At 69.8% G+C, this 54145-nt stretch carries 42 protein-coding genes and 1 pseudogene; 23 read left to right on the plus strand and 20 right to left on the minus strand.

Annotated features, from left to right (window positions below; translation table 11 throughout):
- Positions 1-93: 93 nt before the first annotated feature.
- A complete protein-coding gene (locus ACWC09_RS39015) occupies positions 94-360 on the minus strand; it encodes a DUF6343 family protein (RefSeq protein WP_450855791.1) in 267 nt (88 codons plus the stop codon).
- 76 nt (positions 361-436) lie between these two features.
- Between ACWC09_RS39015 and ACWC09_RS39020 the strand changes: the two genes are divergently transcribed.
- A complete protein-coding gene (locus ACWC09_RS39020; RefSeq protein ID WP_450855792.1) occupies positions 437-1336 on the plus strand; it encodes an acyltransferase domain-containing protein in 900 nt (299 codons plus the stop codon).
- A 115-nt stretch (positions 1337-1451) separates the two neighbouring features.
- Positions 1452-1886, plus strand: coding sequence for a DoxX family protein (locus ACWC09_RS39025; RefSeq protein WP_450855793.1), 435 nt, complete (start codon positions 1452-1454; stop codon positions 1884-1886).
- 52 nt (positions 1887-1938) lie between these two features.
- Here the strand turns inward: ACWC09_RS39025 and ACWC09_RS39030 are convergent, their stop codons facing one another.
- The gene (locus ACWC09_RS39030; RefSeq protein WP_450855794.1) at positions 1939-2475 is read right to left on the minus strand and encodes an RNA-binding S4 domain-containing protein; all 537 of its coding nucleotides are present in this window, start codon (positions 2473-2475) and stop codon (positions 1939-1941) included.
- A gap of 262 nt (positions 2476-2737) precedes the next feature.
- Here ACWC09_RS39030 and ACWC09_RS39035 point away from each other — a divergent pair, with 262 nt between their 5' ends.
- Positions 2738-4102, plus strand: a complete 1365-nt coding sequence (locus tag ACWC09_RS39035) for an MFS transporter (RefSeq protein WP_450855795.1) — start codon at positions 2738-2740, stop codon at positions 4100-4102.
- 3 nt (positions 4103-4105) lie between these two features.
- Here the strand turns inward: ACWC09_RS39035 and ACWC09_RS39040 are convergent, their stop codons facing one another.
- Positions 4106-4324 carry a hypothetical protein gene (locus tag ACWC09_RS39040; RefSeq protein ID WP_450855796.1) on the minus strand — a complete coding sequence of 73 codons (219 nt, stop codon included), beginning with the start codon at positions 4322-4324 and terminating at the stop codon, positions 4106-4108.
- A 75-nt stretch (positions 4325-4399) separates the two neighbouring features.
- Here ACWC09_RS39040 and ACWC09_RS39045 point away from each other — a divergent pair, with 75 nt between their 5' ends.
- Together ACWC09_RS39045 and pip are read left to right on the plus strand one after the other, a co-directional pair.
- Positions 4400-5092: a uracil-DNA glycosylase gene (locus ACWC09_RS39045; protein ID WP_450855797.1), complete on the plus strand. Its 693-nt coding sequence runs from the start codon at positions 4400-4402 to the stop codon at positions 5090-5092.
- A 37-nt stretch (positions 5093-5129) separates the two neighbouring features.
- Positions 5130-6098, plus strand: coding sequence for a prolyl aminopeptidase (gene pip, locus ACWC09_RS39050; protein ID WP_450855798.1), 969 nt, complete (start codon positions 5130-5132; stop codon positions 6096-6098).
- A 270-nt stretch (positions 6099-6368) separates the two neighbouring features.
- On the opposite strand, the gene ACWC09_RS39055 is transcribed toward pip, so the two are convergent.
- Positions 6369-7031 (minus strand): GntR family transcriptional regulator, encoded by a 663-nt coding sequence (locus ACWC09_RS39055; RefSeq protein WP_450855799.1) that lies wholly within the window; start codon positions 7029-7031, stop codon positions 6369-6371.
- 157 nt (positions 7032-7188) lie between these two features.
- On the opposite strand from ACWC09_RS39055, the gene ACWC09_RS39060 reads away from it, so the two are divergent.
- From ACWC09_RS39060 to ACWC09_RS39070, 3 genes are all read left to right on the plus strand, one after another.
- Positions 7189-8658: an NCS1 family nucleobase:cation symporter-1 gene (locus tag ACWC09_RS39060; RefSeq protein WP_450855800.1), complete on the plus strand. Its 1470-nt coding sequence runs from the start codon at positions 7189-7191 to the stop codon at positions 8656-8658.
- A 5-nt stretch (positions 8659-8663) separates the two neighbouring features.
- Positions 8664-9404: an aspartate/glutamate racemase family protein gene (locus ACWC09_RS39065; RefSeq protein WP_450855801.1), complete on the plus strand. Its 741-nt coding sequence runs from the start codon at positions 8664-8666 to the stop codon at positions 9402-9404.
- Between the two features lie 213 nt (positions 9405-9617).
- Positions 9618-10580, plus strand: a complete 963-nt coding sequence (locus ACWC09_RS39070; RefSeq protein ID WP_450855802.1) for an MBL fold metallo-hydrolase — start codon at positions 9618-9620, stop codon at positions 10578-10580.
- A gap of 54 nt (positions 10581-10634) precedes the next feature.
- On the opposite strand, the gene ACWC09_RS39075 is transcribed toward ACWC09_RS39070, so the two are convergent.
- From ACWC09_RS39075 to ACWC09_RS39090, 4 genes are all read right to left on the minus strand, one after another.
- The gene (locus tag ACWC09_RS39075; RefSeq protein ID WP_450855803.1) at positions 10635-11102 is read right to left on the minus strand and encodes a GNAT family N-acetyltransferase; all 468 of its coding nucleotides are present in this window, start codon (positions 11100-11102) and stop codon (positions 10635-10637) included.
- Positions 11099-11512, minus strand: a complete 414-nt coding sequence (locus ACWC09_RS39080) for a RidA family protein (RefSeq protein ID WP_450855804.1) — start codon at positions 11510-11512, stop codon at positions 11099-11101. Before ACWC09_RS39080 ends, ACWC09_RS39075 begins: the two co-directional genes overlap by 4 nt.
- Positions 11513-11704: 192 nt before the next feature.
- Positions 11705-13942 carry a UvrD-helicase domain-containing protein gene (locus tag ACWC09_RS39085; protein WP_450855805.1) on the minus strand — a complete coding sequence of 746 codons (2238 nt, stop codon included), beginning with the start codon at positions 13940-13942 and terminating at the stop codon, positions 11705-11707.
- On the minus strand, positions 13939-20814 hold the full coding sequence (locus ACWC09_RS39090) for a DEAD/DEAH box helicase (protein WP_450855806.1): 6876 nt from the start codon (positions 20812-20814) through the stop codon (positions 13939-13941). The genes ACWC09_RS39085 and ACWC09_RS39090 overlap by 4 nt, the downstream gene beginning before the upstream one ends.
- A 187-nt stretch (positions 20815-21001) precedes the next feature.
- Between ACWC09_RS39090 and ACWC09_RS39095 the strand changes: the two genes are divergently transcribed.
- On the plus strand, positions 21002-22102 hold the full coding sequence (locus ACWC09_RS39095) for a beta family protein (RefSeq protein ID WP_450855807.1): 1101 nt from the start codon (positions 21002-21004) through the stop codon (positions 22100-22102).
- 20 nt (positions 22103-22122) lie between these two features.
- Here ACWC09_RS39095 and ACWC09_RS39100 read toward each other — a convergent pair whose 3' ends face one another.
- The 5 genes from ACWC09_RS39100 to ACWC09_RS39120 all read right to left on the minus strand — a co-directional run bounded on the left by ACWC09_RS39100 (position 22123) and on the right by ACWC09_RS39120 (position 27841).
- On the minus strand, positions 22123-22518 hold the full coding sequence (locus ACWC09_RS39100) for a hypothetical protein (RefSeq protein ID WP_450855808.1): 396 nt from the start codon (positions 22516-22518) through the stop codon (positions 22123-22125).
- Positions 22519-22528: 10 nt separating this feature from the next.
- Entirely contained in the window at positions 22529-24175 is a 1647-nt protein-coding gene (locus ACWC09_RS39105; protein WP_450855809.1) for a hypothetical protein, read from the minus strand.
- A gap of 221 nt (positions 24176-24396) precedes the next feature.
- A complete protein-coding gene (locus tag ACWC09_RS39110) occupies positions 24397-25338 on the minus strand; it encodes a hypothetical protein (protein ID WP_450855810.1) in 942 nt (313 codons plus the stop codon).
- 47 nt (positions 25339-25385) lie between these two features.
- Entirely contained in the window at positions 25386-26519 is a 1134-nt protein-coding gene (locus ACWC09_RS39115; protein WP_450855811.1) for an AAA family ATPase, read from the minus strand.
- Between the two features lie 8 nt (positions 26520-26527).
- Complete coding sequence (locus ACWC09_RS39120) at positions 26528-27841, minus strand: DUF262 domain-containing protein (RefSeq protein ID WP_450855812.1); 1314 nt, start codon at positions 27839-27841, stop codon at positions 26528-26530.
- Positions 27842-28308: 467 nt separating this feature from the next.
- On the opposite strand from ACWC09_RS39120, the gene ACWC09_RS39125 reads away from it, so the two are divergent.
- The 4 genes from ACWC09_RS39125 (at position 28309) to ACWC09_RS39140 (ending at position 31722) form a co-directional block, all read left to right on the plus strand.
- Positions 28309-28740, plus strand: coding sequence for a hypothetical protein (locus ACWC09_RS39125; protein WP_450855813.1), 432 nt, complete (start codon positions 28309-28311; stop codon positions 28738-28740).
- The gene (locus ACWC09_RS39130) at positions 28737-29918 is read left to right on the plus strand and encodes a hypothetical protein (protein WP_450855814.1); all 1182 of its coding nucleotides are present in this window, start codon (positions 28737-28739) and stop codon (positions 29916-29918) included. The genes ACWC09_RS39125 and ACWC09_RS39130 overlap by 4 nt, the downstream gene beginning before the upstream one ends.
- A 134-nt stretch (positions 29919-30052) precedes the next feature.
- Positions 30053-30373, plus strand: a complete 321-nt coding sequence (locus tag ACWC09_RS39135; RefSeq protein WP_450855828.1) for a hypothetical protein — start codon at positions 30053-30055, stop codon at positions 30371-30373.
- A gap of 161 nt (positions 30374-30534) precedes the next feature.
- On the plus strand, positions 30535-31722 hold the full coding sequence (locus ACWC09_RS39140; protein ID WP_450855815.1) for a hypothetical protein: 1188 nt from the start codon (positions 30535-30537) through the stop codon (positions 31720-31722).
- Here the strand turns inward: ACWC09_RS39140 and ACWC09_RS39145 are convergent.
- On the minus strand, positions 31719-32126 hold the full coding sequence (locus ACWC09_RS39145) for an ATP-binding protein (protein WP_450855829.1): 408 nt from the start codon (positions 32124-32126) through the stop codon (positions 31719-31721). The genes ACWC09_RS39140 and ACWC09_RS39145 overlap by 4 nt on opposite strands.
- 239 nt (positions 32127-32365) lie before the next feature.
- On the opposite strand from ACWC09_RS39145, the gene ACWC09_RS39150 reads away from it, so the two are divergent.
- Positions 32366-33217 carry a helix-turn-helix domain-containing protein gene (locus tag ACWC09_RS39150; RefSeq protein WP_450855830.1) on the plus strand — a complete coding sequence of 284 codons (852 nt, stop codon included), beginning with the start codon at positions 32366-32368 and terminating at the stop codon, positions 33215-33217.
- Complete coding sequence (locus ACWC09_RS39155) at positions 33214-33426, plus strand: DUF397 domain-containing protein (protein WP_450855816.1); 213 nt, start codon at positions 33214-33216, stop codon at positions 33424-33426. Before ACWC09_RS39150 ends, ACWC09_RS39155 begins: the two co-directional genes overlap by 4 nt.
- Before the next feature lie 64 nt (positions 33427-33490).
- Here ACWC09_RS39155 and ACWC09_RS39160 read toward each other — a convergent pair whose 3' ends face one another.
- From ACWC09_RS39160 to ACWC09_RS39170, 3 genes are read right to left on the minus strand one after another with little or no spacing between them, the layout of a single operon-like run.
- Positions 33491-38494, minus strand: coding sequence for a class I SAM-dependent DNA methyltransferase (locus ACWC09_RS39160; protein ID WP_450855817.1), 5004 nt, complete (start codon positions 38492-38494; stop codon positions 33491-33493).
- 19 nt (positions 38495-38513) lie between these two features.
- The gene (locus tag ACWC09_RS39165) at positions 38514-41333 is read right to left on the minus strand and encodes an SNF2-related protein (protein WP_450855818.1); all 2820 of its coding nucleotides are present in this window, start codon (positions 41331-41333) and stop codon (positions 38514-38516) included.
- Between the two features lie 29 nt (positions 41334-41362).
- The gene (locus ACWC09_RS39170) at positions 41363-42607 is read right to left on the minus strand and encodes a protein kinase domain-containing protein (RefSeq protein WP_450855819.1); all 1245 of its coding nucleotides are present in this window, start codon (positions 42605-42607) and stop codon (positions 41363-41365) included.
- A 399-nt stretch (positions 42608-43006) separates the two neighbouring features.
- Here ACWC09_RS39170 and ACWC09_RS39175 point away from each other — a divergent pair, with 399 nt between their 5' ends.
- A complete protein-coding gene (locus tag ACWC09_RS39175) occupies positions 43007-45193 on the plus strand; it encodes an FUSC family protein (protein WP_450855820.1) in 2187 nt (728 codons plus the stop codon).
- A gap of 7 nt (positions 45194-45200) precedes the next feature.
- Here ACWC09_RS39175 and ACWC09_RS39180 read toward each other — a convergent pair whose 3' ends face one another.
- Both ACWC09_RS39180 and ACWC09_RS39185 read right to left on the minus strand, forming a co-directional pair.
- Complete coding sequence (locus ACWC09_RS39180; protein WP_450855821.1) at positions 45201-45833, minus strand: response regulator; 633 nt, start codon at positions 45831-45833, stop codon at positions 45201-45203.
- A 31-nt stretch (positions 45834-45864) separates the two neighbouring features.
- Positions 45865-47112, minus strand: coding sequence for a sensor histidine kinase (locus ACWC09_RS39185; RefSeq protein WP_450855822.1), 1248 nt, complete (start codon positions 47110-47112; stop codon positions 45865-45867).
- Between the two features lie 165 nt (positions 47113-47277).
- Between ACWC09_RS39185 and ACWC09_RS39190 the strand changes: the two genes are divergently transcribed.
- From ACWC09_RS39190 to ACWC09_RS39220, 7 genes and pseudogenes are all read left to right on the plus strand, one after another.
- Positions 47278-48051, plus strand: a complete 774-nt coding sequence (locus ACWC09_RS39190; RefSeq protein ID WP_450855823.1) for a class I SAM-dependent methyltransferase — start codon at positions 47278-47280, stop codon at positions 48049-48051.
- A gap of 139 nt (positions 48052-48190) precedes the next feature.
- Positions 48191-49162 carry a hypothetical protein gene (locus tag ACWC09_RS39195; RefSeq protein ID WP_450855824.1) on the plus strand — a complete coding sequence of 324 codons (972 nt, stop codon included), beginning with the start codon at positions 48191-48193 and terminating at the stop codon, positions 49160-49162.
- Between the two features lie 178 nt (positions 49163-49340).
- Positions 49341-49568 (plus strand): annotated as a pseudogene (locus tag ACWC09_RS39200) (amidohydrolase); the annotation flags it as partial.
- Between the two features lie 83 nt (positions 49569-49651).
- Positions 49652-49867 carry a hypothetical protein gene (locus ACWC09_RS39205; protein ID WP_450855825.1) on the plus strand — a complete coding sequence of 72 codons (216 nt, stop codon included), beginning with the start codon at positions 49652-49654 and terminating at the stop codon, positions 49865-49867.
- A gap of 18 nt (positions 49868-49885) precedes the next feature.
- Positions 49886-51061, plus strand: coding sequence for a cytochrome P450 family protein (locus ACWC09_RS39210; RefSeq protein ID WP_450855826.1), 1176 nt, complete (start codon positions 49886-49888; stop codon positions 51059-51061).
- 91 nt (positions 51062-51152) lie between these two features.
- A complete protein-coding gene (locus tag ACWC09_RS39215; protein ID WP_450855827.1) occupies positions 51153-51377 on the plus strand; it encodes a hypothetical protein in 225 nt (74 codons plus the stop codon).
- 157 nt (positions 51378-51534) lie between these two features.
- Complete coding sequence (locus ACWC09_RS39220; RefSeq protein WP_450855831.1) at positions 51535-51717, plus strand: hypothetical protein; 183 nt, start codon at positions 51535-51537, stop codon at positions 51715-51717.
- 7 nt (positions 51718-51724) lie between these two features.
- Here the strand turns inward: ACWC09_RS39220 and ACWC09_RS39225 are convergent, their stop codons facing one another.
- Positions 51725-53587, minus strand: coding sequence for an ABC transporter ATP-binding protein (locus tag ACWC09_RS39225; RefSeq protein WP_450855832.1), 1863 nt, complete (start codon positions 53585-53587; stop codon positions 51725-51727).
- Between the last annotated feature and the right edge of the window lie 558 nt (positions 53588-54145).

Here is a 54145-nt window from a genome sequence, read left to right on the forward strand (position 1 = left end):
CGACAACGCGGCTGGGGGTCCCCCCACGCCATCAAGGCAGTGGGGGAGCGCGTGCCAGGCCCCGCGACGCCGAGCTGATCCGCCGGACACCCCCTAGCGGGGGCGGCTCTCCGGCGGGCGGTACGGGGGGATGTCCGGGCCCGGCTGGAAGTGCGGGCCCTCGCGGATGTGCTTGAGGATGACCGCCATGTCGATGGTGATCACCAGCCACAGCACTCCGCAGGCGGCCGCCCACCCGGGCCGTCCGGCCAGCGCGAACGCCGCCGTACCGAAGATCGCCCAGACCAGCCCCCACACGCTCAGCCAGAACCGCGCGCGCAGTGCGCTGCGCGCGGTCGTGGGTTCACTGCCCGTCCGCATCGCCCGATCACTACTCCTCCTTGCAACGTACTCTTCGAGGCGGACGTTCACCAAAGGGCTGGGCCAGGGGGTACACGTGCTGCCGGACGCCGACGAGCTGGCCGAGGTGCTGATCGACCTCGCCGTACCGCACGAGGACATCAACGAGGTCGTCCGTATGGGCCGCCGGGTGACCGACGACCCTGAGCTGCGGCATGTCCTGGAGGCGTCGGTCGAGGAGCTCGTCCGGGACCTCGGGGAGATCCGCGGCGGGGTCGAACCGCCCGAGCTGGACTGGCCGTCGGGGGCGTTGCAGCGCTGCTTCCCGGTGTACGTGTTCGTGGCCGCGCTGCCGTACACGCGGGCGTATCACCGCGAGCGGGGTGTGCCGGAGGACGTGTCCCGGCGCACCCTCGCCGACCTGGGCAGGAGCATGGCCGTGCATCGCAGGCGGTACGGTCTGGCGGGGGTGCAGGCCCCGCGCTGGCTGGTGCATCACTTCCGGGGGGAGCTGTACCAGCTGGGCCGGTTGCAGTTCGAGCGGGCGCGGCTCGGGCAGCGCACAGGGGACGCGCTGGCCGCGGCGGGGCTCGACGGGGGACCGGGCACTCCCTGTCTGAACGTGCACATCCCCGACTTCCTCGGCCCGCTCTCGCCCCGGGCGTGCGACCGCTCGCTCGCGCTGGCCGCCGACTTCTTCGCGCGGCACTACCCCGAGGAGAAGTACCGGGCCGGAGTCTGCCACTCCTGGCTGCTGGACGCGCAGTTGAAGGAACACCTGCCGGCGGAGTCCAACATCGTGCGGTTCCAGGAACGCTTCCACGTCGCCCGCGTGGACGAGGAGCCGTCCGACAAGGAGCCGGTGCAATTCGTCTTCGGCGACCCGGAGTTGTCGATCGAGGCGCTGTCCCGGCGCACGACCGTCGAGCGGGCCGTCGGGGACCATCTGCGGGCGGGCGGCCACTGGTACATCGGGCACGGGTGGTTTCCGCTGTAGGCGTGTCATCCGCCGAAGGCGTGCGCGAAATTCCTCCCGGCACCGATGAGTTCCGCGGCCACGCCCGGTCTGCCCCTGTGACAGCGACACGAACCGCTCACCACAGGAGAACCCCATGTCCGAGACCACCGTCCCCACCGCCTCCGTCGCCGCCGGCTCCACCCGTGGCCGCCGCGCCCGGATCGCACTGCGCACCGTGCAGGTCCTGCTCGCCCTCTTCTACGGCATCGCGAGCGCCCTGCCCAAGCTGGTCGGGAACTCCTACGCCGTCGACGCCTTCCACAGGATCGGCTGGGGCAGTGCCGGTATGTACACCATCGGCGCGCTCGAACTCGCCGGTGCCGTGGCCCTGTTGATCCCGGTGCTGCAGTCGGTGGCCGCGGTCGCGCTGAGCGCCCTGATGGTCGGCGCGTTCTTCGTGCAGATGATCGTCTTCGGCGGCGAGAACGCGGCGACCCCGCTGATCCTGATCGTGCCGCTGGCGCTCATCGCCTGGGCCCGGCGGGGTTCCAACGCGGATCTGCTGAGCCTCGTACGACGACGGGCCTGAGCGCCGAACACGGCGGTGGCGTCCGGTGCGAGCCGGACGCCACCGCCGTACGTCATCGTCCGCTCGGCCTCGGCTTGCTGCCCTCCGCGAGCCCCCGCAGCCGCTCCAGCTCGCGTCGGTCGCGCTTGGTCGGGCGGCCGGTGCCGCGGTCGCGGATGCCGATCGGGGCGACGGCCTCGCGTGGGGGCGGGGGCGGCGAGTTGTCGACGTAGCACTGGACCGCCACCGGGGCGCCGACCCGCTTGCGGATCAGACGCCTGACGATCACGATCCGCTCCCGGCCCTCGTGCCTGAGGCGCACCTCGTCGCCGACGCGGAGGGTGTGGGAGGGCTTCACGTTCTGGCCGTTCACGCGCACATGGCCGCCCTTGCAGGCGGTGGCGCCGAGCGAGCGGGTCTTGATCAGGCGCACGGCCCAGATCCAGCTGTCGACGCGCACAGGCTCGCCGCTCGCCGGACCGGCCGCCTCGGCGGCGGCGACGGCGGCGGCGACCTTGGGGTCGACGGTCTGCTCGGCGGGCGCTGTGCCCTCGGCCTGCGGCGCGCCGGAGCCCCGCCCGTTCTCGTCCTCGTCAGCCTCGGAAGCCATGTCCCCGACCTTAGTCCTCTCGGGGCGGGCGGTCCGCACGGATTTCGCGTACCTGCCCAGGCGGGGCGAGTGGTCCGGCGCAGGAACACCGCGCAGGTGAGGGCGCCGAGCGGCACAAGGGCGGCATTCACCGCGATCGCGTCCGCAGACCGCCCAGGACGGCAGCGCGACCCCTCTTGACATGTCCGCGATCGGGTAGCACGCTCACCGAGCCTCGTCCATTGGTTCAGTGGTTCAACCATGCGCATGCGTCGGAGCCGCCATGACCGCGCACGAGTCCACGCCCGAGCCCACCCCCGCAGCCGTCGACCGACATCGCCGCCGCGCCGTGGTCGCCAGCACGGTCGGCACCGCGATCGAGTGGTACGACTTCTTTCTCTACGGCACCGCCGCCGCGCTGGTCTTCCCCCATGTGTTCTTCCCCGGCGAGGCGGCGTACACCGGAGTGCTCGCCTCGTTCGGCACGCAGTTCGTCGGCTTCGCGGCCCGTCCGCTGGGAGCCGCGGTCTTCGGGCACATCGGCGACCGGATCGGCCGTAAGTCCACCCTCGTGACCACCCTCGTCCTGATGGGCGTCAGCACCTTCCTCATCGGCCTCCTCCCCGGCTACGGCACCCTCGGCCTCGCCGCGCCCGTCCTGCTGGTCGTGCTGCGGATCGCCCAGGGCATCGGCGTCGGCGGAGAGTGGGGTGGCTCGGTGCTGCTGTCCATGGAATGGGGCTCCGAACGCCGCCGCGGACTGATGGCCAGCTGGCCCCAGCTCGGCGTGCCGCTCGGCCTGCTCGCCTCCACCGGCATGGTCAAGCTGATGAACGCCACCGCCGGCGCCGGCTTCGACAGCTGGGGCTGGCGCATCCCCTTCCTGGCCAGCGTGGTGCTGATCGGCATCGGGCTGTACGTACGGCTGCGGGTGCTGGAGAGCCCGGCCTTCACCCAGGTGAAGGAGGAGCGGGTGGTGGTGCGCCGGCCGGTCCGGAGCGTGCTGCGCCACCAGTGGCGTACCGTCCTGACCTCCGCCTTCGTCCGGATGTCGGAGCAGGCGCCGTTCTATCTCTTCATCACCTTCGTGCTCACCTACGGCACCGAGGAACTCGCCCTTCCCCGAGGGGACCTGCTCGACTACACGCTCGTCGCGGCAGCCGTCGGGCTCGTCAGCGTCCCGCTCTTCGGCCACCTCTCCGACCGGTTCGGACGCCGGCTCGTCTACGGCGTCGGCATCTGCTGCACGGGCCTGTACGCCTTCCCGTACTTCGGCCTGCTCGACACGGGCCACTCCGGGCTCGTCCTGCTCGCCATCGTGCTCTCCCTGGTCTTCCACGACATCCAGTACGGCCCCCAGGCCGCGCTGATCGCCGAGGGCTTCGGCGCGAACGTCCGCTACAGCGGGGCCGGGCTCGGCTACCAGCTCGCGTCGGTCGTGGCGGGCGGACCGGCGCCGCTGATCGCGACGGCGATCCTGAAGAACACCGGTTCCAGTACCTGGATCAGCTGGTACATCGTCGGGTGCTGTGCCGTCGCCATGGTCGCGCTGCTGCTGATGCCCCGCAGGGCGCCCGAGGCCGCCGTCCCGCAGCGGGCGGTCGCGGCGAGCGGGACCGAGGCCGGACCCTCCCCGGGACAGCTCTGACCGCTACGGTGTGCCACCCCACTCGTACGGTCCGCCGCCCCGCCACTCGATCAGCTCGGGGTCGTCGACGGCCCGGTCCTCGGCGGGCAGGCCCGCCTGATGCACGAAGTCCAGCACGTCGAAGAGGCTGTACGCGGTGCCCGTGCGCTCACCATTGACCGTCACCGCCCGTCCGCCGTCCGCGTCCGGCGGGAGCACGACCACCGTGGCCTGCGTGTCCATACCTCCAGCATGCGCCGGAACGGGGCCGTCGGCAGTTCGCTGCCGCAAGGAGTCCCGCGGCCATACGGTGGACGCATGGACAGCCTCGCCGAGCTCGACGCCCGTGTCACCGGATGCCGTGCGTGCCCTCGGCTCGTGGCGTGGCGTGAGGAGGTCGGGCGGGAGAAGCGGGCGGCCTTCCGGGACTGGACGTACTGGGCGCGGCCGGTACCGGGCTTCGGGCCCGCCGACGCCCCCCTGCTGATCGTCGGCCTCGCACCGGCCGCGCACGGCGGCAACCGCACCGGCCGTATGTTCACCGGGGACCGCTCCGGGGACGTGCTGTACCAGGCGCTGTACGACGTCGGGCTGGCCTCCCGGCCCACCTCCGTCAGCGCGGACGACGGCCTCGAACTGCACGGCGTGCGCATCACGTCTCCCGTGCACTGCGCCCCGCCCGAGAACAAGCCCACACCGGGGGAGCGGGACACCTGCCGCCCCTGGCTGGTCCAGGAGCTGAAGCTGCTGCGGCCCACCCTGCGCGCGGTGGTCGTGCTCGGCGCCTTCGGCTGGCAGGCCGCGCTGCCCGCCTTCGCCGAGGCGGGCTGGGCGGTGCCCCGGCCCCGCCCCGTCTTCGGGCACGGCACGCGCGTGCCGCTCGACGGTCTCGGCCTCTTCGGCTGCTTCCATGTCAGCCAGCGCAACACCTTCACCGGCAAGCTCACCCCCGAGATGCTGCGGGACGTGCTGCGCACGGCGGGGGAGGCGGCAGGCCTGCCCGTGAAATGAGAGGCGGTACGGGCGGCGGCGGGGTTACGGTGCCCGGATGCCCCTCCACCCCGAGATCGAGCCCTACGACCACGGCCTCCTCGACGTCGGCGACGGCAATCGCATCTACTGGGAGACCTGCGGCAATCCGCGGGGCAAGCCCGCGGTGGTCCTGCACGGCGGGCCGGGCTCCGGCTGCACACCGTGGGCGCGCCGCCTCTTCGATCCCGCCGCCTACCGGATCGTCCTCCTCGACCAGCGTGGCGCAGGACGCTCGACGCCCCGTGCGAGCGCGTACGACACCGACATGAGCGTGAATACGACCGCTCATCTCCTCGCCGATCTGGAGCTGCTGCGAGGGCACTTGGGGATCGGGCGGTGGCTGGTGTGGGGTGTGTCGTTCGGGTCGGTGCTGGCTCTGCGGTACGCGCAGACGCATCCGGGGGCGGTGTCCGAGCTGGTGCTGACCGGCGTCGCGACCGGTTCCGATGCCGAAGTGACCTTGCTGACCAGGGGACTTGGGAAGATCTTCCCGGAGGCCTTCGAGCGGTTCGTGGGTGAGCTGGCGGTGGGCGAGCGCGACGGCAGTCTCGCCGCCGCCTACAACCGGCTGCTGGAGTCGCCCGACCCCGAGGTGCGGGAGCGGGCCGCGCGGGCCTGGACCGACTGGGAGACGGCCACCATTCCCGCACCGCCACGGTCGGTCGAGCGGTTCGAGGACCCGGAGTTCCGGATGGGCTTCGCCCGCACTGTCACGCACTACTGGGGCAACGGCCACTTCCTCGGCGAGGGCAACGACGAGGGTGTCGTCCTGCGGGACGCGCACCTGCTCAAGGACGTCCCCGGCACGCTCGTCCAGGGCAGCCTCGACTTCGGCAACCTCGCCGGCATCGTCTGGCGGCTCCACCACGCCTGGCCCGCAAGCGAGTTGGTGGTCGTGGACAACGCCGGCCACACCCCCGGGGCGCCCGGCATGACGGAGGCGCTGGTGGCGGCGACCGACAAGTACGCCCGCCGCCGACCGTGACGCACCGCCGACCGTGCTCCGTGGCCGGTCGTGATCCGTCGCCGGCCGTGACCAGTCGGCAGATACCCGGCCGCCAGCAGCCGCTGGTAGCCCACCATCCGCTCGGCCTCCGCGAGATGCGGTGTGCCGACCGGCGTGAACGGTGTGTCCAGCGGTACGTCCGCCACGACGACCCCCGCCCCGCCGCCGACCATGCCCAGGCTCACGCCCATCAGCACGGCCCCGCTCAACAGCCCACGTCTGCTGACCACTTCTCCCCCTGTGCCTCGGTCACATCCCGGCATCACCGAACAGATGCCGCACGGTGGAACGGTAGTTGGCCTGGACGTGGTTCAGGGCATGGGCGCGGGCGCGGTCCGGGTCGCCGGAGGCGATGGCCTCGTACAACTCCCGGTGCTCGGTGAGGAGTTGGGGCCACTCCTCGTTCTGTCGGGTGAGCCAGCGCAGACGGCCGTCGACCGGCTCCATCACGGAGATCAGCAGGCTGTTGCCGGCCAGGGCGAGGATGCGGTCGTGGAAGCGGGTGTTGACGTCGGTGATCGTCTCGGCGTCCCCGGCCCGGGTGGCGGCCGCCGCGCCGTCGAGCAGCTCGCGCAGCTCGGCCAGGGCCTCGGGGGTCGCCCGGGACGCGGCCAGCCCCGCCGCGTAGACCTCCAGCGCCTCCCGCAGCTCGAAGAGCTCCTTGACGTCGGTCGGCGTCAGCCGTCGTACGACCGTACGGCGCGCGGACTCGAAGAGTACGAAGCCCTCGGCGACCAGCGCCCGGATCGCCTCCCGGACCGGCACCCGGGAGACCCCGAACCGCTCGGCCAGCTCGCGCTCCACCAGCCGGTCGCCCGGCAGCAGCCGACCGGCGATGATGTCCTGCCGGAGGGTCGCCAGGACGCGCTCGCGGACCGCGCCGAGGGGTTCGATCTTCGTCGGGGAGCTCATGAGCCCATCTTCGCCGACCCCGGGAGTGTTTTACGGAGCGTTAACGGCAACGACATCGGTCGGAACGGTTGACGGGAGGACCATGACCGCAGTTTGGTATACCAAACGCGTTCCGGTCCGTAGTCCTCCTCCTCCGTCCCGTCGCCCTGGAGGCCCCGTGTCCCTCGCCGATCGCGCCGAAGCCACCGGCGCACCAGCGTTCGTCCCCGACCCACGCCTCACCAACGAAGACCTCGCACCCGCCGAGAAGCGGAACTGGAAGGTCTTCGATCTCTTCGCCATGTGGATGTCCGACGTCCACAACCTCGGCAACTACACCTTCGCCGCCGGCCTGCTGGTCCTCGGTATGAACGTGTGGCAGGTCTTCACCTCCCTCCTGGTCGGCTTCGTGCTGATCTACGTCGGCATGAACTGGATGGGGAGGATCGGCCAGCGCCACGGCGTCCCCTTCCCCGTCGTCAGCCGCATCAGCTTCGGCGTCTGGGGCGCCAACATCCCGGCCCTGATCCGCGCCGTGATCGCCATCATGTGGTACGGCATCCAGACCTATCTGGCCTCGGTCGCGGTGAACGTGATGCTGCTGGCCGCCTGGCCGGGCCTGAAGTCCTGGACCACCCACTCCTTCCTGGGACTTGACGCCCTCGGCTGGCTCTCCTTCGTGTCGCTGTGGCTGATCCAGGCGCTGATCATCAGTCAGGGCATGGAATCCGTGCGGAAGTTCCAGGACTTCTGCGGCCCCGCGATCTGGCTGGTGATGATCGCGCTGGCGATGTGGGTCCTCTGGAAGGCCGACTGGAGCATCTCGCTCACCTCCACCCCGCACCCGGTCTCGGTCGGAGAGCAGTGGCGGCAGTGGTTCGGCGCGATCGGCCTGATCCTGGCCACGTACGGCACGCTGATGCTCAACTTCTGCGACTTCTCGCGCTTCGCCCCGGACTACAAGACCGTCCGCCGCGGCAACTTCTGGGGCCTGCCCATCAACTCCACGGCGTTCGTGGTGGTTTCGGTGATCGTGACGGCCGGCTCGCTGAAGGTGTTCGGTACGGCGATCACCGACCCGGCGGAACTCGTCGCGAAGATCGGCAACACCTGGGTCCTGGTCATCGCGGCGTTCACCTTCGCCGTCGCCACCATGGGCGTCAACATCGTCGCCAACTTCGTCTCACCGGCGTACGACCTGGCGAACGTCTGGCCGCAGAAGATCACCTTCAAGGTCGGCGGCATGATCAGCACGGTCGCCGCGCTGGTCGTGACTCCGTGGAATCTGTTCTCCAACCCCACGGTCGTCAACTACTTCCTGGGCGGCCTCGGCGCCTTCCTGGGCCCGCTGTTCGGCGTGATCATGGTCGACTACCACCTCATCAAGCGTGGACGGGTCGACGTCGACGAGCTCTTCGACGCCCGCCCCGGCTCCCGCTACTACTACCGCAAGGGCGTCAACCCCAAGGCCCTGGCCGCGTTCCTGCCCTCGGCTGCGGTCGCGGCGGTGCTGGCGCTGGTGAAGACCTTCAGCGACGTGGCCCCGTACTCCTGGTTCATCGGCACGGCGCTGGCGGCCGGGCTGTACCTGGTGATCTGCCGCTCCGAGCGTGCCCCTGTCCCCGAGCCGACTGCCGTGGAGGTCTGACGGACGTGCGGATCGTCGTCACCAACTGCAACACCACGCAGGAGATGACCGAGGAGATCGTACGAGGTGCCCGGGCCGCGGCAGGCCCGGGCACCACCGTGCTCGGCCTCACCCCCACGTGGGGACCCGAGTCGGCGGAGGGCTGGCTCGACAGCTATCTCTCGGCCGCGGCCGTCATCGATCTCCTGCGGACGTACGAGGGCCCGTCCTACGACGCCGTGGTCATGGCCGGCTTCGGGGAGCACGGAAGGGAAGGCGTACGGGAGTTGGTGGACGTGCCGGTGGTCGACATCACGGAGGCCGCGGCCCATCTGGCCTGTCTGCTGGGGCGGCGGTACGGGGTCGTCACCACGCTGGAACGGTCGTGCGGGCAGATCGAGGACAGCCTGGAGCTGGCGGGTGTGGGCCGCAACTGTGCCGCGGTCGTCGGGACGGGGCTGGGGGTCCTGGACCTGGGCGACCCGGACCGCACGGAGGCGGCCTTTCTGTCGGCGGCCGAGCGGGCACGGGAGGCGGGAGCCGAGGTGCTGGTGCTCGGGTGCGCGGGGATGACGGGGTTGCAGCGACTGCTGGGGGAGAAGCTGGGGATGCCGGTGGTGGACGGGGTCGGGGCGGCGGTGAAGCTGGCGGAGGGGCTGGTGGGGTTGGGGCTGGGGACCAGTCGGGTTGGGGGGTATGCGAAGCCGGTGGAGAAGCGGAGGGTTTGGGGGCCGGGGCCGGGGCCGGGGCCGGAGGTGGAGGGGTGAGGGCTGAGGGGGTGGCCGGGTGCGGTCATTGGAGGGCTGAGGTGGCGGGTTCCTCGGGAGAGCACTGACGGGCAGAGTGCCGTGCGAGGGGGTGCCGCGCGTGAGGGTGCCGTGCCGGGAGGGCTGCGGGGGCTGGGCCAACCTGTGGTGGAACCGGGGACGTTGTGGGGGCGGCCACAGAGCGGACGGTGATCTTCACCCACAATGAGCCGCATGAACCTTCCCGACGGACTCACCCCGGTGGCCGACGGCCTCCACCTGTGGGCCCCGCAGCACACCGGCACCTGGGGCTTCGCCAACTGTCTGCTGATCACCTCCGGCGAGCAGGCGGCCCTGGTCGACACGCCCTACGACCGACCGATGACCGAGGCCCTGATCGCCGCCGCCGGCCCGGTCCTGCCGGCCGGCGCCGCGGGGGTGGGGACGATCGTCAACACCCACGTCAACGGCGACCACACCTTCGGCAACGGCTGCTTCCCCGGCGCCGAGATCATCGCCACCAAGGCCAGCGCCGAGCACCTGTGCCACGAACCGTCGCCGCAGCAGATGCACTTCCTCACCACCCAGACGCCGGCCGACCAGCCGCTGGGCTGGTACGCGCGCGAACACTTCGGCCGTTACTCCTACGAGGGCGTCGAGTCCGTGGCTCCCACGGTCACCTTCTCCGGCCGCTATGACCTCCATGTCGGCGACATCGAGGCCGAACTGATCGAGGTCGGCCCGGCACACTCGGCCGGCGACCTGATCGTCCACCTCCCCGCCCAGCGGGTCGTCTGCGCCGGAGACGTCCTGTTCGCCGAGGACCACCCCGTCCACTGGAACGGCCCACTGGCCCGTATCGCCGCGGCCTGCGAGACGATCCTCGCCCTGGACCCGGAGGTCGTCGTCCCCGGTCACGGGCCGGTGATGGACCCGCAGGACGTCCGGGACCACATCGCCTATCTACGGCAGCTCGAAGCGCTGGTCCATGCCAGGCACGCGGCCGGCGTCCCCGCGGGCGAGGCGGCCGCGGACATCCTCGACACCGGTTTCTACAGCCACCTGGGCCTGCGGGAACGGATCGTGATCCTCACCGCGGTGGAGTACCGACACCTGGAGGGCGACACGGAGGAGCCCGACCTGGTGGGGCTCGCTGCGCAGGCGGCGGGGTGGGCGTTTCGGCGGCGGGAGGGATAGGGGGGAAGGGGTAGGGGGTGCCGGCGCGCGGTGGTACCTGAAGCGCCCGCCGGTTCACGGTCGCCAGACGTACCGCACATCCGGCTCCCGCTCCTCGTTCCCGCTGCCGTCCGTGTACTCGACGGCGACGAAGCCGTGGCGCTCGTAGAACCGGTGGGCGGGCTTGTTGACCTGGAAGGTCCACAGGTCCAGCCCCTCCGGACTCCGCTCCTTGGCCAGCCCGACGAACCGGTCGCCGATCCCGCGTCCACGCCAGTCGGGGGCGAGGTAGAGCTGGGAGAGCTCGTCGTCGTGGAGCACCATCACCCCCACGATCCCGCCCCCCTCCCCGGCATCCGCCACCCATGTCTCCCGCGACGGCACCACCACGTTCCGGAAGTGGTCCCGCACGTCGTCGCCGGACCGTGGGCTGACGACCGTCGGCAGGGCGGCGGCGAAGGAGCGGAGCCAGACGTCGGCGGCGGCGAGGGCGTCCGGGGCGACCGCCCGGCGCAGGACCACATCTGCCGGGGCAGTACTCACGCCGACCCCTCCTCCGGAACGACCGCGGTCGCCGTGATCTCCACCAACTGCCCGCCGTACCCGAGACACGCCACACCGATCAGCGTCGACGAGTGCGGCCCGACACTGAGCCCGGACGCCTCGACGACGTCCCAGACGGCGGACAAGGCCGCGGTATCGCTGCTCACGACGTACACATCGGTGGCCACGACATGCGCCAAGTCGCTGCCGACGGAGCGCAGTTGCTCCTCGAGATTCAGGAGCACCTGCTCGGCCTGCCGTACATGGTCCCCGGGACCCACCAGCTTCCCCTCGGCGTCGAGCGGCACGGAACCGGCGAGGAAGGCGAGCTTCGTACCGGCCTCGACGACGGAGGCATGGGAGTAGCGGGGTGGCGGGAAGAGGGTGGGAGTGGTGACGCGCTGGATCACGGGGGCGGCTCCCTGGAAGGTCGAAGGCCGAACGTGGAAGGTCGAACGTGGAAGGTCGACAACTCACCGATGGTCCGCCCCGCCGCCCGTGCCCGCACCCCAATTTCCCGTCGCTATGGGGCGGCAGCCCGGTGCGCTGGCTGTCGCCCTCTCCGGTGCCGAGGCGCTCTTCGAACGTGTCACCGCCACCGGCTAGGTCGCCAGCAGCGGCTCCAGGAAGCGGCTGGGCGCACCGTGCCAGAAGATCGCAAGTGAATCGCGCGAACGGGTGGCCGCGACGAAGAGGAGTGAGCGAGCCCGCTGGAGTTCGCGTCGGTAGCGCAGTGCGTCGGTGCGCTGCATGCGGATCACCTCCGTGCGCGGTACCAGGCCTTCGGTCACCCCGGCGATGATCATGCGCTGGTATTCGAGTCCCTTGAACCGGAACATCGTGCCGATGTGCACTCCCTCGTCGCCGCGTGGGCCGTCCGGGCCGATCTCCACAGCGCGGATGCCGGAGTGGGCCAACGACACAGCGACTTGTTGAGCCATGGCGTTCGTGGGCACGCAAATGGCGATCTGCTCAAGGGGGATGTCGTCCCACTGTGTGATCTGCTCGGTGATCGCCTCGCGTTCGGCTTCCCAGTCGGTGTTCGGGTGGAGTTCGGGCAATGCTCCGCTCAGAACGGACCTGTATCCGGCCAGGTTCTCCTCGTTGCCGTCAAGGTCGTCGAACGACTCACCGCTCAACACTCCTAGTGCCGAGCCGAGGATCTGCCTGGTCGTCCGGTAGCTGAGCGTGAGCTTGGCGGACCGGCCGCGGATGTTGATGCCGAGGCTGCCCAGCGTCACCTGGTTGTTGTAGATGCGCTGGTGTGTGTCGCCCACGAGAAAGATGTCATTGCGGTCTCTCGCGACCATGGCGCGCAGCATCTTCCAGTGCCCAGGCCGAAGGTCCTGGGCCTCGTCCACGACGATGTGCCGATAGCGGTACCGGAGCCATCCCGCGGAACCGTCCTGGAGGTGGATGTTGTCCAGGCCGCCATGTTCCGCACGCTGCCGCTCGACGGTCTGCATGCGTCGTTCGCGCTCCATCTCCAGCCGCGCGGCCCGTTCGGCGACCTGCGCCCACGTCTGTCGGCCGAGACGGTCCAGTCGCTGGGTGAACTTCTCGGCCAGTTGCCAGATTTCGGCTCGCTCCGGCCGGGTGATGTTCCTGCCCCGCCCGGCGCGGCGGGCACGGAAATAGTCGGTACGGGATGCGACTGCCTGGCCGAGGATCACCTGGGTCCACTCGTCGTGGAGGAATTCCGCGTCCCAGGCCGTGTCACCGAGCTCGTCGAGCATGGCACGCCACTCGCGAAGCACCTGGTTGTCGTCGATCGTCTGCTTGGTGCTGCCGGGCTCGGCCTCCCGGACCACGCGCAAGGCCAGTTGGTCGACATGGCTGATGTCCACGCGTGACAGCAGCTGTTCGCCACCGAGTTCCAGCAGCCGTGCGCGGAGGTCCGCCGCGAGATTCTTGTTGTACGTGGTCAGCAGCACCTGCTTGTTGCGGCCTTGGGGGAGTTGCTCGACCAGATGCTTCACGCGGTGCAGGGCGACGATGGTCTTGCCCGTCCCCGGGCCGCCGCCGACGCGGGCCGGGCCCGAGTAGTCCCGCTCGACCAGCTTGGACTGCGTGGGGTGCAGGAAAACCTTCCAGCGCCCGAAGTCCTCGCCTTCCAGGGCCTCGCGCAGCGCCTCGTCCGTGGTCGTGACCATCGTCGCCGGGCGCTCGGCGGCGGTCTGGAAGTCCTCGGTGTCGACCGGCTCGGGCGCTGCGACCGGGGCCGTCACCTGTTCCAGTACGTAGTCGTACGACTTGCCGTCGAAGAGGTAGAGCAGGATCTCGCCGGTCAGCTGGGGTGCGTACTCGATGAGCCCGAGCAGCTGCTCCTCGGTGGTGAGCGTGCGGATCACCGGTACGAGCGGCTCGGCCACGCCGAGGTCGGAGAGCTGCTGGTCCGAGAACCGCGCGAACAGCGGTGCCGGCTGCGGGAGTTCGGGCTGGACACGGGGCGTTGGCTCCGGCCGCGTGGGGGCCGTCCGCCTGAGGACGCTCTCCTCGACGACCTGCAGGTCGACGTACTCGATGGCGCCGGTGACCTGGTTGATGCCGTAGGAGAAGCGGTCGAGGTTCTCGTAGACCTCTTTGCGGTGCTTGACGGAGACGATCAGCCAGTCGGTGTCGGCGAGGTGCAGCAGCAGGGCGCGGTACTCGTCGTTCACGCGCGCGGACCACAGTCTGCTGTCGCCCTTCAGCTGCTTCAGCTGGAGACCCGTGGCCTGCGGATTCGCCTTGAACTTGTGCTGGAAGTCGTAGAGGGCGCCCTTGACCGAGCGGGGGAGCTTCAGGATCTCCTTGTCGGCCTTGTCGAGCAGACGCAGGGTCACACTCGTGGTGTTCATCGGTGGGGCTCCCCGTGGGTCGTTCCGGTGGTTCCGTCTTCTTGCCGATCACGATTCCTGACGGGCGCGGATGGTTGCACCGCCAGCCGTTCCGCCAACTCCCTGGCCGTCCAGTCGCTCGCGGGGCGCACGTCCCATCCCGCGGCGGCGAAGGCCGCGTCCCGGTCCTGGGCCTCGTAGTCCGGTTCGGAGCCGACGGGACGGGGAGCGAGCACGACACCGACCTTGCAGTCCGGCCAGGCGAGCTCGGCCAGCCAGCCACGGTCGTCGAGCTCGAAGCCGTCGACGGGTGCGGGCGCCGCCATCGAGGCGAGTGCCACCGCCAGCAGCTGGAGTCCGGGCTCGTCCGGATCGAGGTACTCCAGCACGGTGTCCCAGGCGGTGCCGTCCGACATGGTTCCGTTCGGTTCTGTTGCGGCCGGTGCTGCTTCAGGAACTTCTCGGACGTCGCGCTGCACGACGGGCTCTTCGGTGCCGATCCCGAGATCGATCCGGGTGGAGGCGAGCCAGCCGGAGCCACCGGTCACCGCGAGGGTGTCGGCCGAGAAGCCGTCCAGCAGGCTCGTGGTCAGCTGGGCACTGTCTCCTCCGCCGTGCTCCAGGAACTGCAGCAGATTGCTCCAGTACAGCCACGCCCGCCAGCGCTTCCGGTGAGCGTCCGTGTCGGCGACGGCCGCCGGGCTGTCGTCCAGCACGGTGGCGGCCGTCCACGCGGGCGGCTTGTGCCGTGCGTCCGCCACAGCCGTCACGGCACAGCCCGACCGGTCCACCGCGGCGAGGATGCGCAGGGGCCCGCCCCGGCCCTGGGGCGGCGTGCCGTGCAGGGCTGCCGTGAGCTGGGTGCCCACGGCCTCCTCGGAGACGGCCGCCATGTTCGGCCGGGTCCCGGTGAGGCCGGCGACGGCCGCTTCCGCGCGTGCCAGCCATGCGTCGGCGTCCGGCGAGCGCAGGTAGGAGAGCAGCAGATCCGCCGGGTTGATCCAGACGGTGTGGGCGAGCTCGCCCGGCAGGCCGCTTCGCACCTCGTCGTAGTACTTCCTCGCCTGTTGCGTGCCGATGTCCCCATAGGGCTGCCAGACCGGATCCGGAGATCCGACGGCGGCGTAGCCGGTGTCGCGCACTCGGGTGCGCCACTCCTTCACGTCGAAGTACGTGAGCTGGAAGACCCGCAGGCCCTCGGCGCGCAGCCGGGTGCGCTTGTTGGCGTCGTCGGCCAGCCGGTTGTGCTTGGCGGTGGCGTGGAACTCGTAGCCGTCGAGGTAGAGCGCGAGTCGTGGTCCGGGGGCGTCGAGGCGTTCGAAGAGGACGTCCGGACGCGTTCCGTCCAGCGCCCGCTGCTGGGAGACACGCCAACTGAGTGTGCTGCCGTCCGCGCCGGTCAGCCTGAGATCCAGCGAGTACGTACCGGCCGTGGTCGTGTACACGTCGGCGCTGGCGCGCGAGTCGGGATGCTTCGCCCAGTCCTTGAGCGTCTCGATGAACATGACCTCGAGGTCGCTCTCGGCCTGCCGTTCCAGTGGGATCTGGTGTGTGGCGGTCACCGGAGAGGTCTTCCATCCCTCACCGGTCTTGCCGAGCAACTCGTCGAGCATCTGGCGGACTTCGTTGCGGCTCACGCGGTCGTAGTCGCTCGCCGGGACGCGGCGAAGAAGACACCGGTGGCAGCCGTCCATGCCCTTCTCGATGCAGGGGCAGCTCTCGATGACCTCGCGTGCCTTCAGCAGCACCTCGCGGAAACCGTCGGCCGACGCCAGCCGGTGGAGATATCCCGTGCCGCCCGGCAGCCGGTCGTAGACCACGAGGAAGCGCCGGGGCCAGTCGGCGTCGCCGCCGTCGGGCATCGAGGCGGAGGCGATGTCGATGTGGTCGGGGTCGCCCCCGTACCGCGCGGCGATGCCCACGAACAGAGCGGCGGTGAAGGACGCCAGCCGCTCCTTGGCACGGGCGACGGACGCCGGGAGCAGGATGCGTACGGCCTCGGTGACCAGCTCGTGGGCGAGCAGCAGCGGCACGTCCTGGCCCTTGCCCTGCCGGTCGCCCGCGTCCCGTGTCTTGCGGCGCGGGCACCACAGCAGATGGTGGGCGCTCGCCTTGTTGCTCGCGGCCAGGGACTCGGTGAGCGCGCCCGAGGGCTGGTCCACGACGGGGCGCCCGTCAGCGGTGGCACCGCCGCAACTCGTGCACACGTAGAAGGGGTTGAGTCGGACGTCGTCCCCCGCGACGGGCACGGTGCTGCTGCCGTCCTGCCGGTCGAGCCCCAGGTTCAGGGTCCTGATGACGGCGCGCCTGGTGAAGTCGATGCCGAAGACGGCCGTTTGGTGCCGCCACGAGCCGGGTGCCAGATGCACCGGATCGATGTCGACGGTCGTGAGCATCGCGTAGCGGCGGCGGTCCCGCTCGTCCTTGTCGTCCCGGACCCTGGCGTCGTCGCGTTTGTCGCGGGCGATGACGCGCTTGGGCTCCAGGACGTACTGGACGCACCCGGCGTCGGCGATCTCCCGTCCGCCGCAGCGTGGACACGGCGTGGTGTCCGTTCTGGCGTTCTCGGTGCGCACGTAGCCGCACGCCGGGCAGAGCCGCCACACCGACCAGGCGCGCCGATCCGGGCTGCCGATGTCCAGGGCCCGTACGACGTGCCGGTAGCCGTTGACGTAGAAGCTGTTGCCGGGGGCGAGTTCGGAGAGGGACAGCCTGCGGGAGCGCTCGTAGTCGCGTACTTCGCTGCGGTACGTCTTCTTCGAGCCGGCGGCCTCGCCGTCGCCGTCCTCGGCCTGCTCCTCGGTCCAGTAGAGGGTGGCCTCCAGTTGGGTCGTCGTGTCGGCGAGGCTGTAGTTCGGCAGGAGACCGAGATCCACGAGCGCGCCGTGAGCGCTGGTCTGGCTCAGCTCGCGCAGCAGGTCCCCGGTGGCACGGCGCTCCGCCAGCAACTCCCGGTATTCGCGGTCCTGCTCGGGATCGGAGCGCACGAGGGCTTCCATCGCGCTGTCGATGGCAGCGATGCGCCGCCGCAGTTCCTCACGCCGTCCCGTCCAGTCCTCTTCGGCTTCCTGCAGGGCGCGGACGATCCCGCTCGTGGCGTACGTGCGCAGTTCGTCGGCGGCGTGATCGGAGACTCCCGAGCCGTCCGGCCCGCCGACAGGGAACAGGGTCAGGAAGTCCTCGACCAGACGCGCGCCATGGGTGAGCGCGGCGTCCGCGAGATCCTGGCACCAGCCGGTGGTGCCGAAGAGCGCCGACACGAGCCGCGGGGCGGGCTGGAGCTGCTCCCCGTCCGCCGTGGCGAGTGAGCCGCGAGCCGCGAGATCCAGCAGGTGCGCCGTGTACTGGCGGCGCAGGATCTCCACCGCGGACAGATAGCAGCCAGGCGGAACGATGTCTCCGGCGATCATCTCCCGCGGCTCGTCCAGGTAGTAGAGGTCGCGGGCGCGTCGGCCACCGAACGCGACCACCAGCGCATTGCCCGTCTTGCGGCCTGCTCGTCCCGCCCGCTGCACATAGTTCGCGGGACCCTTCGGAAGGGACCCGAGCAGGACGGCCGACAAGTCACCGATGTCGATGCCGAGTTCGAGGGTGGGCGTGCAGGAGAGCACGTTCGGGTCCGTGTAGTGCGTGCCCTCGCGAAACGTCCGTTCGACGCGTTCGCGCTGCGGGCGGGTGAGCATGCCCGTGTGCTCCGCCGTGACCACACGGAACGTGCCGCCCGTCAGATACAGGCGCCGGTAGTAGTCGTTCTGGTAGTCGCGCTCCCGGGAGCCGCCGAAGCTGCCGGACGTGCTGGTGGCGCTGACGGAGACGTCTGCCTGTGGAGGCCGCAGCATCCCCGGGCAGCGGTAGCGCGGGCACGGATGCCCGTACCAGCGGGTCCGGCGCTCGGGCAGCACGACCTGCTCCCAGCCGCAGTCCGCGCAGCTGACGAACGCCTTGTTGACCACCGCGTCGTCCAGCAGGCGCACCTCGATGTGCCCGGGCTGGAGGCCGTAGACCTTGGTGGTCCGGTCCTGCGCCGTGCGCACCGCGAGCACATGCTCCTCCGCCAGCACGGGCAGGAGCCGGCGCAGGTACTCGCTCGCACCGGCCGCGTCCAGGCCGAGGCAGCGCCGGGTCCAGTCCTGGTACCAGCCGAGCCTGCCGGTGGCCGCGTCGAAGGTCGACTTCTCCTTGGGCCCGTCGAGCAGGAACCGCGGAGCCGCCACCCCGTCCGGGAAGGCCGGCATGCCGTCCGGCCGCCCGCCCCACACCTTGAACCGGGTGACACCCGCGTCCCGCATCCACGGCTCCAGCCACCGGTGCCGGACGCCTCCGCGCTGCCGTACCCGCTCCAGCAGCCCGCGGACGAACGCCAGATAGCGCTCGGGTGTCGGCAGCCCTCCCACCGCGACCAACTGGCCGGGCAGGGAAAGATGCAGATCACGCGCGAGGGCGGTGAGCCGCTCCGGGTCCTCGACGGCGACCTCGGCGGCGGCGGTGCGGGTGAGCTCCAGGGTGCGCCCCTGACGCGAGCGCAGACCGAACTCCATGACGGTGGCGAAGGCCAGCCGCTCACCGATGAGCTTCCACGTACGGGCGTCCCCGGTACCCCGCCCGGACAGCAGCCGGTCCACACCGGGCTCGTCGTGCAGGTCGGGCGGCACCACGGCGGCCAGTGCCTGCGGGTCGTCGACGGAGTCGAGGACGTTCCCGATCAGGTCGTTGAGCGCCAGTGGCTCCGGGGAGCCGTCGAGGGCGTGCGCGAGCAGCGACCGCAAGGAGAACTTGTACGAGGCGTTGGCGACGTAGCCCGCCCGGTGCGCGGCGTCCTGCGTCGAGTCGTTGAAGAGCAGCGTCTTGCGCTCCTCCGGGACGAGCGCGATGTCGCCGCCCGTGAACAGCTGGGTGACCGTGGCCGAGGCCAGGGCAGCGAGCGACGTACCGAGGAACCGGATCCCGTTGTCCGTGTTGCAAGCCGGGCAGCGGTCGTCGACGGCCGCTCGGTCCGCGGACTTCTTGTCGGTGATGGCCAGCGCGAACCAGCCGTCCTGCAGCTCGTCGCGGTCCGCGGCCGTCGGCAGCCGGTACGTCCCCTGGGCGCCGTCCAGCACGACGACGGAGAGCGGGTCGACGCCGCTTCCCGACGACGCCCTGGCGCCGGTGAGGGCGCCCAGTGCCTCGTCCCGCTCGGCGGGAGTGGCGGCGATGAAGTACCGGATGCGCCGCTTGTCGCGGCCGATTCCCGCGCGCCACACCTTGTCCTGCGCCATCACCAGCTGCTGCGGATCGGCTTCCGGGGACAGTGCGGCCCACCCGGACCGTCCGCAGTTGCGGCAGTAGACGGCGGGCAGATGTACGGCCGCGGGCCGCACCGCCGTGTCCGTCCCGGGCTGCGCCCGCGCCCGCCGGGCGTCACCGGAGGGCCATGACCCGGACGACCGCTCGTCCTCGTCACCACCCGCGGGAGGTGCGGCGAGGGCCGCTCTGCGTGCCGCGGTCCGGTCGTCCTCGTACCAGCGGAACTCCGGCGTCGGCCCCACACCGCGCAGCACGCGCGTGACGGGCCGCACCCACAGGTGGGCCTCGATGTGCAGCAGGGGCCGGGGCCGCTTCTCGTCCGACTCCGGATCCCGCGCGGCGGACAGCAACGCCACGAAACGCGACAGGGCCTGCAGCACGAGCCTCGGATTCTCCCGTGCGGCCCGCGCCCACGCATACCCGAACCGGCTCATCCGGTCCCGTAGTTCCCACTCGCCGAGCGGCTCGCCGTCCAGGAGCCACAGCACACCGTGGGTGAAGTCGTGCCGCTTGAGCAGCCTGCCGAGCTGGAACGCGTCGAGCCCGCGCCGCCCGAGAAGCTTTTCTGCCAGCCCGTTGAGGTCCAGCAGGTCGGGACGGGCTTCCACGCCGGGGCCGCCGGAGAACTCGATGACATCCTTCGGGCTTGGCGGCTCGGGCAGCTCGTAGTCCACTTCCCCGGTGAACTGCACGGCGGACATGCGCTCTTCACCGATCACGGCGTCCGGCGCGAACGGCAGCCCGAAGACCTGGGCCGCCACATCGAGGATGCTGCCGTCCCGGCCGCCGGAGCCGCCTTCGCCGAGGGTCGCGGACGTCGCAACGGGACAGATCGCCCCCAGCGGCCGCCCCGGCCTGCTCTGCCCGGTGGCCGAGGCCAGCCGGCGCAGCAGCATCGCGACGTCGGTGCCCTGGGCCCCGTCATACGTGTGGAACTCGTCGAGCACCACGAACGCGATGTCGGCGCCCTTCCACAGAGGTTGGTCCTCTCCGCGCTGCAACAGCAGATCGAGCATCTTGTAGTTGGTGATCAGCACATCGGGAGGTGTGAGCCGCATCTCCTCGCGCCGGGTCAGCACCCGCCGGAAGTCGGTGTCGGGCCGGTCACCGATGTACAGCCCGGCGGTGACCTGGGCGAGTTCCGGCTGCGCGAGATAGTCGCCGATGCGCCCCGCCTGGTCGGTGGCGAGCGCGTTCATCGGGTACAGCAGGACTGCCTTGACCCCGCGCCTCCCACGCGCCTTCTCCCGCCGGCAGTGGTCGAGCACGGGCACGAGGAAGGACTCGGTCTTGCCGGAGCCGGTCCCCGTGGTGATCAGCGTGGGCTGCGCCGGCCCGTGCAGAGTGCTCAACCGTTCCCACGCCTTGGCCTGGTGCCGGTACGGCGGAAAGCCGGGCGCCCACTCAAGATGCTGCTGCCAGCCGTCGTCGGCCTTGTGGAACGGCGTCCTGATGCGCAGGTACGGGCCGCGGAAGATGCCCGTCTCGGGGTGCCCGAGGAAGCGCTCCAACGCCAGGCGCGTGTCTCCGTCGGTGAGGGCGTATGTCGTCGTGAGGTATTGGATCAAGCTGCCACGGACCTGTGCGGCGGCCAGGGTCGGCCTCACGACGTACTCCTTCGTCCCCAGGAAGTTGTGCGGATCAACCGTATAGCGGGCATCTGACAGCGTCTCCCGATTCGCGGCTCATATGAGCGGTCCTTGGCCGAAACCGCGTTCTTTCGTCACCGAACGTTCCACTTCACGCTTCAACCAGGGGTGATACGGCGATGCAGCGGGGTCTGGGGGAGCCGCGATGGTCGAGCCGATCTATGTACCGGTACTGCCCGCACGGCGGGATGCTTGGAACGCGTATGCGGAACTGGATGTGCGGATACGGCGACGTATCGCGCCGTTGTGGACGCTCGTGCCGTACACCGGCCGGGAGCGTACGCGCGGCGAGAGTGCTGTACCGGTTCAGAGTCCGGACCGTGACCAGGCCGCACTCGACCGCTGGCTCACTCCGCGCATGGACCAGCTGATCGAGGCGACGGACGGGATGCCCGGCTGGGTGGACCCCGTCCATGTCGATGGCAGTCTCCACGGGACCGCGGTGAGTCTGTGGCGGCTGATGACCCGCAGTGGCCTACGGCTGGTGACCGGCCCGGAACGAGACCCCACGCTCCAGCGCTACGCCGCCGACCTCGCCTTCCTCAGCGGGCGCGGCATCGGAATACGCGTCCTGGTCGACACCCCGCCGGACGAGCCTCAGCCGACGGAGCTGCTGAGCCTGATCGATCGGCTCTGCCTGCCGCCCTCGCAGCTGGACCTCATCCTCGACGTGGGCGCGGTGGCGGATGCGGCGGAGACGAGCAAGAAGGCCATCGTGGCCCTCGACCTGATGGGCACGCTCGTCACGTGGCGGACGATCGTCCTGACCTCCGGCGCTTTCCCGCGCCTGCACGACAGCCCCGGCGCGGAGGTCGCCTACGTCGCTCCGCGCTACGACAGACAGCTCTACCGGGCGGTGCGTGCTGCCCGCCTGGCTTTCCCGAGAGCTCTGGTCTACGGCGATTACTCGGTGGAGCACGCGTTCAGCGCGAACCTCCCTCATGTGCGGGCTCTTGGGCCGCCGTGGGGGCTGATGCGGTACACCGCGTCGGACGGCTTCCTCATCGGGCGGGTGCCCACCAGAGGAAGTGATCGGGTGGGCCGGGTTCGGGGCACGGCCCGCTGGATCACCGGGTCCGAGGCGTTTCGCGGTGCCGACTTCAGCGACGGCGAGCGCTGGTTGGACGAGTGCGCACGAGGGGAGGGCTCCAAGGGCTCAGGGAACGCGGAGACTTGGATCAGAGCAGGGCACACCCAGCACATGAGCTTCGTCGCGACCCAGATCGCGCGGGGAGAGGTGCTGTGAACCGGCCAGAAGGTAGTTGATCAGTGCCCGGCGATTCCGGCAACGACCGCGACGGCGCCGGCGAGCTGGCCAAGGGGCTCCGTGAGGGACGTGGCGCGTTCGCCGAGGCGTCCTACTGCACGGCTGATTCGGTCCAGCCGCCGACGCCACGTGGATTCGTCGGAGGACGACTGGGAGTTGAGGGCATCGGTCGTGTCGTCGAGGCTGTCCGCGATCTCCTCACGCAGTGTGCTGTCTGATTCCGCAGAGAGCGAGCCTCGTATCTGTTCGATGAGTTCGAATGCCTGCTTCAACGCATCTTGGGACGAACCAGTGTCGCCGATTTGTTGTGTGACGTTGTCGCCGGTCGAGAGGTTGCTGCCGCTGATGCTTCCCCCGGTGATGACAAAGCCGGAATTCTCGTTCACCTCGGACATGATGTGCTCCTCAACTCTGTGCCGCTGGTGCGGGGTTCGCTTCGGAACTGGCCGCCTGGTACTGCTGGGCGCTGTCGCCGGTGTTGAAGTTGTTGCGCATGAAGGTGCCGCCGGAAATCATGATTCCGTTGTTGATGACCTGATCGGCTGCGGCGGCGAACTCATCGGCGCTGATCTTCTTCTCCTTGAGTAGATCCTTGATCGAGGACACGATCCGCCGCTCGACCGTCTTGATGTAGCGCTCCGCGTCGAGGCGCTGGAAGTAGTGATCGTGCCGCCATGTGGCAGCCTCGTGCCGCACGCTGAACACGGGGTTGGAATCCCCTTCTTTGGCGTTTTCCTCCCTGGCGGCGGCACCTACGGAACGGAGCAGCCACCAGGTGTTGCGGGGAATCGCACGGGTGATGTTGGCCGGTATGTCGAGCACCGCGTAACGGTTGGCCCCCTGCTCGACCCGCGCAACGGGCTTGCGGTAGGCGCTTTTGACGGGCAGTAGGACGTGCACGATGACTTCGAGGTAGAGGATGCCCCCGTGCGTACTCGCTCGTACGAAAGTGGAGACGATGACGTCGTCGTCCCAGGAGCCGACCCGTATACCCAGGAAGTGCCGCACCAGCTCGTCGGACTTGATCGCGACCTCCCGCGCGGCTGGTTCGTTCACGTACGCGGCATGGCCGGACGGCGAGTACACGTAGTCCGTGACCACGATCTCCGACAGTCGGTCACCCGTGCTGGCCTCCGTCTTCCGGAAGCCGAGCATTCCCTCGCGTATGGCGTCGATCGGTTCGTCGTTCTTCAGTAATGGTCCGACAGGCGCGTCACCAGCCTTCTCGGGCCGCAGGTGTGAGGCGAAGGACCACGAGGAGTGCTCCAGCCCGGCGCCCAGAAAGACAGCGAATCCGTACATGACGTGCGTCTTCAGCTGTTGACGCCGCAACCGGAGCAGTGCCGTTGTGAAAGGGCCTTGCAACCTGGCGAGCCCACCGGAGGATTCGAGGGGAAGCGCGGGACGCAAGTCGTCGCTGTGCGCGATGAGATCTCTGGTTCGCTCGCGAACGGCGCGTACCGCAAAAGTGATCAGTGCGAACAGCGCCGGGAGAACCACGAGAGAGGGGCCCGATGTGGCATCGGCCAGGCTGGTCACGAGACGCGCGACGGCGGAATCATCGCCTGAGTGCGCTGTGAAGAACGCTGCGTTCGGCGCCACCAAGGCGATCAGCATGAGGAGGTAGAGGAGCGGAGCGAGGAACGCGTTGAGGGCGAGGGCCGCCACGGTGAGGTAGTGGTCCGGCCATGAAGAGGGAGGGGTCTTTGCCGTCAGCCTCTTCTTCTTGCGGTAGTCGGTTCTCCATTGCGGGGCGCGGACCGCGGCCGAGACGTACGCGACGAGTAGCGTCGGGCCGGGCTGGATCAGGGCGGATATCAGGTAGACCGCGAGTACGGCGACCTCACGCAATGCCTCGATGCGGCGGGCCCGCAGGCAATGCCATACGACTGCCACGACATCGACACCGAATGAGGGAGCCAGCACGTGCTCATGCCTGTCGACGAGCTCGTGGATCACCTTGTTCCGGAAGGGCGGATGGTTGTAGGCCGCCGCACACAAGTGCCGGGTCACCTGAGTGGTCCCGGGTGGACCGGCGGAAGCGGCGTCCACGAGAGAGATCGGTATTTCCGGACCTGATGCGCTCGCCTTCTTCAACTACCGCCCCCCGAGCCGTGTTCGAGCTGAGGCTGAAGAACCGGCCTCGCGCGTAGGCCAGTTGTACCCAGAACGAACGCGGCACGCACGAGGCTTGTCGCGGGTGAGGCCTCGATCGGGCAGGTTGGCCGGATCTTCTCCCTGACATGCGGGCGCGGAGTGTCTGTATGCGCTCGTCAGCGCGCCCTGCGCGGCACCCCGTCCTCCAGCCGCTTTCGGCCGACGTAGCCGATGCGGATCTTCCCCTCCTCGCCGATCAGCCGGAAGTGGATGCGGCCCGGTGCCGGGTTGTAGCGGACGTGGAGGCTGAACAGTCGCTTGACGCCGTCGCAGTCGGTGAATTCGCAGAGGCCGAGGTTGATGCGGGTGTCGCTCTCGGGGACGACCTTGACGGCCCAGGGCGGCTCCGCCTCGCCGGGGCGCCATGCCTCGGCGGCCGTGTTCAGGCGGCGCAGTTCCTCGCCCACGGAGGTGACCGCCACGCCTGGCAGTTCCCTGAGGTTCTTCTCCACGCCGGGCGCGAACTGGAGGTACGGGAAGAGGTCCTGGCGCTTGGACCACACGTCCGCGCCCGTCGTCGCGGAGGCCGCCGCGGTCTTGCGGATCCACTCCTCGTGTTCCGCGGTATGGGCGCGGGACGCGGCGTGTCTGACGTCTGCGGTGTCCTCGATGTGGCCGTCCTCGTCGAGGAGTTCGTATTCCACCTTGACCCAGGGCACGTCCCAGCAGGGGGCTGTGAGCAGACTGACCGCCAGGGACTGTGACTTCATGATGTGCGCGGCGGCCAGGCCGAGCACCTGGACGCCCTCGTGGCGGTATTCGCTGTCCTGGTCGTCCTGGGGCTTGGGCAGTACGCCGGACAATGGGGCCTTGCGTTGCAGCACCTTGCGCATGAACTGCCAGGCGTCGTGGTTCCCCGGCTCGTTGCGCCACTGCCGGAGATAGTAGCCGGGGGCCAACTCGATGTCCTCCAGGCGGACTTCGCTCACCAGTGTCGAACCGCGGTGGATCCTCCAGATCTCCCGGCAGACCTTGATGAAGTCGCGCATGGCCTGCCCCGCCTCGTCCTTCGAGGACTCGGAGACACAGGATTTCTCGTTGAAGATCATCAGCACCACTGATGCGCCCCCTGGCGTGTGAGAAATGCCGGCAGTGAGCGAGGCGCTCAGCCGAGAAGCTGGTCGAGGGTGTTGTCGGACTCGTCGAAGAAGCCCTCGGGCCATTCGGAGAGCGCGCCGTCCTCGCCGACGACCGGGGAGACGATCTCCACGCCGGCGCCGTTGCCCCGGAAGTAGTGGATGGCGGTGTCCACGGCCTTCAGCCGGCCCTGCTTGACGGCGAGGCGGGTGCCGTCGAGGACGTGGTCGCTGTGCGTCTCCACGATCAGCTGCCCCCCGGCGGACGCGGCGGCGGCGATCAGTGCGGCCATCCGGGACTGACCACGTGGATGGAGATGGGCCTCGGGATTCTCGAGGAGGATCAGGCTGTCCGGCGTCGCCGTCAGACAGGCCACGACGATCGGCAGGGCATAGGTGAGACCGAAGCCGACGTTGGTGGGGCGGCGCCGGCGTGAGGAGTTCAGGCCGGTCGTGCCGCCGAACCCGTAGCTGAGCCGGACGGAGTCCATCCCGGGGATCTCCGTCGCCTCCAGGTTGACCCCCGGGCACAGCTCCTGCATCCATGCCACGACCTGGTCCAGGAGCGTGTGGGCGCGCGCCTCGCGATGGCGCAGCGGACCGTCCGGCACGACGTCCTGGGCATGGTGCCGCAGGAAGTTGACGGTGTGTTCGCCGCGCGCACCGAGGAAGCCGAGGCCGATCGCCTGGTGGTGGGACCGGGGGTAACTGGTGGCCGGCGTGATGCGGTCGGCCTTGAGGTACTGGAAGCCCCGTGAGAACAACGGGGCGTCGTCCCAGTACACCGGTCCGCCCTTCCAGCTGAGAAGAGGCAGCACATCCTGCTCTGGCGCGTACCCGGCCGACCACGAGTATGTCCGTCCTTGGTCTGTACGGCACTCCACGGTGATCACCGGGCCGGGTAGTCCCTCCGTGGGCCCGAAGTCCTCGTGGAGCGCGTCCTGCCCGGTCCCCAGCTCCACCAGATCGCCGTCCAGCAGGAAGCCCCTGTACGGCGACTCCTCGTCGGTGGGGTACAGGGTGCCCGACTCGTACGACTGGCGCAGCATGGCGAGGGCCTGCAGGACCGTGCTCTTCCCGGAGGAGTTGAGGCCGGTGAGCAGGGTGACCGGGGCGAGCCGGATGTCCGCCGACCGGAACGCCTTGAAATTGCGTAGTGACAACTGGTCGATCACCGCGCGCCGCCCCCGTCGCTCTCCAGGATGGTACGGAAGAGATCGCGGACCCGCCCGAACCGCGTGACGACCTTGGCGCGGTCACCTGTCCCCACGGACACGGCCCGCTCGAAGTCCCGGTCGGTCATGAGCTGTTGGAAGCCCTCGATCACCTTCTCGCGGGACGCTACCAGCGTGGCGCGCTCGTCGTCGGAGAGTTCGGCGAGGTTCACCGCGACCGTCTCGAAGATGGCCTTGTTGACCGGCGAGCGGCGTGTCTGACCTGGGTAGAGCTTGCGGAAGGCGTGCCCGTCGAAGATCCCCCAGGCCGTCAGCATGGCCTTTTTGAAGTCGAGGGCGTGGGCGTCCCGCTCCTCGGGCGAGAGCCGGTTGATCTGCCGCATGGTGAGCGCGAGGAACTGGTCGAAGTCCTGCGCCTTGAACGAGGCGGGCGGCGTCAGCCGGAAGGCCAGGGTGCGCAGCACCATCTCCCGGTCGGCCATACGCTCGCTGTAGACGCCGTCGCTCGTCGCGGTCCGGAACTCCACCGACTCGGCGAGCGACGACAGCAGCTGCCGGGCCGGCCCCGGAACCAGGGCGTGCCGGATCTCCTGCCGGGTGAGCGGCAGCCCCCCGGTGTTGATCCGGGCGAAGATGTTGAACTTGACCTCTTCCGGCGTCCCGGGCCGGATGACGTGCACGACGACCTGCGTCTCGTTCAGCCGGATCTGCAGCCGCCCGGAGAGGTCGTTGTAGCCCTTGCCCTCGAAGCTGTCCCGCAGATACTCCAGCCCCCGCAGACGCAGCGGCCCCGCGTCGATCCCGGCCACCTCCGCGAGGGCCTGCGGCGCGATGAAGCGGGCGATCGCCGTCAGTCGCTGAATGCCGTCGACGATGGCCCACGAGCTGTCCTGCGCCCACGAGGCGTCGTCGAGCTCGGCAGCGTAGAAGGACGGGATCGGGATACGCAGCAGCAGCGACTCGATCAGCCGACTCTGCTGCTCGTCCGACCAGATCCCGGCACGTCGCTGGAAGTCCGGGGCGAGGTCGATCATGCCGTTGCTCAGCCGGGACATCAACAGGTTGATGGTCGGGTTACTGGTCTGGATCTCGATCTTGGACGGGTCGTACGGTGCCGTGATCCGGTCCGCGCTCTCCTCCGCCTCCGGATCGGGCAGCTCCAGCTCCACGTCGGTGCCCCGGCCGTCCGCGCCGACCTCCACCCGGAAGCCGCCGCTGTCCTCGGCGGAGGCGTCGTCCTGGTAGCGGCTGAACAGCGACTGCTGCTCCCGCGCCGCCGCGCGGCTGCCGGTGCTGTCCTCCAGCGACATGTGTCCTCGCGTCCCGTTCGGTCGACGGAATGGCTCCGTGGGCCCCGTGTACGTCCATGTCGATTCTGCCTGATGGGGGGCTTCGGATGCGGTGGCGAGGGTACGTCGTCGTGAGTTGGATCAAGCTGCCGCGGACCTGTGCCGCGGCCAGGGCCGGTCTCGCGACGCACTCCTTCGTCCCCAGGATGCTGCAGTAGTTGTACGGATCAACCGTATGGCGGACGTCTGACAACGTCTCCCGATTCGCGGCTCGTATGAGCAGCCCATGGCCGAAATCGCGTTCTTTCGTCACGGAGAGCCCGGCCTTCGTCGTCAACCAGCTGAGCCGCCGAGCCACGTGAGTGACGCGAGGGGCGCAAGAGATCGTGCGCCGCCGTCCGGATGCAGAACGGTCGTCGCAACACCACCTGGTTCCAGGGCAGTTGGGATACCGTATGTCCCGGTCGGTCGGAATTTCGGGGGTACCCATGGACCCGTATCTGCTCACTCTGGCAGGGGAGGCAGGGGCAGCGGTCGTGGCGCTCCTCGTGGGCGAGGCCTGGCAGCAGACCCGCGACGGAATCGTGACCGTGTGGCAGCGGTACCGCCCACAGGGTACGGACGAGGTCGGGCGAGAACTGGACGCGTCGCGCCGGACGCTGCTGTCGGCCGCGGAGAGCGGAGACGCCGAGGCCGGCGAGGGCCTCGCAAGGGAGTGGGCGCAGCGAATCGCGGGACTGCTCGGCGAGCACCCTCGTGCCGCCGAGGAACTGCGCACGCTGTTGGCTCAGTTGGCCTCGGCCCCGCCCCGGCAGGCGATCCGCGGTGACGTACGACTGGAAGCGCGTGCCTCGGGAAACGCCAGCGTCTACCAGTCGATGGGTGACCAGCACATCACTCAGCACATCACTGAACCATGAGCGGTGCGGAAGACCCCGGAGGAGAAGTCCGGCGACAGCCTGAGACATGGGGCAGCGCGTCGGACAACGGGCACGTCTACCAGTCCAAGGGCAGTCAGTTCATCTCCCATGTGCACCTCCACGGAGGCGCCGGTGCTCCGGAAGGAGCGACGGCGCAAGCCGGAACGCACGGGAGGGACCTGGAGCATACGCAGGAGCGTGTCGACCTTCTGATCCGGGCACTGAGTCTCACGCAGGGCGAGTGGCAGGCGCGCTGCGCCGAGTTGGAGGAGAAGGCACGGCGGGCGATGGCCGAAGGGCGGGCTCAGGCGCTCGCCGAGGCGCAGGAGCAGCTGAGGGCGGCCGAACTCCGCGTCATGAAGGCGCAGCAGATGATGCGCGAAGCCGAGCGCGAGCGTCAGAGGACCCAGGCATTGCTCACGCGGGCACAACAGGAACTGGCTCTGCGACGGCGTGCCGAGGAGCGGCGGGACGAGCGAGAAGCCCGTCGGAGACAAGCACCGCGCGCCGAGGACGAGCCGGCACGCACGGCCCAACTGAACGAGGAGGGTGAGCAGTTCACCGACATCCTGGAGAGAGCCGAGGCGGAACTCGGCGCGGTGCGTAACGATCTGCGGCGGCTGAGCGAGGAGACGGCCACACAGAACCGTGGGAATCTCGCCGACCGCGTCATCGAGGGTCAGGGGCTGCGGCACCCCGCGGAAGGCGCGCCACCGGCTCCCCGGGAGGCGGTCCCCGTCCGGCCCGCCGATGACGGGGCGATTTCCACGCCGGGTCGGTCCGGTTCAGTGCCTGTGCCCGCTTCGCCCGCTTGGGTCTTCTTCGAACTATTCGTGGTCGGTGTGATGTGCGTGCTTGCCATGATCCCGGCCTGCATCCCGATGTTCGTCGTCACGTCGGTCCGAGCCGCCTACGCTTCGGGTGCGTCTCTCTGGAAAGTCGTGCCGTTCACCATCGTGACGGTTCTGGTGGGCTTGGCAGCGTGGGGACTTACCCATGGTCTGGCGATGTGGGCACTCGAAGCTGGAAATCCAAGCGATGCTGTCCTGTCCGGAGTCCTGGCCTTCGCTCTGGTGGAATTCGCAGTAACGCTGGCCTCCTGTTGGACCCCCCTCACCTTGCCCGGCCCGCTCGGCGCATGGGGGCGGGGCCTGGTGTCCGCCGTGGGCGTGGGATAGCCCGTCCCGGAGAAGGCACGAACCCCCGTCCCTCGGCGCGCCCTGCGTATATCGCGTTGTGGGTCCAGGGGCGCCGCCATAAGGTCACCGGCATGTCTTTGCGTCTTCGTATGCGTCAAGCACTGCCGGAAGCGATGCGCGCCCGTGACAAGGCCGCGGTGAGCGCCCTGCGCGCGACACTTGCTGCGCTGGACAATGCTGAGGCGGTGTCCGTGGGCGAAGCCGAGCTCCGCGGCTTGGCCCTTGAGCTGTCGCCGGTTGGTGTTGGCGCCACCGAGGCAGCGCGGCGTGAGCTGAGCGAGCGCGGTGTGGTGGATGTCGTACGCGCCGAAGCCGCCGAGCGACTGGAGGTCGCAGCGCAGTTGACGGCGCCCGCGCACGCCGACCGAGCCGCGCGGCTGCGCGCGGAGGCCGCCGTGCTGCTTCGCTTCCTCGACGGTCCCGGCACCGTATAGGAAACGGCGTCGCTCGCACCCGAAGCGACGCAGGAGCGGGGCGTAACGGGACAGACAACATCCATGAGCCCCAAGGCGGTTGCGTTACCGTGGGTGGGTTGGCGTGGTCGGGTCAGGGGTGTGCGGCCCGGTGGATCGAAGATCTCGGGGGATGCCGAACGGTGAGCGGTATCGAGCCACCCGGCCCGGAGCGCCGGAGAGAGGCCGACATCCGGGGCCGCGCCTCGGACAACGCGCATGTGTACCAGGCCCAGAACAACCAGTACATCGCGCAGTTCCACCTCCATGGTGAAGTCGGCGGTACGGCCCAGGAGTTGGTGCGGGCCGGGATGCGCGGCGCGGCCCTGGAGCTGACCCAGGAGCGCGTCACCCTGCTGATCCGGACGCTGAGCCTCACCCAGGCCGAGCTGCAGGCCCGCTGCGTGGAGCTGGAGGAGGAGGCGCGGCGGGCGAGGGCCGAGGGGCGTGCCGAGGCGCTGGCCGAGATGCAGGAGCAGTTGCGGGCCGCCGAACTCCGCGTCATGAAGACGCAGCAGATGATGCGCGACGCTGTACGCGAGCGTGAGAAGGCGGAGGCACTGCTCACGCGGGCCCAAGCGGAACTGGCCCTGCGGCGGCGTGCTGAGGAGCGGCGGGAACAGGAACAGGCCAGGGCGGAGGCGGTCGCCCGCACCGATGCCGAGACGGCGGCCCCTGCGGCGACGCCGAGTGAGGAGGGCGAGCAGTTCACGCAGTTCCTGGAGCTGGCCGAGGAGCAACTGGGCCGGGTGCGCGATGATTTGCGGCTGCTCGGCGAGGAGATGTCGGGGCCGGATGGAATGCCGGCCGCTACGCAGGTCATCGAGGGGCAGCTGGTACCACACTCCGATGACGGGAGGCGTCCGGTCGCCGCGAAGCCGTCCGGCGGGAGTGCCCAGGGGAAGTCCTCCAAGGCCAAGGCTTCCCCCACGGCGGTCAGGACCCGCGCGCTGAAGCCCCTCGGCCCTGTCCAGCGATTCCTGGTCGGTCTGGTGTGGGTGCTCTGCCTCGTCCTACTCTGTACCCCAATGCTGGTCGTGACATCGATCCGAGCCGCGTACGGATCTGATGCATCCCTGTGGGGAATGGTGCTGTTCACCATTTCGGCGGTTGTCCTGGGTTTGGCGACGTATTGGTTCACTTTTCTGCTCGTGGCTCAGGCGATCAATGAGCTGCCCTGGACCTTGGATGCTTATGTGATGGGCGCACTGAAGCTATCGGCTGTGGGGTCGCTCGTATTGCTGGTGGTCGCGCTCTTCACGCCCCTCGCCTGGCCGGGTCCGGCCGGAGCATGGGGGAAGGGCCTCGCGGCCGCCGTGGGTCTGGGCTAAGGCACGGTCGGTGCCGTCGGCAGAAGGAGCTCTGCCCATACGGTCTTGCCGGGTGCCGCCGTGCGTGGTGTGACGCCCCAGTCGTGCGCGAGCGCTTCTACGAGGAGCAGGCCGCGGCCGGACTCGGTGCTTGGGGCCGGTGCGCTCGGGGGCGGGAGTCTCTCCGTGCGGGTGTCCGTGACCTCGACGCGGAGCACGCCGTCGGGTTCCGCGAACGTGAGGCGCAGGTGGAAGTCGCGGCCGGGGACGTGGCCGTGCTGGACGGCGTTCGCGGTGAGCTCGGCGGCGATCAGGGTCATGGTCTCGTTGGCGGGTGAGGTGTAGGGGTGGCCCCAGTCGTTGAGGCGGTGCGAGACGAGACGCCGGGCCAGGCGGGCGCCGCGTGGGGTCGAGGTGAAGCGCATGGCGAACTCGTGCGTGGGGGTCGGAGAGTGCGGTGTGTGTCCTTGTGGGGAAGTTGCTGACTTCATGTGGTCAACGGTTGCTGACTGTGCGTAACGTTGAACAGGTGTAACGCGCTGACGGATGCCGGTTGTACGCGGCCGGTGTGCGGTTGTACGCGCGGTGAGGCGTGACCGGCCTTCCGCGGGGCGCGTTGGTCTCCGGAGCGGTGGCCGTGGCGGTCGGTGGTGGCGTACGGGAGGTGCCGGGCTTGGAGGAGCGGGAAGAGGACGGCGCGGGCGGCGGTGAGCGCGAGGTCGGGGCGGGGATCCTGCTCGTGTTCGGGCGGCAGTTGAAGCTGTGCCGGGAACGGGCGGGGATGGACCGGGCGGAGTTGGGGGCGCGGACCGGGTACTCGGCGGCGACGATCGCGTCGTTCGAGCAGGGGAGGCGGATTCCGTCGCCCAAGTTCATCGACCGGGCTGATGAAGTGCTGGGCGCGGGTGGGGTGTTGAAGGCGGGGAAGGAGGAGGTGGGGCGGGCGCAGTATCCGGCGTTCTTTCGGGATGCGGCGCGGTACGAGGCGAAGGCGGTTGCCCGGCACGTGTACGCGACGAAGGCGGTGCCCGGCCTGTTGCAGACAGAGGAGTACGCGCGGGCGGTGTTCGCCATGTGGCGGCCTCTGTTGGACGAGGAGACCATCGGTCAGCGGGTGGCTGCCCGCCTGGCACGTCAGGAGATCTTCTCCCGCACCCCGATGCCCACCATCAGCTTCGTCATCGAGGAGTTCGTCCTACGCCGTCCGCTGGGCGGATGGGCCGTGATGCGCGGCCAGTTGGAGCAGATCCTGCTGTGCGGCCAGCATCGGAACGTCGAAATCCAGGTGATGCCGATCGAGCGGGAAGAGCATGCTGGATTGGATGGCCCGTTCAGCTTGATCGAGACGCAGGAAGGGCAGAGGATCGCGTACGTGGAGGCGTACAAGGACAGCCGTCTCTACACGGAGCGGAGGTCGGTGCGGGAGATCGAGGAGCAGTACGGCATCCTGCGGGCGCAGGCACTCACTCCGCGCGAGTCGCTGGCCCTCGTCGAGAAGTTGCTTGGAGAGAGATGAACGTCGAGAAGCCCGGACGGTCGGTGCCTGAGTCGGCCTGGTGCAAGAGCAGTTACAGCACGGGCTCGGGCGGCGAGTGCGTCGAGGTCGCCGCTTGGGCTGGGGCCCTGCATGTGCGGGACTCGAAGGACAAGGCGGGCCCGGAGTTGAGCATCGCGCCGAGCACCTGGACTGAGTTCGTTGGATTCGCCGCTCAGCACATTGTGTAGAGCGAAGCGTGACCGTTCCAGTGCCCCGTGACCGTTCACAGTTGGTCACGGGGCACCGGCGCGTCTACGGGGTCCAGCGGCCGGCTGCGATCTCGGCGTCCAGGCGGGACTGGAAGTGGGCGTGGGCGGCACGCATTTCGGCTTCTCGGTCCGCCTTGTAGAAGGGGGCTTGGTAGCCAGCCGGGGGTGGGGTGTTCTCCGGGTCGTCCAGGTGGGCCATGAGGTCGAGGTAGTCCTGCTTGGTCTGGCCGTGGCCGTAAGCGTTGTAGTTGTCGGCGAGGCGGCGCCCCTTGGCATCGAACTGCATCTCGCTTTCATATCCAACGAGTTGAGGGAAACGAGAGAGGTAGATCGCCACAAGTTCGTCAGCGCTGATTCCTAGCCATACGGCTACAAGGGCATCAAGCTCAACCAATGCGGCACGGCGCTCGCGCTCCGATCGCAGAGGTGTTTCTGGCCCCCATTCGGGGGTGATATTCCTGGCAAGTGGGCGCATCCCTGGCCAGGGATAAGACCAGTCCTCATAGGCAGGCCACGTCAATTTATACAGTTCCGACCAGAGGGGGGCATAGGCCGAGGTGAGGCAGTTAAGGCGAAGAGTGCGCAATAGGAGTGCGTCCGCGAGAGGATGCTCTGAAGTCGGTGCGGGAAGTGTGCGAGCATCTGCAACGTCTAGATGTCCACGTCCCGTGATGCGCACGGCGTAGTCCACGGGCAATGTAGACCAAAAGCCTGCGGTTAGGGCGGTTGTGCGGTTATTTGAGCATGCCATACTTCGCATGCCGTGGATGTGTGACGGGCCCGGAGGGATGAGCGCCACGAAGAGGCTGCGCTCAGTGGCCGAAGGGATCATCTCTCGCCATGCGGCACGGAAATATTCTGTGTATGGTCGGCCGTTCCATTGGTCCTGTGCCGCGAGGAAATCGCTGATGCTGCAGGCGCGTTGGTAATCGCTGGACGGCACGCTGGCAGGATGGAGATCGGTAATCCGTACAGGTGGGTCAACGCGGGACGTGTTAGGCGGTTGCTTGGCGAAGGGGGTCGCGATCGAAATCTGGGGACCGCGCAGGATCACGTCTTTCCAGTCCTTAGGGTGGACTGTCTCCCAGCGGATAAGGCCTGCGTCCTTGGCTCCCTTTTCGTCCAAACCGCGCGTGATAGCTGGTTTGTAATCTGCGAGACGCACCGCGGTCACTGCGAGCGCGTCGATCGCGTTCTGCTCAGCTGTGCTGACTGGATACAGCAGACGCGTCTCAAGGATGGGGCTGCTCTCCTCGCCTGCGAGGCGTTGCCACCGTGTTAGGACACTCTCATTAACTTCCACCAGGCGGGCGCTATGAGGGCGAAGGTCCCAATGTCCCTCGTGTTTGATACGGGGGAACGGCCCGTTGCCGTCGTGAGAGAATGAGTTGATCAGAGGTGCAGGGTCGAATAGCCAACTGACATGGGTGAAAGATACCTCTTGGAGAGTTCCATAGATATGCACTCCGAATTCCTTGGTCCAGGTTACCTCGCTGAATAGCAGGCGAAGATTCTGGAAATGGGCGTGAATTCGGAGGTGGCGATAAGTGGCGGCTCGAAGGCGACCCTCTTTGTTTCCTGCAAAATGAGAATCGGGGTGGATGAGTCCGATGATTCCGGCTGGCGCGTTAGAGTCCCATGTGCGGCACATGAATGCGCGATAGAGGTCAGGTTGAGTTCCTGTCAAGAATGGGTACGTTGCTGGACTGCTTAGCGCAGAGACAGCTCCGACATTGGAGGCGATTTCTGTCAAGTAGTACTCTGCGTTGCTTGCGCTGTGTGTAATTACTTCCTCTCTCCGTAGCTTCCATTCTGTAGCGCCAGGCTTGTTGACGAGTGCGAACCACGGCTCTATCTCGGCCAGTACGACGTCCTCTTCCCACCGAGGCCGAACCCAAGGCGGATTCCCCACCTGCAAATCAAACCCACCCCGCGTAAATACCTGCGCGAACTCCAAATCCCAATGAAAGAACCCCTGTTGCCCTGAAACATCCCGCGCCACCGCAGCCCACGGATACCGCTCCTCCAACCGATGGGCCCCCTCCATGCCCATCAGATCCGGCAGCGCATCCTCATACGTCTCCAGCTCATCCAGCCGCTCGAACTCGGACACCAGCGAGTCCCCCGGAACATCCCGTCGCCCAAGCAACGACTCCGCGAACTCCAGCCAGTCGTCCAAGTCCGTCAGCGAGACAACCGCCCGCCGCCGCTCCGGCACCTGCTCCTTGCGCCGCCCGGCCCGCCGCCGCTCCACAGCGTCCCGCGTGAGACTCAACTGCTCGGACTCGGCGCCGAACCCGGGAAGCGCCTCCGCCTCCCACGACATCAACACGCCGTCGTCATCACCGGCCGCCACCTTCTCAACCAGCTCGACGCCCCGCTGGAACACCTCATGCGAACCGTCCAGCAGCGCAGCGCTCTGCACCGGCCAGAACCACAGCGCACACCACGCGTCCATCAGCGTCTTCAGACGCCAATACGGCGTATCGACCCCCTCAAGATCGGCCAGCACCTTCTCCCGCTGCACGGCCACCTCAGGCGACCTCAGCCACCCGTCCTCCGCGCCCCACACATCGATCCGCCGCGAGATGTCCCGCTCGGAGATCTCCAGGCGCCGTACGACAAGCCCCCACAGGTACTCGACCCGCCGGGCCAGCCCCTGCAACCGCTCCATCTGCTTCTTCGACGGCGACTTGGTGATCGCCTTCCGCCAGGCGCCCAGCGCCTTCGCCTCCTCCGGTGCCAGCGCCCTGGCCTCCTTCTCGGCGGCGACCGCGCCCCACTCCTTCGCGGGCAGCAGGAAATGATGCACCGCACCCGAAGGCAGACCAGGGCCGCCCGCCGACTCCGCCTCCGTCAGCGGGAAGCGCTCCGGCGTGGCCCCCAGCCAGCCACCCTTCTTCAGCCGCTCCTCCGGGTAGACCTCCCGCCGGCCGCCGATCAGCGAGTTACCCCTCCTCAAGTGCAGCCCGAACCACGGCGCCTCCATGCCGGGGTGCATCGTGTTGAGCCACAGGGAGACCTCCGCCAGCTCCACGGCCGTCGAATTCAGGTCCACGCCATAGGAGTTGTGCAGCGCGACGTACGCCTTTACCTTCTGCAACTCGACGGCGTACTTCTCCGTGTCGATCGAGATACGCAGCTCGTCCTGCCGTCGCCGCAGATACTCCGCCGCGACCTGGTTGATCGCCTCGTTGAGGAACGCGCCCGAGCCGAGCGCCGGTTCGCAGATCTTCCAGTCCAGCAGCTCCCGCGCCTCGGTCACCGTGCCGTCCTGGTCGAGGCGGTGCTGCAACGCCAGCTGTACCGTCACCTTCGTCAGCGACTCCGGTGTGTAGTACGACGCCGACGTCTGCCGGTCCCGCCCCGACAGCCGGTACACGAACGACCCCGGCCGATACCGGACCCGTACCTCCTCGCCGGTCTCCTCGTCCTTCCTCCGCACGAAGACCGAGTCCGCGTACTCGTCGGCCTTCGACGCCGGCACCAGCCAGGAGCCGTCCTTGGGATCGCCGCCCTTGGCGACCTCGTACAGCTCCTCGCTCGCCACGAATCCGGAGTACGACATCAACCCCTCGTACACCGCGCCGAGTTGGTTGATGCCGAGCTGCGCGTAGGAGATGAAGCCGCCGCGCTCGCCCTTCTTGCCGCGGGTGAGCATCAGCAGGCGCAGGACGCGGTACAGGGTGGCGTTGCGCAGGCGGGTGTCGATGTACCGCACCTCGCCGGTCTCGTCCTCGTCGAAGCGCGGGTCCTCGACCGTGCGGGCGCCGATCAGGCGGATGGACTCCGACTCGAAGAGCTTGGAGTGGAGCGGCTCGAAGCGCAGGCCGATGTCCTCCGAGACAGCCTCCTCCACCTCGCCATGCGTGCGCCGCGAGCGGTAACCCTCCTGCACCTTCCGGAAGAGCAGGTCGAGGGACTCGTACAGGTAGAAGCCCTCCCTGGCCTTCTCACCCACCAGGTCCCGTTCCGCCACCAGCTCGCCCAGCCGCCCCAGCCCGTACCCCTGGTGGTACTCCGGGTAGTCCGACGGCAGGATGCCCAGCTCGGGCCGCGCCTCCGCGTACAGCAGGAACAGGATCCGGTACAGGTACCGCAGCGACTCCCTCGTCAACTGCCGTGACAGCTCCGGGAGTTCCTTCACATCCTCCGGGCGCAGCCCCGCCACCCGGAGCCGCTCCAGGACCTCGTTCGCGATCAGCTCCACCGACAGGCGCAGCCCGTCCCGCAGGTCGCTGGACACACCCACGGCGTGCTTCGTCGACTTGTCGACCAGCCCTGCTAGGGGGTTCTCCCCGCCCTCCTCCGGCGTCCGGAGCGAGTCCGCGCCGAACAGGGCGGCCAGTGTGTCGAGTTCGCCGCCCGCGCGCACGTCGTTGCGCTCCAGGGCCGCGTCCAGGGAGGCCGCCAGATAGCGGCCCTCGCCCCACGCCGCCCGGTCGGCCAGCACCACCACGCCGCCGACCATCAGCAGCACGTACCTCGGTGCGTCCTCGCACGCGAACAGGAACGACGCCAGCTTCGAGCCCGTCGCGAGCTCGGCCGACCCCTCCAACGCGACCCGCTGCAACAGTCGCCCCGGCCCGTCCGGGTCCAGTGCCGCGTCCGGCTCCGCCGCCCAGCCGCAGTCCAGGGCCACGAGCCCTTGCTCGGCGTGCGCGACCCGCACCTCGTACGTGTGGTCCGCGCGCTCCACCGTCAGCGTCTGCGGCTTCGCGTCGTAGCCCAGCGCCCGCAGCACCGTCGAGTTCAGTTCGGCAGCCCGCTCACGCCACCCCGGCGAGTCGTACGTCGTCGCGTCGTCCTGCTCGGCGGCGGCCTCCGCGAACAACGCCCGCGCGCGGAAGTACGGTCGGCGCAGCTCGCGCAGACCCACGCGCGGAGTCACCGGCAGTGCGTCCTCGGCGGTCTCCGTGTCGTGGGCCGCCTCCTCACGGTCCTTCCACGTCGTGAGGAGACCCGACTTGAGGTCCTTCGGGAACACCTCGGCGAGGTAGTGCGCGGAGAAGTAGTCGCCGCGGTTGACGAGCGAGTCGTACGTCATGGGTCAAACCTCGTGTGGATCAGGCGGCGTGGTCGAGGACGGCGAGGACCCGGAGCATCGGGCGACCGGTGGTGAGGAGGGAGTCGGCCAGGTCCGCGAGCTTGGACTTGGTGTCGCCGCCTGCCAGCGTCGGCTGCTCCCAGGCGCCCAGCCGATCCTTGTACTTCTCGATCGGGTCGAGCAGCGCCCTGTCCCACTCGGCGCTGTGCCGGCGCAGGAAATCCTCCGCCAGCTCCAGGGCGCCCGGAATGCCGGAGGCCAACAGGTCGAGGTCGTGGGAGTGGAGCGGGTTGGCCATGGTCGGGCCGATGCCCGCGCGCCGCAGTATGCCCACCATGTCGTCCGTGACCTCCCCGGCCCGCACGGCCATCCACTTCACCACCGTCGGCCGGCCCAGCGCGTTGGAGAAGATGCCCTGGATCAGATATGTGGGCGCATCCACGTCCGCCGCGATGACCGGCGCCTCCTGGCGGCCGAGGCGCACCAGGACCTTGTCCGTCAGCCACTCCACGACCGGGTGGAGGTCGGTGAGGAGGGAGATCTCGGGCCAGCTGGACGCCGACGACTCCCGCGCCCGTACCAGGGAGAGGTCCGCGAGCTTGCGGTTCAGGGTCACCAACAGGCGCTCGTGCAGGCGCTGTTCGCGTCGGTAGTCGGGAGGGAGGGCCTTGAGGCGGTGGGTGAGGTCCGACGGCGGCTTGAAGGAGAGCAGGCCCGTCTCCGGGTCCTCGTCCAGGTCCAACTGCCGTTGCGGGTCGGGGAAGACCTCGCGCAGTGCCTCGTCGAGGAACTCGCGGGTGCCGGTGAACAGGCGGGGTACATCGGCGGGGGCGGGCGGCGCGTCGCCGTCCACCTCCCCCGGATCGTCGCCCACGGCACCGAAGAAGTCCGCGAGGAAGTCCGTGCCGGAGTCCTCCGCCGCGGCCGCCTGCGCCGTCGCATCCAGGGACTCGTCGACCGAACGGCCGCGCAGCAGGTCCTGGATGAGGGACTTCTCCTCTGCCTCCGCGCGGTACAGGCCCGAGACGGCCTCCGCCGTGCCCAGGCTGCGGTGGGCCTCGTCCTCGCGCTCCAGGAGGCGTTCTGCGACCGTGCGGTCGTCCTTCGCGCCGTCGACCCCGCTGGTCAGGATCAGCGCGCGGAACTGCGGCCGGTGGGACTGGCCGTAGCGGTCGATACGGCCGTTGCGCTGCTCGATGCGGATCAGGGACCAGGGGACGTCGTAGTGCATGAGCTGGTGGCACTGGCGGTGGAGGTTGACGCCCTCGGACGCCACGTCACCCGTGAACAGCATGCGGACCGGGGTATCCGCCAGGCCGAAGTCCTCGACGCACTGCATCTGCTGCTCGTCGGACAGGCCGCCGTGCATGACCCGCGCGGCCTCCTGCGCGGCCTTCCCCTTGAAGCCGAGAGCCGCCGGGACCGCCTTGCGCAGCCACTCCAGCGTCTGGACGCGCTCGGAGAAGACGACGACCCGGGTGTCGCTCCTCGGGCCGACGCCGATCTCCCGGAGCTGCTCGACGAGGGCCCGGAACTTCGCCGAGTCCTGCTCCGACATGCCGGCCGTCAGCTCCTTCAGGCGGTGCAGCGCGTCGAGTTCGGGGCCCGGAACGGCGTACTCCTTCGTGGTGAGCGTCTTGATGCGGGCGTCGACCGTCGCCGCCAGTGCGACATGCGAGGAGAGGAAGGACTTCAGCACCGTGTACGGGAACAGGCGGCTCTCGCTCACGGACGTGCCGCCGTCCTGCGGCAGCCACACCCGCGCCAGCTCCTCGAAGATCCGCTCCTCGGCCGGTGTCGCCGCACAGTGCACCGACGTGCTCGGGCCGCGGTCCGCCCACTGGCCCTTCATCTGCTCGCGGACCTCGGGGCTGATCTTCGTACGGCGGATGAAGAGGTGCTCGATGTCCTTCGCCTCGTAGCGCTCCGGGTCGCGGATCGCCGCCGGGTCGAGGAGGGAGATCAGCTCGGCGAAGGAGCGCGCGTCGCCGTTGTGCGGGGTCGCCGAGGCGAGGATCAGGGCGTCCGTCTGCGGGGCGAGGAGACGGGCGAGCTGGTTGCGCAGCGAGCCGCGGTTGATGAGGTTGTGGGACTCGTCGATGACGACCGCGTCCCAGTGGATGCGCTCCAGATGGTGCTTGTACTGGTCGGTGTTCTTGAGCGTGTCGATGGAGACGATGACGCGCTTGAAGTACGTGAAGGGGTTGCGGCCCGCCGGGATCTCCCGCTGGATGCGCTCGATGCCGACGGAGTCGAGGCGGATGAGCGGGATCGCGAAGCGCGTCCACAGCTCGTGCTGGAACTGCTCCAGGACGTGCTGCGGGGTGACCACGAGAATGCGCTCGCCCCGCCCGCGCCGGATCAACTCGGCCAGGGTCATGCCGATTTCGAGGGTCTTGCCGAGACCGACCACGTCCGCGATGAGCATGCGCGGACGCAGGTTCTTGCCGGAGAGCGCGAGTTGGGCCGGGCGGTGCTGGTAGGGGAGTGAGTCGAGCAGGAAGCTGTCCGCCAGCGCCAGGCCGCGCTCGGACTGCGGAAGCGGTGTCTTGCGCAGGACGGCTTCGAGGAAGAGGCGGCTGCGGCGGAAGTTGGGGGAGTCGTCCGTCGTCAGCCTGGTGCGGCGCGGGTCCATGAGCTGCACGTCGTCGAGCGCGGTGAAGAAGACGGCTTCCTGGTCCCGTACGAACTCCGAGACGCCCACCGCCTGGATACGGTCGCCGTCATGGGCCGTGCGCGTCACGTTCCGTACCAGCCACTCCTCGTCCCGGACCTCGATCTGCGAACCGGGCGGGTACTTGGCGGACTCCGCGGCGTGCGCAGCCTGGTCGACGGTCACGTGCACTGCCTCTCCTGTGCTGATGCTGACTAGAACTTCGCGCGCTGTGCGTAGACCTCGCGCAACTGCTGGGCCACGCGCCTGGCCTGCACCGAGGTACGCAGCTGCCCGGGGCCCGTGCGCTCGCGACCGCGCTGGACCGGCGGGGGTGTGCCGGGGGCCGTGACCGGGCGGGACGGCGTCTCGTCGTGGACCGCGGAAGCCGGTTCGGCCTTGACCGTGGGGGTGTAAGCGGCGGGTGGCGCCACGTCTTGGGGGAGCGGCACCGTGGGTGCCGTGGTGTGCGCCGGTGGCTGCGGCAGCGTTGCCGTGGGGAGGTCCGCGACGGCGGCGGTGTCGACGGGAGCGGGCCGGACCGCGGGCCCGGGCGGCATTTCGGGCGCCGTGCTCACTGTCGTGGCCGCAGTGTGCGCGGTGAGGCGCCGCCTGGCCTGGGCGATCTTGAGGCCCTGCGCCTCGATCACGGCACGGCACTCCTGGACGACTTCGGGCAGCGTGGGCCGTTCCTGCGGGGCGTACACGAGCATCGACGTGAGGAGCGGGACCAGTTCGGCCGGCGCCCCGGTCAGATCGGGTTGCGTGTCCGCCTTGGTGATCAGGTGGAACAGCGCGTGGATGTTGTCGGCCTGGAAGGGGTAGTGGCCGGTCGTCGCGTACAGCATGACGGCGCCGAGGGCGTACACGTCGACGGGCGACGTGAGCGGCTTGACGCCGTTCGCCTGCTCGGGCGCCATGCACGCCGGCGTACCCAGCACAGTGTTCGGAGCGGTGAGTGACGCGCTGGACTCGGTGAACACGGCCAGACCGAAGTCGATGATCTTCGGGCCGTTCGGGCCGAGGAGGATGTTGGCGGGCTTGAGGTCGCGGTGAAGCAGGCCCTGTTTGTGTACGCCGGCGAGGGCTTCCGCGAGTGTGGCTCCCAACGAGGCGGCCAGGACCAGGGACAGGGGTTCACGGGAATGGATGTGTCTGCGCAGGTCCGGACCGTCGATGTACTCGGTCGCCAGCCAAGGCTGCTCGGCATCTGCGTCCGCGTCGAGGAACGCCGCGATACGAGGGCCCCAGATCGTTTTGAGGACTTCTATCTCCTGGGCGAAACGCAGGCGGGTCTCGGAGTCGACCACCGAAGGCTTGATGACTTTCACCGCCGCAGGCTCTCCCCCGGGGGACTCACCGAGGTAGACCTGGCCCATGCCGCCGTGACCGATGCGGCCGAGCAGTTCGAATCCGCCGAGTTCCGACGGGTCCTCGGGGCTCAGGGGAGCCGCGTTCACGTGGGTCGTCCTTTCGCCCTGGTCAGCCAGCGTATGTCAGCGGAAGTAACCGTAGTCCAAGGTTGGCGCGCATGGACCGGGTCTTGCCTTCTCACGTGCGCTCCCGATTGCGTTCATAAAGAACGTGCTGTTTCCAAGCATCGTCACACCGCGGTAATACGACAGCCCCATACCCTGCAAGCCCGCGACCTACCGTGGAGACACACCCCACAGCCCGGCCGCCGTCGCCCGAAGGCTCACCCCCGCCCTCGACGAGACGACAGGAGCCCACCCTCCGTGTCCCGCCCCGCCGCCCGCACCGGCAACCGGACCAGCACCGCTACCCGTACCCGACGCCACCCCCGTCCCCTCGGTCTCCCGCCCTGGCTCGCCCATGCCCTTCGGACGCAGCGTGGTCCCGTGCCCTGGAGTGCCGTCACTCGGGGCGCCCTCTCCGCAGGCCCCCTCCTCCTCACGGCCGTCCTCCTCGACCGCACCTCCCTCGGTGTCGTGGCCGCCATCGCCGCCATGCTCGCCGGGATCAACGACCGGCCGGGGAGTCGGCGGGCGTCCGTGAAGCGACTCGGGGTGCCCGCGCTCGCCGGGGCGGTCGGGATGCTGGTCGGGACGTATGCCGGGGCGCATGTCCACGCCGTGGTGCTCACCCTCCTCCTCACCGGCATCGGTCTCATCGCAGGCGGCATCAGTGCGATCGGGCCCGTCGCCTCCGGGGCCGGTACGCAGTTGCTCGTCGCGTCCGCGATCGGGGCCGGGATGCCGGTGGCGGAGGAGGGGTGGTTGCGCGCCCTTGCTTTTCTCTTCGGTGCCGGGTGGTTGGTCGGGCTGCGGCTCGTGCTGCCGACTCCCGGCGCCATCGCCGGGGACTTCCGGTTCGACGGGGAGCGGGACGCCGTTGCAGCCGTGTACGACGCCATCGGTGCGTTGCTCGACGCGGTCGGGTCCGAGGACGCGACCTCCCGGCGTGCTGCCCTCACCGCCGCCCTCGATCACGCGCAGGACGCCCTCGCCGGGCCCCGGTTGCGGCGGTACGCCAGTTCCGGGGCCGAGCGGCGGCTGCATGCGCAGTACGCCGCCGCGTTGCCGCTCGCCGAGGCGGCCACCGCGTTGGCGTGGGTCGGGGAGGCCGTCGGTGGGCGGGCGTCGGAGGGGCCTCGGCGGCTCGCCACCGCCGTACGGGAGAACACGCACACCGGGCCGTTGCCCGCGCCGCATCGTTCGGGCCCCGCGCTGCGGGCGCTCGACGATGCCCTGTTGCAGGCAGCCGACGCCTTCGACCGGGGCAAGGGGGGCGATCTGCACACCCGCAGGACGACCGTGAAGAGCCTGCTCCACCGGGCCTTCGGGGCCGGCGGGCGGGAGTACGGGCTGCGGGTCGCCCTGTGCTTCGGGGCCAGTGCGGGCGTGGCGCAGGCCCTGCACCACGCCCGTTGGTACGGGCAGCACGAGCACTGGTACTGGCTGCCCGCCACCGCCGTCTTCCTCGTCAAGCCCGACCTCGGGCCGCTCGTCTCACGGGTGTTGTGCCGGGCCGCCGGGACGGTTATCGGCGCGCTCCTCTTCGCTGGGTTCGCGGCCGTTCTGCCTCGGCCCGAGGGGCTCATCGTGCTGGTGGCCGTGAGTGGAGCGCTGATACCCGTCTCCACTCGGCACTTCGCCGCGCAGACCGCCGTCGTGACCGTGCTCGTGCTGGCCCTGGTGATGGTCGGTGGGGAGGCGCAGGCCTCCGCCGGGCGGATCGGGGAGACTCTGCTGGCCTGCGCCATCGTCATCGTCGTCGGACATCTGCCGATGCCGGGGCAGCGGGGCGGGGGAGTACGGACCCGGGTGGCGGCCGCGAGCGCCGCCGCGCACGCCTACCTCGCGCATGTACTCCGCGAGTCCCACACCAGGAGCGTCACCGACGCCTCGGATTCCGGCGGCCGGTCCGTCTCGGGTGCCTCGGATTCCGGCGGCCGGTCCGTCTCGGGTGCCTCGGATTCCGGCGGCCGGCCCGTCTCGGGCGCTTCGGATTCCGGCGGCCGGTCCGTCTCCGACGCCTCGGACTCCCGCGGTCAGTCCGCCTCCGACAGCCCCGTCTCCGGCGGCCGGCCCGTCTCCGGTGCTCCCGTCTCCGGCAGCGAGACCGTCACCGACGCCTCGGATTCCGGCGGCCGGCCCGTCTCCGGTGCTCCCGTCTCCGGCAGCGAGACCGTCTCCGGTGCTCCCGTCCCCGGCAGCCGGCCCGTCCCTGCCGCCCCCGACTCCCGCAGCCAGCCTTCCCCCGCCACCCCCGCCACCCCCGACTCCCGTGCCGCCCGCTGGACCCTGCGTCGTGAGGCCTACCGGACGCTTGCCGAGGCCCGTACCGCCATCGCCCTCGCCGCTGCCGAACTCCCGCCGCTCGCCCGGCACTCGGAGGGGGCGGACGAGGTCGTCGGCACGCTGGAGCGGCTTGTCGACGCCACCACCGCGTGTGCGGTGCATCTTGATGACTCGGGGCGGATCCTGCCTCGGGACCGGGAGCAGATCGCCGAGTTGCTGGCGGAGTTGGAGAAGGAGCGGGAGCAGACGGGGCTACGACTGCCCGAGTTGCCCCTCGCCGTGTAGCCGAGCGTCATCGCAGCAGCCGCCGCTCCTTCGCCACCGCCACCGCCCCCGCCCGGGTTTCCACCCCCAACTTGCCGTAGATCCGGCCCAGATGGGTCTTCACGGTAGCCTCGCTGATGAACAGCGCCCGGGCGATCTCCCGGTTGCCCAGGCCGCGGGCGAGCTGGCCGAGGATCTCGTGCTCGCGGGCGGACAGGGACGGGGTGGGGCTGCGCATCCGGGCGAGGAGGCGGTCCGCCACCGGGGGCGAGAGTGCCGTACGGCCGGACGCGGCGCTGTGGATCGCCGTGAAGAGTTCGTCCGGGCGTTCCGCCTTCAGCAGGTATCCGGTGGCGCCCGCCTCGATGGCCCGGGTGATGTCCGCGTCGGTGTCGAACATCGTCAACACCAGCACACGCGGGGCCGGTTGACCGGCAGTCAATTCTCTGGTGGCCGTCACTCCGTCCATGCCGTCGCCGAGTTGCAGGTCCATCAGGACGACATCGGGGAGCAGACGTGCCGTCATGGCGAGGGCCTCCTCGCCGCTGTCCGCCTCACCGACCACCTCGATCCCCTCGGCGCTGGAGAGCAGGGCGCGCAGGCCGGCGCGGACGACGGCGTGGTCGTCGCAGAGGAGCAGACGGACCGGCGGCGTACTCATGGGGTCGGCTCCTTCGGGGCGACGGGTGTACTCATGGGGTCGGCTCCTTCGGGGCGACGGGCGTACTCATGAGGTCCGCCTTCCCCCGCCCCCACGGAATCGCCGCCGACACCACCGTCCCCTCACCCGGCGTCGACTCCACGGTCAGTGTCCCGCCCGACTGCCGGGCCCGGATACGCATCGCCGGCAGGCCATGGCCCCGGGTCCGGTCCGGCCGCGTCGGCGGTGCCGTCACCTCGAAGCCCCGGCCGTTGTCGGCCACGTCCAGCGAGATCTGGTCGTCCAGGCAGGTCAGGGTCACCGCCGCCCGGGTCGCGGCGGCGTGTTCCCGTACGTTGGCCAGCGCGCCCTGGGCGATGCGGAGCAGGGCCGCCTCGACGCGTTCCGGGAGCGGGCCGGGTGAGCCGTCCTGCCGGAACTCCACCGCCAGTCCGGACCCGCTCTCCCGCTCGGCGAGGGCATGGAGCGCCGCCGGAAGGGACCGTTCGGCGAGGTCGGCCGGTGCCAGGTCGTGGACGAAACGGCGGGCCTCGGCGAGGCTGCGGGAGGTGATGCCGGCCGCCTTGCCCAGATGCGCACGGGCCGCCTCCGGGTCCGTCTCCCACACCCGCTCGGCGGCCTGCAGCAGCATCCGCTGACTGGACAGGCCCTGCGCGAGCGTGTCGTGGATCTCCGTCGACAGCCGCTGCCGTTCCGCCAGCACACCGGCCCGCCGCTCGGTGGCGGCCAGGTCACGGCGGGTGCGGACCAGGTCGTCGATCAGGGCGCGTTGTCTGGTCGCCTGCCGCTGCAGATGGACGAAGAGGGCGGTGGCGACCGCGGCCACGGCGATCGGGGCCACGACCATGTTGGGGTTCAACGGGCCCTGCGCGACCCGTACTTCGGAGACCACGACCAGTGCGGTGAGTACGGTGGCCAGTGGTACCGCGACTCTCGGCGGCAGCGCGTAGAGGCCGGCGAACAGCAGCGGCATCGCACACCAGGTCGCGCTCGGCGCCAGGGCCAGCAGGGCCACCCAGACCGCGGACACCGACGCCAGCCAGGTCAAGTGCCGTGTGGTGGGCGGGGTTCCGGCGGGCGGCGGCGGGGCCAGGAAGTGGCCGAGGACGTACAGGAACAGGAACGCGGTGAACAGCGCCACCACCCATCCCGTACGGCCCCCGGCATGGTCGCGGGAGAGGAAGCGCGCGAACGAGGAGCCCAGCAGCAGGAAGAACGCGGCATGCACGACCGCGGTCAGCCGGCGCTCGTCGGGATCGATGATGTTCTCCTGCTCCATCCTCCGTGTCTAACGCGGCTGCCATCGGACCGCATCAACCGATCGGTTGACATCACCCTCACCCGAACCGCCCTCCGATCAGCGCCCGTCGGGCGAGCCCGACCGCGCATTCCCGCACCGAGGCTTGCAGCAACCACCGACAGCCGCAGCCCCGGAAGGTCCCTCGTGCCCGCCAAGAACCTCACCGCCAACCGCGCCGCCCTCGGCCATCGCCTCGGCTACGCCCTGCGCCACCCCGACCGCGTCCCCCGCCATCTCGCCCGCGCCGCCCGGGACATGTGGCTCAGCCGCCGTCATCCCGACCACATCTCCTACTACCGCGCCGTCATGCGCTCCGACACCCGCAACGACCCCGACGCGGCCGTCGGCAGCCGGACTCGCGAGCGTTGGCTGGCGCTCGGGGCGATGCAGTTCGACTATCTCGTCGGCCACGGGCTGCGCCCCGAGCACCGGATGCTGGAGATCGGCTGTGGCAACCTGCGGGGCGGCTGGCGGTTCATCCGGCATCTGGAGCCCGGGCACTACTACGGCATCGACATCTCGCCGGACATCCTCGTCGCGGCCCAGGACACGATCGTGGAGATGGGTCTGGAGAAGCGGCTGCCCACGCTGACTCCCGTGCGCGACCTCACCCTCCGCTTCCTGCCCGACGCGTACTTCGACGTCGTACACGCCCACAGCGTCTTCTCGCACTCCCCGCTGCACGTCATCGACGAGTGTCTGGCGGGCGTCGGGCGGGTGCTGGCGCCGGGCGGCTGGTTCGACTTCACGTTCGACCGGACGGAGGGGGAGGAACACCAGGTGCTGCGCGAGGACTTCTACTACCGGACCGAGACCCTGGTGGCGCTCGCCGAGAAGCACGGACTGCGGGCGCGGTTCATGGACGACTGGGAGGAACTTCCGCACGGGCAGTCGAAGATCCGGGTCACCGCGGGCTGAGCCCTGGGACAACCGGCCCACAGGACGTCGGCCGGTCGGGCGAACGCCCGGCCACGACGGTCACCCTCGCCGACCGGCACGCCGCAGGCTGCGTCTGGCGCCGCACCCGGCGTCCTGTGCCCCGTCCAAGGAGACGCCCATGCCCCGACTCCCGTATCTGGCCCACCTCGCCACGGCGGCCGTCGCCCTCGGCGCACTCGCCGCGGCTCCCGCGCCCGGCGACGGGCCGGCCCTGTCCCTGCCCCGTGTCGTCGCCCACTTCGACCTCGCCGCCGGGCAGACACCGGAGAACATCGCGCTCGAACCGGACGGCTCCGCCGACCTGACCTTCGCCTTCGCCCGTCAGGTCGCCAACGTCACCCCGCGCGGACGGACCCGGATCCTCGCGACCCTGCCGGCCGAGGCACACCCGAACACCCCCATCGTGCACAGCGCCATCGTCCTCGGCATCGCCCGCGCCCACGACGGCACGCTCTACGTCGTCTACGCCACCGGCACGAGCAGGACCGGCATCTGGCGCATCGCACCCGGTGGCAGGCCCCACCAGATCGCGAAGCTGCCCGCCGACGGGTTGCCCAACGGCCTCGCCCTCGACGAGCGCCGAGGCGTGCTCTACACGGCCGACTCGGTCCGGGGCACCGTCTGGCGGGTCCCGCAGGAGGGCGGGAAGCCGGTCGCCTGGGCCGACGGAACGGCTCTCGACCCGTTGCCCTTCGGCAGCGGCTTCGGCGCCAACGGCATCAAGGTGCACCACGGCGACGTCTGGGTCTCCAACACCGACCGAGGGACGCTGCTGCGCATCCCCGTGCGCCGGGACGGCTCCGCGGGCCCGATCGGGACGCGGGCGAGCGGGCTCGGCGGGATCGACGACTTCGGCTTCGTGGGACGGCACGGGGACACCGTCCTCGCCGCCCTCAACATCAGCAGCCAGGTCGCCCTGGTGCGGCCCGACGGCAGCCACACCGTCGTCCTCACCCGGCACGACGGGCTGTCCAACCCGACCTCCGTCGTCGTACGCGACCGGACCGTCTACGTGCCCAGCGCCGCGTACTTCACCATGAGGGACCCGAACCTGCTCCTCGCCCGGCTGCACCACCGGTTCGGCGACTAGGGCCCGCTGCGAAAGTCCCGCCTGCCCCGCGACGGGACTTTCCGCAACAGGCCCTGGCGGACCCGGCGGAGAGGGTCGGTTCCTCGGCCCGCCCCGCCGTCGCCGCTACGGCCCCACCCGCACCCACACCGGCGCTGCGCGGTTCGGTTCACGCGCGCCGACGGCCGCGGTACCCGCCGATCTCACCGGCCCGCACACCCAGCCCGTCCACGACCTCGCCGCGACCCTCGTCCACAGCGCCCGCTCCTCCGACGTCCGCACGACGATCGTCGACGGCCGTGTCCTGATGCGGGACCGGGAGCTGCTCACCCTCGATGTCCCTGCGGTGGTACGGGAGTTGGGGGAGCGGATGCCGGCGCTCCTCGACCGGAGTCACGGCCGCCGGATCCAGGACTACAAGACCTGAAATCCGGTCGGGGAACGGCGGTTTGACGCCAACCGCGAGTGACCGGGCCGTCGCAGCAAGTGGTTTCACGCTACACAGGAAAGGTGGAGCTGACGATTGATGTGGCGTTACTGCTCGCGGTCATCATCCTGGTGCGCCTGAGGCGTCGCACCGAGGCCCGCAGCCGGAACGACGAGAGGCTGACGGTGGCCATCGTGCTCGTGTTCGGCATTCTCATCGCACCCACCGCCTTCGGCCGGGGAGTTCTCGACGTCGTCGGTCAACTCGCCCAAGGCGTAACCCGGTCGGCAAGTCCCTGATCTCCTAGGGTGACTTCCATGGACCCCGCCGACGGCCTCCTCGACCACCCCTACGACGTCTACCGGCGCCTGCGGGACACCGCCCCCGTGCACCGCATCACCGGCCCCGACTCCACGCCCGCCTGGCTCGTCACCCGGTACGACGACGTCCGGGCGGCGCTCGCCGACCCCCGGCTGTCGCTGGACAAGCGGCACGCCACCGCCGGCACCTACAGGGGCTTCCAGCTGCCGGCCGCCCTGGACGCCAACCTGCTCAACATGGACCCGCCGGACCACACCCGCATCCGGCGTCTGGTCGGCCGCGCCTTCACCCCACGCCGGATCCAGCAGCTGCGCACGCCGATCCGCCGTACCGCCGACGGCCTGCTCGACGCCCTCGGCCCGCACGGCACCACGGACCTGGTCGCCTCCTACGCCGCGCCCCTCCCCATCACCGTCATCTGCGACCTGCTCGGGATCCCGGAGGAGCACCGGCTGGACTTCCGGATCTGGACCGACACCCTCATCGCACCGGATCCGGCCGCGGGACCCGAGGCGGCCAAGGAAGCGGTCGTGGCCATGTTCGGCTACTTCACCCGGCTCCTCGCGGACAAGCGCAAGAGCCCCGCCGACGACCTGCTCTCCGACATGATCGCCGTACAGGACGAGGGCGACCGGCTCAGCGAGGACGAGCTGATGTCGATGACCTTCCTCATCCTCTTCGCCGGCTACGAGAACTCGGTCCAGCTCATCGGGAACGCCGTGCTCGCCCTGCTCCAGCACCCCGAGCAGCTGGCCGCCCTGCGCCAGGACCTGTCCCAACTCCCGGCGGCTGTCGAGGAGTTCGCCCGCTACGAGAGCCCCGCCCTGTTCGCCCTCCGGCGCTTCCCGGTCGAGGACGTCACCATCAGCGGTGTCACCATCCCCGCCGGCGAGACGGTGTGGGTCTCCCTCGCCGCCGCCAACCGCGACCCCGCGCGCTTCCCCGACCCCGACCGCCTCGACCTCGGCCGCGACGCCTCCGGCCATCTGGCCCTGGGCCACGGCATCCACTACTGCCTCGGCGCACCCCTCGCCCGCGCCGAGACCGAGATCGCCGTCGCGGCCCTGCTGGAGCGGTTCTCCGGCCTCACGCTCGCGGACGAGGACCTGCGGTGGCGCCACTCCCTGCGCGCCCGGGGCCTGGTCGCGCTCCCGGTGTCGTACGCGACCTGAGTTCCCCAGAACAATCCCGCCGAGCCGCGATGAGCTCCGCCCCGTGCGGGCGCGAGGAGCTGCTCGTCAAGGAGAAGGCCGCACCGCGCGCGTGACGCGCCGAACGCCGAGCGGCGCGGCCTGTCGATGGTCGAGGTGGACGGACAAGGAGTACGTCGTCGAGGGCGGCGACGGGAAGGCCACCCTGCCCGGCCGCGGCACGACGTTCGCGGCCGTCTCCCGGGCGTCGTATACGACGATCCTGCCGTTCAAGGCGCGGACCGGGTCTTCCACGGGCAGCGTGCGCATTCGTTATCACGACGAGTACGAGGACTGACACATTCCGTAAAGCAAATGATCGCACAGTGACGGGAACCTCACACTCCGCAGTGAACGAGTGTCAACTACGTCTCAGTACCGCAACTGAGCGAGGCTTTTCGGCCCCGGAAGGCGTTAACTCCTACAACCACAACGCTTTCTGGAGGTGCGAGATGGTGAACGGGCGAACCGTGCTCGAACGCTTTCCCGCAGGTGGGCCGCGAGGCTCGTGGCCGGCGGAGGAGTTCGCGCACGCGCGACGGCAGGAAGGGCTGCCCGCCGAGGTCGTCATGGACCTCGCGACGGACATGTTCCTGGTGATCGTCCGCAGCGACGTGGCCGCGGACGTGGTCGCCTGAGGTGACGTCAGCCCGCCTTCGGGGCGGGCACCGGCGCCGTGAACTGTTCCGCCTGGAGCGAGTAGAGCTCCGCGTAGATACCGCCGCTGGCCAGCAGCTCGTCCGGAGTGCCGGTCTCCGCGAGACGGCCCTGGTCGAGGACGTGGACGAGGTCCGCGTGGCGTACCGACGCCAGCCGGTGGGTGATGAGGATCACCGTCTGGCCGGTCGAGGCCAGGGCGCGGATCTTCTCGAACACCTCCAGCTCGGCCCGCGCGTCCAGCGCCGCGGTCGGCTCGTCCACCACCAGGACGCGGCCGCGCCGGTAGGCCGCCCGCGCGATGCCGAGCCGCTGCCACTGACCGCCGGACAGCTCGTGCCCGCCGCTGAACTGGCGGGCCAGCAGGGTGTCCAGGCCACGCGGCAGATCGGCCACCACGTCCTCGGCCCCGGCCTCGGCGAGCGAGCCGCTCATACGTTCCTCGGTGAGCGGCGCGGAGGAGCGGCCGATCGCCACATTGACCCGGGCCGTGAACGGCCAGCGCTTGAAGTCCTGGGCCACCATCGCGACCCGCTCGGCCAGCTGGTACCGGTCGGCGGTCGCCGCGTCCACGTCGTCCCACAGGATCCGGCCGCTGTCCGGCTTGTACAGGCCCGCCAACAGCTTGACCAGGGTCGTCTTGCCGGAACCGTTCTCGCCGACCAGCGCCACGATCCGGCCGAGGGGGATGGTCAGGGAGACGTCGTCGAGGGCGGGGTGCGTCGACTCGCCCGGGTAGCTGAAGGAGACGTGCTCGAAGCGGATCTCCCGCGGCTCCTCGGGCAGGGCCTCACCGCCGACCGGGATCGCCCGCTCGGCCGCCTCGATGTACAGCTTCTGCAGATCGCCCACGAACAGGGCGTCCTCGTGCAGCGAGTTGACGGCCACGACCAGGTTGTCCAGGCTCGACGAACCCGTCCGAATCGCGATCACCGCCGTACCCGCAACCGACAGCGCCATCGCCCCGGCGAGCAGCAGCCCGGCGAGCGTCGCGTACGTCGCCACGGTCGCGACGCCCGTCCACGCCGACGCGATCACCCCGGTGCGCGCCGCCAGCCGGGCCAGCCGCGCCTGCTCGGTCTCGGCCGTCTCCGCCATGGCGTGGTAGTGCCGCAGCAGGAAGGGGCCGACGCCGTGCACCCGGATCTCGGGTGCCGCGTCCGGTTCGGTGAGCAGACTGCTGAGCAGATGGCTGGCGCGCACGTGCTGCACCCACGTGTGCCAGGACTCGTAGTGCCGCCGGGCGTTCGTCAGCGCGCCCCACGCGGTCGGCAGCGTCATCGTCGCGAGCAGCGGCAGCAGCACCGGGTGCAGCACGGTCAGCACGCTCGCCGCCGCGACCAGCGAGATCAGCGCGCTCACCACACGCGTGGCGTACGAGATCATCCGCCGCGCCGATCCGGCGCCGTACTGCGCGGTGTCCAGCAGCTTGTGGAAGGCGTGGTCCTCGATCGCGGCCAGCTCCACGGCCGCCGCCCGCTCCAGATACAGCTCGGTCGCCACCCGCTCCACCTTGGGTTCCAGCCGCCCGGTCGCCCAGGTGGACGCGGCCCGCAGCAGCGCCCCGAACAGGGCTACGACGGCCAGGGCGGCCAGCACCGGTACGGCGCCGCGCAGCCGGTCCCCGATCGCGCCGCCGGCGATCAGCCGGCCCAGCACGCTGTTCATGGCGAGCAGACTCACCGCCTGCGTCGCGCCCCGGCCCACCTCGGCCGCCAGCACGATCCGCGCCGCCCGCCGGTCCGCCTGCCAGGCCAGCCGGCAGCTCGCCCCCAGCAGGGCCGGCAGTCGCGTCACCATGGCCCGGAAACTCAGCTCCAGGAACGCGTCGGTGTGCTGGTTCCACCCCATGTCGTAGCGGAGCGGCCCGCCGAAGAGCAGCTGCTCCGACTCGGAGACCTCGACCCGCTCCGAACGGCGCTTCCTCTTCAGCCGACCCGGGCCTCGCGGCTCTTCCGGGTTGTCCGCGCGTCGTGCCGTTCTCCGTCGGCCGGAGCTGCGCGTCTTCTCCTGGCCGCCGGAGCCCTGCGTCTTCTCCCGTCCGCTCCAGCCCCGAGCCTTCTGCCGCCCGCCCGAGCCCCGCGATTTCCCCACCCCTGACCCCCGGGTCCTCCTCGGTATGGAGAGCCACTATCGCGGGACGCGCCCGCAGGCAGGCAGGGCGCAGGCGGGAAGTACGACGAGCGCGCGGGCGTACGCCCTATGAGGACCGATCGAGACGCCGGACCGGCAGCGCGGTGCCGCCGTCCGGCAGGCGCGGCCGGAGCCGGACGGCAGGGGTTCGGCTGCCCTGCGGCGGCTGGGCGAAAGCCGGGCCGGCACGCGGTGCAAGTCCTCCGACAGACGCGGCCGGAGCCGGGCGGGAGGGGCGCGTACGCCCTGCGGCGGCTGGGCGAGAGCCGGACCGGC

The organism is Streptomyces sp. NPDC001617 (assembly GCF_053596855.1).

Bases quoted from the DNA above. Each gene is read 5' to 3' on its own strand.
- pip (WP_450855798.1), top strand. From the start codon at position 5,130: ATGCCCCTCCACCCCGAGATCGAGCCCTACGACCACGGCCTCCTCGAC.
- ACWC09_RS39160 (WP_450855817.1), bottom strand. From the start codon at position 38,494: ATGACGTACGACTCGCTCGTCAACCGCGGCGACTACTTCTCCGCGCAC.
- ACWC09_RS39125 (WP_450855813.1), top strand. From the start codon at position 28,309: ATGGACCCGTATCTGCTCACTCTGGCAGGGGAGGCAGGGGCAGCGGTC.
- ACWC09_RS39015 (WP_450855791.1), bottom strand. From the start codon at position 360: ATGCGGACGGGCAGTGAACCCACGACCGCGCGCAGCGCACTGCGCGCG.
- ACWC09_RS39210 (WP_450855826.1), top strand. From the start codon at position 49,886: ATGGACCCCGCCGACGGCCTCCTCGACCACCCCTACGACGTCTACCGG.
- ACWC09_RS39035 (WP_450855795.1), top strand. From the start codon at position 2,738: ATGACCGCGCACGAGTCCACGCCCGAGCCCACCCCCGCAGCCGTCGAC.
- ACWC09_RS39225 (WP_450855832.1), bottom strand. From the start codon at position 53,587: ATGGGGTGGAACCAGCACACCGACGCGTTCCTGGAGCTGAGTTTCCGG.
- ACWC09_RS39095 (WP_450855807.1), top strand. From the start codon at position 21,002: ATGGTCGAGCCGATCTATGTACCGGTACTGCCCGCACGGCGGGATGCT.
- ACWC09_RS39130 (WP_450855814.1), top strand. From the start codon at position 28,737: ATGAGCGGTGCGGAAGACCCCGGAGGAGAAGTCCGGCGACAGCCTGAG.
- ACWC09_RS39030 (WP_450855794.1), bottom strand. From the start codon at position 2,475: ATGGCTTCCGAGGCTGACGAGGACGAGAACGGGCGGGGCTCCGGCGCG.
- ACWC09_RS39085 (WP_450855805.1), bottom strand. From the start codon at position 13,942: ATGAACACCACGAGTGTGACCCTGCGTCTGCTCGACAAGGCCGACAAG.
- ACWC09_RS39025 (WP_450855793.1), top strand. From the start codon at position 1,452: ATGTCCGAGACCACCGTCCCCACCGCCTCCGTCGCCGCCGGCTCCACC.
- ACWC09_RS39180 (WP_450855821.1), bottom strand. From the start codon at position 45,833: ATGAGTACGCCGCCGGTCCGTCTGCTCCTCTGCGACGACCACGCCGTC.
- ACWC09_RS39040 (WP_450855796.1), bottom strand. From the start codon at position 4,324: ATGGACACGCAGGCCACGGTGGTCGTGCTCCCGCCGGACGCGGACGGC.
- ACWC09_RS39195 (WP_450855824.1), top strand. From the start codon at position 48,191: ATGCCCCGACTCCCGTATCTGGCCCACCTCGCCACGGCGGCCGTCGCC.
- ACWC09_RS39185 (WP_450855822.1), bottom strand. From the start codon at position 47,112: ATGGAGCAGGAGAACATCATCGATCCCGACGAGCGCCGGCTGACCGCG.
- ACWC09_RS39100 (WP_450855808.1), bottom strand. From the start codon at position 22,518: ATGTCCGAGGTGAACGAGAATTCCGGCTTTGTCATCACCGGGGGAAGC.
- ACWC09_RS39070 (WP_450855802.1), top strand. From the start codon at position 9,618: ATGAACCTTCCCGACGGACTCACCCCGGTGGCCGACGGCCTCCACCTG.
- ACWC09_RS39045 (WP_450855797.1), top strand. From the start codon at position 4,400: ATGGACAGCCTCGCCGAGCTCGACGCCCGTGTCACCGGATGCCGTGCG.
- ACWC09_RS39145 (WP_450855829.1), bottom strand. From the start codon at position 32,126: ATGCGCTTCACCTCGACCCCACGCGGCGCCCGCCTGGCCCGGCGTCTC.
- ACWC09_RS39055 (WP_450855799.1), bottom strand. From the start codon at position 7,031: ATGAGCTCCCCGACGAAGATCGAACCCCTCGGCGCGGTCCGCGAGCGC.
- ACWC09_RS39155 (WP_450855816.1), top strand. From the start codon at position 33,214: ATGAACGTCGAGAAGCCCGGACGGTCGGTGCCTGAGTCGGCCTGGTGC.
- ACWC09_RS39120 (WP_450855812.1), bottom strand. From the start codon at position 27,841: ATGTCGCTGGAGGACAGCACCGGCAGCCGCGCGGCGGCGCGGGAGCAG.
- ACWC09_RS39135 (WP_450855828.1), top strand. From the start codon at position 30,053: ATGCGCGCCCGTGACAAGGCCGCGGTGAGCGCCCTGCGCGCGACACTT.